Consider the following 57,671-nt stretch of genomic DNA (forward strand, 5'->3'; position numbering starts at 1 on the left):
TCAGTTTTCAATGGTCTAGCTCGCTTCAAGACCCTCGTCTCTCGCGACAACTATTATATTCTATCAAACCTAACTCCCCTTGTCAAGAATAAACTGTGTCTTTTCCCCTTTTTTATTCAGCAACCCTCTCAAAACCCTCTGTTGTCACATTTTCCCTATGCTCGGTAAATTCCATTTTCGCTCTTCGGTAACAATACGAACGATAACAATAAACAGTACAGCTAAAATTAAGGCGGTATCTCTACTAAATAGATCATAAGTATAGACGTATAGTAGCCCACCAATGACACAAGGAAGGGCGTAGATATTTTCTCGGAAAATCATAGGCACTTGGTTTGCGACGATATCTCTAAGCATTCCTCCCCCTACTCCTGTAAGGACGCCTAAGAAAATAATCAGGAATTCATTATGGATGTAGCCTTTCGAAATTCCAGCATCAATCCCCAACACTGTAAATATCCCTAAACCAATAGCATCAGAGATAAGAAGGAGCCGATTATAAAATCGTGATAGTTTTAATATTGTTAATCCCGTCTGGTATTTGTTGATAACAGTAGCTCCTATCATAGCTACTATTGAGGAAATAATAGATAAAGTGATAAAAAAAGGAGATTTAAGTGCAGATGGTGGCGTATTTCCTAGAAGAAGATCTCTAAATATTCCCCCTCCTACAGCAGTGATAGCTGCAAGAACTGACACTCCAAAAACATCCAATCCATGACGCATCCCTACAACAGTTCCCGAAATTGCAAAGGCTACTGTTCCAAGTATTTCAAGGAATAGATAAATATTACTGATTTCCATATACACCTGCCTTAATTGTTTAATATTTTTGCTTTATATATTATACCTCATGTTGGTCTTTAAATAACAAAAAAGACTGCATTTCACAGTCTTTTATATTTTTAATTTACACGGCTAAAGTTAGCGACATCTGTTTCCAAGTTTTTGATAAACTCTTCTAAAGGCAATACGGATGTTTCTTTTGAGCCATAGCGTCGAACATTTACCGTTCCTTCTTCTAATTCTTGGTCACCAACTACGATTTGATATGGAATTTTATGTGTTTGGGACTGACGAATCTTCCATCCCATTTTTTCGTTTGCTTCGTCTACCACAACTCGGAAGCCTTTATCTGACAATGTTTTTTGAATTTTCCATGCATAATCGGAATGAAGATCAAGATTTACCGGAATAATTGTCGCTTGGGTTGGTGCTAGCCAAGTTGGGAAAGCTCCTTTGTAAACTTCGATAAGATAAGCAATAAAGCGTTCTAGCGTTGAGATTACTCCCCGGTGAATCATGACTGGACGATGCTTTTCACCATCAGCCCCAATATAATTAATGTCAAAGTTTTCGGGATTTAAGAAATCCAGCTGAATGGTTGATAATGTTTCCTCGTTACCAAGTGCTGTACGCACCTGAATATCGAGTTTAGGCCCGTAAAAAGCTGCTTCACCTTCAGCTTCAACATACTCTAAATTCATATCATCCATCGTTGCTTTGAGCATTGACTGAGATTTCTCCCACATTTCATCATCTTGGAAATATTTCTCAGTGTCTTCTGGATCACGATAGCTTAACCGGAAACTGTAATCATTAATGCCAAAATCACGATACATTTCCATGATAAGTTGAAGGATTTTACCAAATTCTTCTTGAACTTGTTCAAGCATCACAAAAGTATGGCCATCATTGAGCGTCATCTCGCGAACACGTTGGAGTCCTGATAAAGCACCAGATTTTTCATAGCGGTGCATCATTCCAAATTCTGCGATACGAATTGGGAGCTCACGATAGCTGTGAACATCGTGTTGGTAGATCGCAATATGACTTGGACAGTTCATAGGACGAAGTTCCATTTCCTCACCATCGCCCATATCCATTGGTGGGTACATATCTTCATGATAATGTTGCCAGTGTCCTGAACGTTTATAAGTATTAAGGTTCATCATTACAGGCGTGATGACATGTTTATAACCATTTGCAATTTCTTGATCTTCCACGTAGCGTTGGATAATTCGACGAATTGTCGCACCATCTGGGAGCCAATAAGCTGTTCCTGCTCCAAGTTCTGCATCGTTAAAGAAAAGGTTTAATTCGCGACCAAGCTTACGATGGTCACGTTCTTTGGCTTCTTCGCGCATTTTAAGATTTTCTTCCAAATCTTCTTTCGTGAACCAAGCTGTACCATAGACCCGTTGCATCATTGTATTATCTGAGTTACCACGCCAATAAGCTCCAGCGACATTCAAAAGATGGAAAAATTTGATAACTCCAGTTGATGGAACGTGAGGGCCACGGCAAAGATCTGTATATTCTCCTTGCTCGTAAATCGTCAAACCACCTTCATCTTCATTATGCTCTTCAATAAGCTCAAGCTTATAAGGATCATTAGCAAAAATTTCTTTTGCTTCTTCTTTTGAAACTTCTTTACGGATAGATTTGAAATTTTCTTTGACAATTTTCTTCATTTCTGCTTCAATAACTGGCAAATCTTCATTAGAAATTTGTCCAGCTGCATTGTCTGTGTCATAGTAGAAACCGTCTCGAATTGCTGGACCGACCCCTAAATGAATCTCTGGAAAATGTCGTTTAGCCGCTTGGGCGAAAAGGTGAGCCGCACTGTGCCGTAAAATTCCAAGAGCGTCTTCATGGTCTGGTGTGACAATCTCAAAGTTAGCATCTTCAGTAATTGGTCGTGTTGCGTCAATCAATTTCCCATTAACTTTACCAGCGAGTGTCTTTTTCGCAAGGCTAGGTGAGATTGATTTAGCAATGACAAATGTTGTTACACCTGATTCAAATTCTTTGACGTTGCCATCTGGAAAAGTTATTTTAATCATATTTTTTGCCTTTCTGCTGTTTGTTTTCGGTTTTCGTCAGCTTTGACGAAATAAAAAAACGCAAATCGCTCCTTATTGAAAAGGACGCAATTTGCGTGTTACCACCTTAGTTCAGACTTTGCTTTACTGACCATGCTGTCAGTAAAGCAAAGTATTCTCATCATTGACGTAACGTGTCAGGGACGCTTTTCTGTTATCCAGAAAGAATTTTTGGAAGAGTGGTATTTTTAGCTGCCATTTTCAGGCTCGCATCAACCGCCTGATTTCTGAAAAATTTTCACTAAAAACTTGTCTCTTCTACTATTGTAAGGGTTCATTCATTTTTTGTCAAGAACGAAATCAAGGAAGAACTAAAAATTTTTAAGGAAAATTACTGACGGTGCGATCAGTGACGTTTTGATCAAAAAAATGCTGAAAATCAGCATTTTTTATTTTTTTAATGTCTTTGTTCAATATTTTGCTTTGTCTTGTAAGCTAGAAAGTCTCGCGCCACGTCTTTATCAAAATCGTTAAGTTGCTTAACGACTTGATTTTGTATCGTCTCAATCTCGATTTTTTCAAATGAAAGTTCAGCAATGACCTTCTCTACAACTTTTGTCACGTTATTAGCGATCATATTCGCATGGAGCGGTTTATCCTTATACTTGCCATTTATAGCTGCTTTGAATACTGCAGTTTGAATACGAAAACTATCCCAGTCTACAACATGTCCATTTCGCTTTATGACCACTTTATTGATTAATTTTGGCTGCATAGGCCCTCCTTTTATAAGTGACAGACTCGTAACTTCTTTGGTTAGAAGCCTTTGTTTGAATTCCTTCTTTTATTGTATCAAAAATCAACCCTGAAATGTAGTAATGACTAAGATAACATTTAGCAAAGTAATAAAAATCCCCATCGCTAAGAGTAAAGCTTTTGTGTACCAAACATTTTTGTACTTGCCCATTACTTTTTGTGAATTGGTCAAGTAAATCTGTAAAAAGATCGTAATAGGCAATTGGATGCTGAGGAAGACTTGACTATAAATCAAGATTTGAAAAGGAGAGGTAATCGTACTCAAGCCAATTATTGCTCCCGTAGCGACCAGAATTGTTAGGAGTACGCCTACTTTGCTATGAATTTCACGAATGTCATACGGCTTACGATAAATCCCAGCAAATATAGAACCTCCAGCCATTCCTGCGGTTACAGACGAAGCTACCCCCGCAAAAAGAAAGGCAACGGCAAAGAGGATAGCTCCTGCTGAGCCCAACAGCGGCTTAAGCATTTCCTGTGCTTGATCGATTTCTGTTACCACATGTGGGAAAAAGAGTGCGGCAGCGAGAATAATAATAGCACTATTAATCACCCAGCCTAAAAACATTGAAAAGAGTGTATCAAAAAATTCGTATTTGAGTTGCCGTTGAATCACTTTTTCATCCTCAAGATTCCACTGCCGACTCTGGATCACTTCAGAGTGAAGGAAAAGATTGTGAGGCATTACTACTGCTCCAAGCGCACTCATAATGATGGGAATTGAAGCAGAGCTCATACTTGGTGTGACACTAGCCTTTGCAGCAGCTATCCAATCCACATGAGGGATAATAAAAAGCTCAAACAAAAGCGATATTCCAATAACACTGACAAACCCAATGATTACTTTTTCAATTTTGGAATAAGAATTACTGAACAAAAACCAGATGACCAAAGCTGCCGTTAATAAACTCCCTAAAGAAAGCGGCAACTTAAATAACATCTGCAAGGCTAAGGCACCTCCTAGTATTTCTGCTACCGCAGTAGAGATAGAGGCTAATACTGCTGTTCCTAACACGATCCGACTCGTAACTGGTTTAAGATATTCTGTGGCGTTTTCGGATAAACATTTCCCTGTTACAATCCCTAAATGAGCCACATTATGCTGTAAAAAAGCAAGCATAATCGTGGAGAGAGTGATTACCCAAAGAAGTTTATAGCCAAATTGAGAACCAGCGGCTAAATTTGCTGCCCAATTACCTGGATCAATAAAACCCACTGCAACGATAAGCCCTGGTCCAACATAGCGAAGAAATCCTAAAGCAGGATGCTTTTCATTTTTTAAAAGTTTATTCACGCTGTTCCTTTCCTTATTTTTCATGATACTTTTAGAGTAATTATAGCACCTCCTGTTGATAATTTCAAAATTATTCGCATCGGCTAAAAATACAAAAAAAGACCACCTGGATGAAAGGTGACCTTTAGTGAGTAAGATTTAGCAGTAGTGTTTATTTCGCGATCACGAAACGGTCTTCATCGTTCATGAAGTCCTTATCTCCAGCAGGTGCTTCAATAGAACCGAATACAAGTTGGCCACGCAATTTCCAGCTTGCTGGAAGGTTAAATGTTTGAGCAACAGTTTCGTCAATAACTGGATTATAATGTTGCAAGTTGGCACCAAGACCAAGTTCTGCAAGAGCTGTCCATGCATTTACCGTGATAATTCCAGAACCTTGTTCTGACCACACGGGGAAATTATCCGCATAAAGAGGAAATTGTTCTTGAAGAGAGGCTACAACAGCAGTATCTTCAAAGAAGAGCGCTGTTCCAAAGGCAGCCTTGAAGCCATCAAGTTTTGCTTTAGTTCCAGCCCAAGCACTTTCTGGTACACCTTGACGGTCCATTTCTGCTTTTAAGTCAGTTGCTACGATTTCGCCCCAAAGTTTTTCTTGGGCATCACCCGTAACGATCAAGACACGTCCTGTTTGGCTGTTAAAGGCTGTAGGTGAGAGGCGTACCGCTTCTTTAATTGTGTCAATAACTTCTTGCTCGTCTTTAACGTTTTTTCCAAGAGCATAGATTGTGCGGCGATTTTCAAGTGATTTTAAGAATGTCATAATTTCATTGTTCCTTTTCTTTTGTTTTTGTTTACATATGTAATCTTACCAAATAAATTTACAGTTGTAAACTAATTTGACTCGAAAGTTAAAAAATTTTCGAGAGATAAAAAAAGATTGCCTCAGCAAATAGAGGCAATCGTGTTGTTTTATTATTTTGTTCCAAAAAGACGGTCACCTGCGTCACCAAGCCCTGGGATGATATAACCTTTTTCATTTAAATGGTCATCAAGCGCAGCGGCAAAAATATCAATATCAGGATGCGCTTCTTGTAAAGCTTTTACCCCTTCTGGTGCAGCCACAAGGCAAACAAACTTAATGTTCTTTACACCACGCTCTTTCAATACATCTACACCCAAAATCGCTGAGCCACCCGTAGCCAACATAGGATCCACGAGAAAAACTTGACGTTCAGCGATATCTGTAGGCATCTTGACAAGGTATTCAACAGGTTTCATTGTTTCTTCGTCACGGTACATTCCGATGTGACCCACACGTGCTGCCGGAATCATTTTGTAAATTCCATCAACCATCCCAATACCTGCACGTAAAATCGGCACAATCGCTAACTTTTTACCTGCTAAACGCTGAGCAGTCATATGAGCAACCGGTGTATCAATCTCCACATCTTCAAGTGGCAAATCACGTGAAACTTCATAAGCCATAAGCATGCCAATCTCGTCAACGAGTTCGCGGAATTCTTTTGAAGAAGTCTCTTTACGACGCAAGATAGAGAGTTTGTGTTGAATCAATGGATGTTCTACGACTTGAATTTTTGACATTTTGATTTTTCCTTTCAATAAAACCCTTTGTTGAACAAAGGACCGATGTGCGAATGACCCCTTTTGAGAAAAAATACTCATTTGGGCAAAATTTTTTAGAGCTACAGTATTGAAACTGTACCTCTAAAGCATTTTTTCTATTTTACCATTTTTTTGACCTTTTTGGGAAGAAAGCGGTAATTTTTTTATTTCATGGGTTCTATTTTATTTACTGACCAAGCTGTCAGGAGTTGATAAAGGTCATCAAAGGCTCACCTCTTGAGTTTCTTTGCGTAATACGAACTTAATCAAGAAAGGGGCGATAACGGTGGCTAATATAATCACAATGACCAATTCAGAATAAACCTCATCTGTGATAATATGACTCGTTAATCCTATCTGAGCGACAATTAACGCCATCTCCCCCCGTGAAATCATTCCAGTACCAATCAACATGCTTTCATTAGTACTTAAATGACTGGATTTACCCACTGCATAAGCGGGTAAAAACTTCGTTAATATGGCAAGAAGGGTAAACAATAAAATAATCCAAGGATGATGGATAATACTATCAAACTGTACTGAAATAGCTATCAAAACAAAGAATACAGGGATGAAAATGACGTAACCAATAGCTGAGGTGTATTCTTCGATCTTATGGCTCACTTCTGTTTGTGAAATGGCTAGCCCGGCAAAGAAGCTGCCAATGACAGCCGACATTCCTACGGCATCAGCCAATAAACTTAAGCCCAAACAGATGATAAGTGCTACAATCGTATTCTTATTAGCAATGGGCAGCTTTTCAACAAAACGCCAGATTTTCGGGATAAGCTTGTGCACGATAAATAAAAAGGCAAAAAAGAGGAATTCAAAAAAGAATTGTAAGGCAAGTTGCCCACCAGAGCCTCCGCTCTTGAAACTGGTAAAAAGCGATAAGATCAATACCGCAAGGATATCATCGACGACAGCAGCCCCAAGTATAATAGAACCTGCGCGAGTGCTTAGCTTACCATATTCTTGTAGGACTTCTACGGTGATAGAAACCGAAGTGGCAGCAAACACAATCCCATAAAAGAAGCTGGTCGAAATACCATAGCCAAAACCAAAAGCCACGATACCAAAAACTATCAAAGGCACAATTACACCGCCTATCGCAACTAACATTGAGGCCTTAAAGTTTTTCTTGAGCACTGTTAGGTCACTTTCCAAACCGGCAAGGAACATGAGTAGGATGACTCCAATTTCCGACATTACCTCAAGGACATGGCCCCCATGAACCAAACCCAAGACGGACGGAGCAATCAAAATCCCAACCAGCATTTGACCAACGACGGCAGGAATTTTTAAACGTCGTGAAGCAAGTGTGGCAAGCAACGAGGCCACAAGGACAATCGTAAGTTGTAAAATATCATTCATATCCACATTCTAACATATTTTTTAGCGGGTGCCGACCTTTTTTCGCATAAAACCCTTAACTTTCAAACGCTTTCACAAGTCGTTGTGTTGCCTCCTCGATAATAGAGAATGGTGCAGCTGCATTAAAGCGTGCATGGTTCTCCCCTTCTGTACCAAAGCTTTTTCCTTCATTCAGGATAACCTTTGCCTTTTGACTCAGTTTACTTTTTAAGGCCTCATCTCCTAGCTGATAGGCTGAAAAATCTAACCAAATCAAGTAAGTAGCTTCAGGAAGCATAACTTTAATCTTTGTTTTTTCAGTTAATTCTCTTTTGACATATTGAACATTTTGCTCAAGCACTTGCTTTAGTTGAGTCAGCCATTCACCACCATACTGATAAGCGGTTGTGGTCGCTAACATGCCCAAAGTGCTGACTTCTCCTTGATTATTCGCAGTTCTTTGATTCAAAAATTTTCTTCTCAATGTTTCGTTTTCAATAATGGCGTAGGCACATTTAACACCAGCAATATTAAACGTCTTCGAAGCCGATGAAAGAATAATACTAAAATTTTTAAACTCCTTTGAAACTGTATTGAAGCTGTGATGCTGATGTCCAAATAAAGTGAGGTCTTGGTGAATCTCATCGGCAACTAAACAGACGTTGTACTTTTGACATAAAGCGCCGATTTTCAACAACTCCTCTTTAGACCAGACACGCCCTCCAGGATTATGGGGGTTACACAACAAGTAGAGTTTAACTTCATTGTCTACAATATCTTTTTCGAGCTGTTCAAAATCAATAAAAAATTTTCCATCCTCCTCAAGTAAAGAATTTTCAACTAATTTTCTTTGATTTAACTTGACAGTACGCGCAAAAGGTGGATAGACAGGCGTATTAATCAAGACTGCCTCATTGCGTTGTGTCAGAGATTGGATAGCGAGACTGAGTCCTGGCACCACACCATCCATAAAAACTAAACTTTCTTTAGAAAAACTATAATGATGTTGCTCCTTCTCCCAAGTCTGCACACTGTCAAGCAAGCGCTCTTCAACATACGCATAGCCATAGACACCATAATCGGCATACTCATGAATACTTTGGGTCACTTCAGGCAGTGCGATAAAATCCATATCCGCCACCCATAAGGGTAGTTTTTCATGATCTTGCTGTACTTCTTTCCATTTCACTGAATTATGGGTGAGACGATTGGGGATAGTTGTAAAATCATATTTTGTCATTATTTTCCTCTTATTTTCTTTTTACATTGAAACTGTTTTACTGACCAGATGGTCAGTAACTTTTGAGAACATCAGTCAGTAATAAAAGCCTGCTCTATGTCCTCTATCAAATCACGCACATCTTCTATCCCTACTGAAAGCCGTAATAAATCATTTGTTAATCCATAAGTAGCGCGTACTTCCTCTGGAATATCATGATGGGTTTGGGTTGCTGGATAAGTAATTAAACTCTCTACCCCTCCCAAGCTTTCCGCAAAAGTAATCACTTTTAATTGATTCAGAAATTTGGGAATGATGGTCTCATCAGAGACTTTGAATGAAATCATTCCCCCTCGTCCAGGATAGGTGACCGTTTGAACACTTGGATGTTTTTTAAGCATTGCGACCACCTTTTTCGCATTATAAGTAATGCGTTCCATACGAACACTCAACGTTTTTAGTCCCCGCATTACTAAGTAACTATCAAAAGGCGAAAGGACCGCACCGCTAGTATTCAGCTGATGAAGTAGACGTTGATAAAGCTCCTCGTCACGTACAATTACCGCACCGGCAAGCACATCATTATGTCCTGCTAAATATTTCGTAGCTGAGTGAATGACTAGATCCGCACCAAGTTCTAAAGGTTTCTGGTAGATGGGGCTATAAAAAGTATTGTCTACAAAAACTTTAGCTCCGCAAGCTTGGGCTTTATTGACAATTTTTTCAATGTCAAATTCTACCATCATGGGGCTTGTTGGCGTTTCAAGATAGACCAGATCAGTAGTCGAATTAATAAGTGCTAACATTTCTTTTTCGTTATTTGCATAGGAAAAAGAAAAACGGCCTTGCTTTTGTTGCTCATCAAACCAACGATAAGACCCGCCATACAGGTCTCGACAAGCAACAATTTTGGTCCCTACTGGAAGAATATCAAAAGCTAAAACAATGGCAGCCATCCCAGAAGCTGTTGCCAAAGCAAATTGGCCCGACTCGATCAGTGCCAAAGTTTCTTCTAAGGTTGCCCGGGTCGGATTTTTTGTTCGAGTATAATCATAGCCGGTCGAATGACCAAACTCGGGATGTTGATAAGTGGTGGAAAAATGCAGAGGGGCGACCAAAGCACCCGTTATTTGGTCATGACGTGTCCCAGCTTGGGCTAATAAAGTATCTAATCTTGTTACCATCTTTTGTTCCTTTTCTAAGATCATTCCGCTTGATTAAAATCATAGTCTTCTTCATAGTGGCTGCTTAACCGCTCACCTACATAAGGGGTTGCTTGATAGACAGCATAGTTCAGCCAATTTGAAAAAAAGAGCGAGGCAGCAGAAGCCCAGGTTTTGACGGGCGGTTGTTGCTCATCATCTTCTGGAAAATAATTTTGGGGTCGCACGGCAGTTAGTCCCGCCGCTTTATCGCGTTGATATTCCCATTTTAAAGTTTCACGATCATACTCTAAATGGCCAAATAAATAAATTTCTCGCAAGTTTTTCTTAGCAACAATACCCAAACCTGCATGCTGCGAATGAGAAAGAATTTCAAAATCATCTAAAATGCGAATTTGTTCTTCGGCACAAGCTGTATATCGTGAATGAGGAAAAGAAAAATAATCATCAAAACCCCGAAAAAGAGGATGCCTGTGGTTTTCCACTGTGCTTTTAAAAACCCCACAGACTTTCTGCGGCAGCTGCTGTTTGGTTATACCATAGCGCGCATAAAGGCCAGCTTGGGCTCCCCAGCAAATATGAAGGGTCGAATAAACATGACGTTTGCTCCACTCAATGATCTCTAAAAACTCTAACCAATAATCAACGGCCTCAAAAGCCATTTGCTCTAAGGGTGCCCCCGTTATTATCAACCCATCATAATACTTTGCTCTGACCTCTGAAAAAGAGTGATAAAAGTTGTCAAGATAAGACTGTTGTGTGTTCTTTACCACATGGCTGCTAGGATAAAGCAAATCCACGTTGATTTGAAGAGGGGTATTGGATAGCAACCGTAAAATCTGGGTTTCAGTCACCATTTTACGGGGCATTAAATTCACAATAAGTAAATTGAGCGGTCGGATATTCTGTTGCTCAGCCCTTTCACTATCCATTACAAAAATATTATCAGTCCGCAATTGTTCAATCGCAGGAAGATTTTTGACTACTTTTACTGGCATTCTACCCTCTTTTCTAATTTCAATTAGACTTAATTATAGACTTCTAGACCATTTTTTCAAGAGGTTCAGATTAAAATTTTGTGATGGACTTATTTAATTTTTTTAAGTTGAGAAGGATAAAAAACTTGCCCTAGAGCAAGTTTATTTATAGCGTTTTTCTAAGTATTTAAACATAGGATGTGGCATCGGCAAATCCTTAATTGCTTCACCAAAAGGTTTACTGACAGGGTCGTCAGTAATTTCTCCAGTTACTTTTAAAGGAAATTCTGGGTCGACTAGGAGCTGCTGCGCAATGGCCGCTGCATCAGCATTTTCAAGGAGCGCTTCAACATCTTCTTTTGTACGCACACCTCCTACCCCAATGACAGGCATAACACCCGCTACCGCTTCATGAATGTAAGCCAATTCTGATTTTTTTTGATAGGCTTGCGAATTAGCACGGCGAGTGAAGTGTTTTAAAGAAATATGTAAATAATCGAGAGGCTTTGTTTTCAATTGTTCTACAAAAGCGAGCGTATCTTCAAAACGGATTCCTGGTACTGTCGCTTCTACAGGAGAAAGACGATAACCGATGGCAAATGGGCGTGAAGTTTTTGCTACTTCTTGTGCCACACGGTCAATAACAGCAAGAGGAAAGTTCATCCGTTTTTCTAGACTTCCCCCCCAGTGATCCGTGCGGCGGTTAGAATGGGGAGAGAAAAACTGATGAAGTAAATACATATTAGCCCCATGGATCTCCACACCATCAAATCCTGCGGCAATCGCCCGTCGTGTTGCTTGACCAAACGCTTCAATGAGGGCTTCAATTTCGTTTTCTGATAACTCCCGTGGAATTTCTGAGCCAGGAACTTCTGCAGCAACACTTGAGGCTGAAACGGGTTGCTCACCAATGGTTTTTTCAGAGGTCATACGTCCTGCATGAAATATCTGTAAGATTGCCTTTGCCCCACCAGCATGGATAGCGGCTGACAGCTCTGTCAGCCGTGCAATCGCATCATCAGTAGCAATCGTCAGCTCACCTGGCCAGCCTTTCCCGTTATCCATTACATTCGCCGTCCCCGTAATGACAGCACCTAATCCCTTACTCCGCATCCCGTAATGTTGAATTTCTTCTTGCGTCACAATTCCATCATGAAAACTCAGTACAACAGTCATTGGTGCCATGATTAAGCGATTCTTCAAGGTCACACCAGAGCGAAGCACTAAGGGTTGATTTAAATTCATAATTTGTCTTCTTTCTTTTTTTCAATAATTCGTGAAATAATTTTATCATAAATAATTTTCATCTCTTCTTCAGAAGATTGGGAGGAAAATTCTTCAAGGGGAATCCAAGCTACTCCGCCTGTCTCCTCTTTATTTTCGCGCAACAACTGTTGGTCATCCGCTTCAAATAAAAAAGTCACATTCAGGTGTAAGTGGGCTGAAACGTAACCTCTTGAACGATGAAAATGACCAAATACTGGTAAATTTTCAATCGAGATCGGGTCAGGTAAAAGTAGTTTCAATTGCTCAATTCCACTCTCTTCTCTTACTTCTTTTTCAGCCACATGAAGCAAGTTCACATCTCCATCAGCATGACCGCCCATCCAGCCCCAACTCTTATAAATTTTGTGATAAATGCCTAAGACCCGCTCATGTGTTTGATTCAAAACAAAAGCGCTTGCTGTAAAATGGGCTAAAGCATCACGCGTCAAATTTTTCGCATCAGATGCACGAGTCTTAAAAAGCGGTAAGTCAGCCTCTTCTTGGGGTCCTTCAGGTCTAAACCGACCTAATAAAATTTCTAATTCATTTTTCATCATTAACCTCATAAAATAATTACTACAAGACTCATCAAAACTAAAGATACAAACATTGATAAACTAATTACTAAACCTGCGACAGCCCGATCATTTCCTAACTCAACTGCCTGAATCATGTGCAAAAATGACATGGGGCAAAAGAAAATCAACAAAAGTACCTCTTTGATAAGTGCTGGAAAAGGAACCAAAAAATAGAAGAAAATCGCCAGTATTATTGCTAATAAATAGCGCCACCACAGTATGCTCAAAATTAATTTGAGTTGTCCGTGCGGAAGCCTAAACTCCATAAACAAACCTATCGTAAAAACAGAAAGGAGCGTATTGGCATTGCTGAGTGGACGTAGAGGAATAAGCCATTGTTCCGGAATACTCCATCCCAAAATGGCAAGTCCAAACATGAGGAGGTAGACAACAAAAGGAGGGTTTTTAAGCAAAGTATTAAAAAGCGTTCCTCCCAACCCTCTTTGCTTCTTTTTCCACAAAGAACGCTCGACGATTGCCTGAGTTGTTCCCGTAACCATCAAAGAATTCCCCATATCAAACATTGCTAAATAAGGAATAGCTGCTGGAAAAAAGCTACTAACAAAAGGAATTGAAAAATTCCCAATGTTGTATCCTGATAGGTCAAACATGTAGAGTCCTTGCGCTACGTGATCTTGTTTTCGGCCCAAAATTTTTCCCAGAAAAACTAGAAAAAGATTGGTGCAAATTCCTAAGCACATCAACACCAAAAAAGTGGAGGAAAGCTTCGTATGATTGACCCCAATAAGAATCGTAGCTGGCAGCGTCAGATATACAACCAATTTTGAAACGAGGGCACCATCTTTTTGAGCTAATAAACCTAATTTTTTCAGTAAAAGCGCGAGCAATAAGATAAGTAAAATGCTGAATGCATTTAAAAAAATCGTTAACATAGCCGTTCACAGTCTATCAGTCTTCCCTTTTAAAAGAGAGCTGAACTTTCTTCTTCATTTTATCACTTTTTCAAATAAAAAATCTCGTAGAAATACGAGATTTTTTGTTATTTTATTTCAATGGTATACTCACAAGAAAATTTACCATCTGGTGCTAATTCATTGATTCCAAATTTTGTAATGAGGTCTCCATCAGTATTTTGATCATCGGCAATCCCGCACCATGGTTCAATACAAACAAAAGGAGCTTCGCTTGGATAAGGGGACCATAATCCAAAATAAGGCATGTCTTTCCAAGATACTGTAACCCCGTGATCATCAATCGAGTTCGTAAGCGAAACGCTCATTTCATCAGATGAGCTATAGACGAGTGCATCTTGCTCGAAAAGGGTGCGAGTCAAGGGCAAGGTACTGACCGTAACTTCTTTGCGCTCATCCACTTTGATCGTTCCCGTAGGTACATCCAAAGGAATAAAAGTGCGTGCCACATCAGGTTTGATGGTGAGTTGATAGTCTTCAAATTTCCCATTTTTGAGGGGAACATTAAAAGCTGGATGAGCACCCACACCAAAACTCATAAATTTTTCATCTTCATTTTTCACATCGTAGCGAACTCGAATTTTATTAGCTGAGAGTTTATAAGAAACGCGGAAATTGAAATGGAAGGGGTAATGATTTAGACTATCTTCATTTTCATGCAGTTCAAAGACTAGCTCATCTTGTGTAGCCCGAATTAATTCAAATTCATTGTCACGTGCAAAACCATGACCTGACATTTGATAGGTTTTATCAGCGTATCGATAACTCCCATTTTTTAATTTACCAACAATAGGAAATAAAACTGGGGCATGACGTCCCCAAAATTTAGGATCTGCTTGCCACAAGTATTCCATTCCCTCGTGTTCAATAGAATGCATCTCAGCACCGAATGTGTCTACTTGAACAGTCACTTGGCTATTTTTTAAAGTGTATTGCATCATAAGCTCCTTCATTGAATCTTTTTCATCTTATTTTAACATTTTTATTGGGAGATGGCAGTCTTTAAAAGCAGCAGTCTTGGTGAGTTATATTAAAAAAAACCGTACGCATACGGTTTAATCATTTCTTGGTTTATAGAAATTACGGTTGGAGAGTGCCCAGACACGCTGACTAAATTGTCCTGGCTCAAGTGTAGCTGTAGCAGTAGTCATCATCATCATATTCGCATCCATCACATCAATTTGGTGGATCATTTCCGCTTCCATAATCTGTGGGCGAACGGGACTACCATATTCCAGTTCTCCGTGGTGGCTAAGCAAACAGTGACGGAGCATCAAAAGCTCTTCATTATCATCATCAAAGCCAAGCTCCAAAGCTACTTTACTGACTTCTTCGTCAATCAAGACAATATGGCCAAGCAAGTTCCCGCGCAGGGTATAACTCGTATTTTCGCTTCCGGTAAATTCTAAACATTTAGCCATATCATGAAGTAGAACACCCGCAAACATTAAACTCTCATCGAGTTGTGGGTAAACTTCACAAACCTTTTCGGCAAGATGGAGCATGGTCGTTGTATGGTAGGCAAGTCCTCCTTCAAAAGCGTGGTGATTTGTTTTTGCAGCGGGAAATTCATAAAATTCTTTATCAAATTTCTTCAAAATCGCTCGAACGATCCGATTTAAAGTGGCATTCTCAATTTTAAAAACAATCGATTGAACATACTCACGCAAATCTTTTTCTTGAGCAGGTGAGCTTTCACGATAATCGCGTGGATTATTGGGTTCATTATCATTAGCTATTCGCAGCTGAATTTTATTGACTTGTGGCATGCCATTATAAAGTTCTTTTAGTGCTCTCATATGCACCACCCGTCCTGCACGAAATTGCTCCACTGCTTTAGGATTGGCATCCCATATATTTCCGTTAATTGTGCCACTACGATCTTGGAAACTTAACGCAAGGTAATCTTTCCCTGCACGCGTTTGACGCAGTTCAACAGACTTAATTAAGTAAAAGCCTTCAAAAAAATCGCCAATTTCTAAATTTTTAATGAGAACCATCTTTTCTCCTTTATGGTTTGAATCCTAGAGGTGAAAGCCTAACTATAATAAGCAGAGCTAGTAAGGCCCGGCTTAGGTTTAGTTTAAAAGTGCGTGCGTTCTAGGTGTAATTAAAAACAAGTGTTAATTTTTACTTTATACCAGCAAGCTTAGTCATCAAGCTCCAAAAGTTTACTGCTACTTCCTTCATCAATCCGATCTACGGCGCGAAGTTTTCGATTCATCACATTGGTCCGTGTCGTAATCAGGGTATTAATTTCTTTTTCGGACTGTTGTAAACGTTCGTGTACCTTTTTAAGTGATGTTTCAAATTTACCAAACTCCGTTTTGACTGCACCAAGGAGCTCGTATACTTCAGAAGATTTTTGTTCGATTTGCAAAGTTTTAAAGCCCATTTGAAGACTGTTCAAGACGGCTGTCATTGTCGTTGGTCCTGTAACGTTCACTTTGTAATCGCGACTGATTTGTTCATAGAGTTCTGGATTGTTGACGACTTCCATGAACAGGCCTTCCGTTGGTAAGAACATAATCGCGAAATCAGTTGTTTTAGGAGGGACAATGTATTTCTCACTGATTGACTTAGCTTGAGCCTTGACCGCATTAAATAGTGCTTTACGAGAACGTTCTATTTCAACAGCATTATTGGTTTCTAGAGCACTTTGTAAGCGTTGATAATCTTCCATTGGGAATTTCGAGTCGATGGGGAGTAGCAATTCAGAACCTTCTACTTTACCTGGCAAAACGACAGCGTAGTCAACGGCATTATTACCTGCAATATTGACTTGCTCGCGATATTGACTGCTTGTAAAGATTTGTTCTAAAATTCGTCCGAGCTGGATTTCTCCGACAATCCCGCGTGTTTTGACACCAGTCATGACTTTTTGGAGACTGTCCACATCACTCGCCAAATTACGCATCTCCCCTAGGCCTTCTTCTACATTTTTCAAATGCATTGTGACCTGTTCAAAACTTTGTGAAATCCGACGATTGAGCGTTTCTTGTAGTTTCTCATCAACCGTTTCTTGAATTTGTGAGAGCTTTTTATCATTGGATTCTTGTAAATCTTTGAATTTGAAATCAAACTTTTGAGTAATAGATTCTGTCAGCTGTGAAAGCGTGCTGACCGTTCTGTCAGTAGATTCTACCAAACTTACAGATATTTTTTCCAATTTTTGCTCATTCGAGTTTTGTAAATCTTTAAATTGTTGGTCAAATTTTGTATTTAAGTTTTCTGTTAATAAAGATAAATCTGTATTGACAGAGCGCAAACTTGTGGAGAGTTCTTGGCGATTTTGGCCAAGTTGTTGACTCAAATCTCCCCGCAAATCTGATAAGTTTTGACTCAGATAAGTCAGTTGATTATTGATTTTGCTATGATCAGCCTTTTTAAAAAAATTGGCTAAAGAAAGTAAAATCAGGACAATCAGCAAAATGATAATGACGATTTCCATTTTATTTCTTGTACTTCCTTGTTTCTAAGATAAAATTTTACTGACCAAGCTGTCAGTAATTATGGGGTGCTGATAGTGCGAGATGTTCCTTTAAGGCTGCAATATTTTCTTCCACATCCCCTTTAAAAATAAATGATCCTGCAACAAAAACATTGGCACCTGCAGCTTTGGCAAGTTGAATCGTGCGTGGATCAATTCCACCATCGACTTCAATTTCAAAACTAAGCTTTTTATCACGCCGAATCTGAGCAAGTTCGCGAACTTTATCCATCATTTCGGGAAGAAAAGCTTGCCCACCAAAACCGGGATTGACTGTCATAACAAGCACCATATCTACCATTGCTAAAACAGGTTTGATAGCTTCAACAGAGGTGCCAGGGTTAATCACAACAGAGGCTTTCATACCCGCCTGTTTGATTTTTTGAAGTGCCCCATGAATATGAGGTGTGGCTTCTGCATGAATGCTCATGCTATCCGCACCTGCTTTGGCAAATTCACTGACGTAATTTTCTGGTTTTTCCACCATCATATGGACGTCAAAAAAGAGCTTGCTAGCCGGACGTAAAGCAGCCACAACACCAGCGCCAAAAGTTAAATTATCTACAAAATGTCCATCCATCACATCAATGTGAACCATATCCGCACCAGCAGCTTCAAGGCGTTTCACCTCCGTAGCAAATTTTCCAAAATCGGCGGACAAGATTGAAGGGGCTATTTTATCTTTCATTTTATATCCTTTCTAAAATCAATCTTTAAAAAAATTCTTTCTTGCACTAAGCAACAAATAGAGGGCAAGCCCGAGCAACAAAATAACTAAAAGAAGGAACACTCCCCGTAATATCAACGGAATCTGAGTGCGAAATGCAAGCGCACAAAAGCCAAAAACGCCAGCAAGCAGACTTGCTGCAATAGAGGTATGCAACTTGCGGTTAAAATTTCGTATTTTTTGTTCTGAAAACAAAGCTTGCTCTTTACTTAGCTCATTTTTCTGTTGATTTTTCTTCATGAAGTTCTTCTTCGATAATATTTTTCCACGCTTCACCTTCACGTTGATGTTCGACCACCGTGGCGGAACGTACACCAAAGACAATTGCCAAGGCTAAAGCGAGCACAGTAATTAAATTAAGCCAAAAATCTGCTGTTTTACTTGAAAAAGCAAACATTGCGAGAAGCTGGCAAACAAGAGCTACTGCTACCGCAAGGCCAGCCTCTCTTTTAAAGCGTTTTTTCATTGGTGATCCTCTTGCCCTTTCTCTTTAGAGCTTTCATCAGTTGCTGACGAAGCGGTCAGTCCAAAAAAGGCGCGATTCAGCCAAAAAAGGACAAAAATAGTTGCGACCACTAACAAAATAAAAACCGTAATCATCATCGGTCGTGACAGTTCGTTTTTAAAAAATATAGCTAAAATCCAAGCCAAAACAACGATAAAAAAGCCAGCTTGTTTCAGCCAAATATTATCTTTAGCTTTGCTTTTTCCTTTTTTTTGCATAAGTTTCCCTCGTATTATTAATTTCATTAAGGAGTTGTAAATAATTTTGATAGCGACTTGGAAGGATTTCACCTTGGGCTACCGCTTCTTTTACCGCACAATCCGGCTCATGGGTATGCGTGCATTCCCGAAATTTGCAGCCATGACTGATCTTCAACAGTTCAGGAAAAGCCGCATTGAGATCGGGTTGATTATCCACCTCATAGTCCAAACTTGAAAAACCTGGCGTATCGGCAATCAATCCTCCAGCAACTTCGAAAAATTCAACATGGCGTGTGGTATGCCTTCCACGTCCTAATTTATCAGAGGTCTCACCCGTCTCAAGATGCATCTCTGGAGCAATTTTATTGAGCAATGTTGTTTTTCCAGCACCTGTTTGCCCCATAAATACAGTGACTTTTCCTGCTAAGTGACTGACCAACTCATCCGCATCAAAAAAAATCTCATAACCGATTTGCTGATAGTCTGACCGAAATGTTATATAATCAGCCCGTCGGTCAAAGTTGCTATCAGAAGCTGACGGAGCCGTCAGTTCCTTTTTCCCTTTTTCATCATCTGCCAACAAATCCATTTTTGAGACATAAATCAGGGGTTTAATCCTTTTATGTTCAAGAAACACTAAAAATCGGTCCAGCAGGTTTAAGCTAAAGTTCGGGCTAAGGGTGGACATAATCACCACAGCTTGGTCAATATTAGCAATAGAGGGCCGAGTTAAACTATTGCGACGTGCATGGACTTCCAACACGTACCCTTCCGAATTTTCCTCTGCTGTGAAATCCACAAAATCCCCCACAACAGGTTTTGTTCCTTTTTTGCGAAAATTTCCACGCGCCCGGGTCTGGTAAATATGACCCGCACTCTCTACATAGTAAAATCCCGCTAAAGATTTAACAATACGTCCTTTTTTTATCATGTTCTCATTATACCAAAAAAAGGCTTAACTGTAAGCCTTTTATCATTTTTTCTCTTTAATTCAAAATCGTTACTTGCAACTGTTGACGTCCCCAAGCAACAGCTTGCGCGTTTGTTGGAAAATGCACATCGATGATATTTCCGACAATTGCACCTCCAGTATCACCAGCAATTGCGATGCCATAGCCCGGCACCTCGACCATTGAACCTAGTGGTATAACACTTGGATCCACAGCAATGCACATTGGGTTTTGGCTCAAATCTATTCCCATAGCTGTAGTTCCATTTAAGGCATAAGCCGTCGCTTCCACACTTATCGTTTTACCCCCAGTTGAAGGGGTAACAGGGGTTTGCGTGTCAGGTTTCGTCGTGTCATCACTTGTCTCTTGGGTTGCAGTGGAACTCTGTGTAGTCGAACTTTCAGAAGTACTTGAGCTTGAAGAGGGTACTGTCACTTCTGTCTTAGCACTTGTAGCAGCCGTTTTAGCTTCAGCTGCTTTCTTAGCTTGGGCTGCTTTTTCTGCTTTAGCTTGGGCCTTAGCTTGAGCAACAGACTTGGCTAATGCCTCATCATGCGCTTTTTGCTCGGCAGCCGCTTTCGCTTTCATCTCGCTTAAAAGTTTTTGATTTGTATTAATCTTTTCTTTTAAGCCAGCGATATCTCCTTGCAAGCTTTCAACTTGAGTTTGATAATTGGCTTGATTCTCCACCAGTTTTGTTTGTGAACGCTCAAGGCTCGTCTTCATCGTTTTTAACGAAGACTCTTTTTCAGCTAATGTCTTCGCTTGTTTTGCCTCCGCAGACATGACCGCATTTAAGTTCGAAAGGCGCATTACCATATCTGAAAGATCCTTAGAGGAAGCAACGACATCTACAACGGATACCCCAACTCCACCACTAGACTGCATGGCGCGCATTTGATGGGCGACATTCTCTTTCAAATGAGCCACATCCGTTTCGGTTTGAGCAATATCGGACTCTAAGCCGCTAATTTTTGCTTTCGATTGATTAACTTTTTCTTGTGCAGCTTTCGCTTTAGCATAGACAGCATTCACTTTCGTCAATTCGTCATTTAGCTGAGCCTGGAAGTTCTCAATTTTTTGGTTAACTTCTGATTGCGACGTTTCCGCACCCACCTTTTTAGCTCCCATAAGATTCAGTGAACTGACAGGTAGTGCTGACAGGGCCATCAGTGATACTCCCATAAGCATTCCAATTTGTTTTATTTTTCTAGAAATTAAATTCTTCATACCTCATCTATTCTAACACAAGGCAAGCACTTTTTTATTTCTAAAAGATTACAAATGTAAAGAAATTTTTAATTATAAGTCATTAAGATATATTTACGTAAGCGTAATCACAGTTTGTAAGCTGATTTTCATTATAATTCTCTCCCTTTTTTTCTAAAAATGAACGAACATCTTCACTCAAAAAAATTCAAAAACCACCACTTGTTAATTCTAGTGGTGGTTTCTCATTTTTTTACTGACCAGTCTGTCAGTAACTCAACGGATTTCTGCAGCGAGTTGGTTAACCAAATTTTTGGTAATCTTATTCACAGCTGAGGCAATTTGTTCGTCTGTCATCGAATTTTCCACAGGTTGGAAAGTCAAACGGTAAGCCATTGATTTCTTGCCCTCCGGAAGTTTTTCCCCTTGATAAATATCAAAAAGTTCTACTTTTTGGAGCGTCTTCACTTTACTAGATTCAATAACTGAAACAACTTCTGCATGACTGATAGTAGCATCAATCAATAAAGCAATATCTCGTTGTACCGCTTGAACTTTTGGAATATCGTGAAAGACCGTTTGAGCAGGCATTTCTTCTTGCATCACTTGTAAGTTAAGTGTAGCTACATAGGTTGGCGCAATGTCGTATTTTTTAGCTGTTGCAGGATGAATCTGTCCAACAAATCCGGCTTGACGACCGTTGATTTCAACCATTGCTGTGCGCCCTGGGTGCATACCTGGTTGATTTGCAGAAGGGATAAATTTCACTTCTTCATACGCTGCTAAAAGGTTTTCCACAATTCCCTTTGTGGCATAGAAATCCACAGGAACAGCTTTCGACCGGTAAGTTTTATCCACAAGATGACCTGAGAGCGCAAAGGCAAGATGTGGAATTTCAAGGGGACGGATGTCCTCTGGATTAGGCCAGAAAATATTGCCAATTTCATAGAGCGCTACATCTGCATTTTTACGATTTTGATTATAATTGACAATGTCCAAAAGTCCTGGAATCATCGTTGCACGCAAGGTCTGACGGTCTTCTGTCATTGGCATCATAAGCGTTGTTGTTTCCAGCTCTCCGACAAACTCTGTGGCTTTTTCTGGTGTAACTAAAGAATAGCCAATGACTTCATCAAGACCCGCAGCTTCAAGTTCACTACGCACTTTTCGACGGAATTTTTGCATAGCTGTCAATTCACCAGCATTTTGTGATACAGGAAGCGTACTTGGCAAATTGTCATAACCATAAATCCGTGCCACTTCTTCTACTAAGTCTGCCTCGATTGAAATGTCCCAACGACGCGATGGAATTTCACAAATAAAGTTTTCCCCATCTACTTGTACACCAAAGCCCAATTGGACGAAGATTTTTTCCACAGTTTCCAGTGACAAATCTGTCCCTAAAGCGCCATTTACTCGACTTAAAGTAATAGAAACTTTTGGCAAAGCAGGTTGATAATCATTTGATTCCACTACTCCAGACAAAACTTCACCACCAGCCAATTCAACAATCATAGCAGCTGCAAAATCAAGGGCTTCACGTACTGTCCCTTGGTTAACCCCTTTTTCAAAACGACTTGAGGCCTCAGAACGCAAAGCAAATTTTTGGGACGTTTTACGAATTGAAGTTCCATCAAACAAAGCGGATTCGAGGGCTACCGTGGTAGTTTCATCAGTAATCTCACTATCAGCGCCACCCATCACACCACCAAGGGCGACAGGTGTCCCATTAGCAGTAATCACAATATCTTCTGGCGTAAGTTCACGTTCAATATGATCTAAAGTCGTGATTTTTTCATCCGTTTTGGCTTGACGAACGACAATTTCGTCTGAACCAAATTGATCAAAATCAAAACTATGCAAAGGTTGACCAAAAGCCATCAAAACATAATTCGTCACGTCTACCACGTTATTAATTGGTTTAACGCCAGCGTTCATCAAGCGGTTTTGCAACCATTGCGGCGATTTGGCGATTTTGACCCCTTTGATTAAGCGAATTTTGTATGTAGGAACCTTATCAGTATCAACTTTCACTGATACTTTGTCCGCCGCATTTACTGACGACTCTGTCAGTGATTTCTCTTCCAACTTAACGGGCAAACCGTAAATAGCACCAACTTCCCAGGCTGCACCATGCATTGACAAAGCATCCGCACGGTTTGGTGTAATTGATAATTCAATGATTTCATCATCCATATCAAGATAAGGGAAAATACTGTCGCCGACTTTAGCATCCGCTGGCATTTCAAAAATACCCTCTTCATGTTTCATTGGATTAATTTTTTCATCAATTCCAATTTCATCAAGCGCACAGAGCATTCCGAGTGATTCCACCCCGCGGATCTTACCTTTTTTGATTTTATAATTATCCGCAATTCGAGCACCAACCAGTGCCACAATTGCTTTCATGCCCACACGAACATTTGGGGCACCACAAACGATTTGCAAAGGTTCATCAGCCCCAACATTGACTTGCGTGATGTGTAAGTGAGTCTCAGGAATATCTTCACTTGATAGAATTTCCCCCACAACAAGCTTTGACAAACCTTCCATTGGACTGGTCACACCTTCAACCTCAATCCCTGAAGTTGACATCTTTTGTTCCAATTCTGCTGATGACGCTGTAAGTTCAGGCACCAACTCTTTTAACCATTTATATGATACTAACATTTTATTTCAACTTTCTATTCACAGCTTTTAACAAGTTTTATTTTCCAAATTGCTCTAAGAATCGTACGTCGCCTTGATAGAATCCACGAATATCATTGATTCCATAGCGAAGCATCGCAATACGTTCTTGTCCCAATCCGAAAGCAAAACCAGAATAAACAGAAGCATCTAAACCAGACATTTCAAGCACATTGGGATGGACCATGCCTGCACCAAGAATTTCAATCCAGCCGGTATGTTTGCAGACGTTACAGCCTTTTCCACCACATTTGAAACAAGAAATATCCACCTCAACAGAAGGTTCAGTAAATGGGAAATAACTTGGACGCCAGCGTAATTCACGGTCTTGGCCAAACATTTTTTTCATGACCAAATCAAGCGTTCCTTTGAGGTCTGCCATTGTGATATTTTTATCCACAACCAAACCTTCAATTTGATGGAATTGGTGGCTGTGAGTGGCATCATCGGTATCACGACGGTAAACACGACCAGGAGCAATCATACGTAAACCACCTTTAGAAAAATCATGAGCATCCATTGTCCGAGCTTGCATAGGTGAAGTATGTGTACGGAGCAACACTTCATTAGTGATATAGAAGGTATCTTGCATATCACGAGCTGGGTGATCTTTTGGCAAATTCATGCGCTCAAAATTATAATGGTCAGTTTCTACTTCATAGCCATCAACGATTTCGTAACCCATTCCAAGGAAAATTTCTTCAATCTCTTCTTGCGTTTGAGTTAAAATATGGCGACTTCCTTTTTTCTGAACATCCCCAGGCAAAGTAACATCCAATGTTTCTGATTCCAAAGCCGCATTCATAAGGGCTTCTTCAATCTCCACCTTCTTCGCTTCAAACTTTACCCCAAATTCATCACGAAAAGCATTAGCAAGTGCACCAATAACTGGACGTTCTTCATTGGTCAAGTCTTTCATCCCTTTTAGGATTTCAGTCAATTCCCCTTTTTTTCCCAACATGACTGTTCTCAGATTGTTGAGCGTTTTTTCATCTGCAACAGCACGTAAATCAGACATTGTCCGCTTACGAAGGTCTTCGATTTTTTCTTGTAAGTTCATTATTATCCTTCCATTTAAGAAATTGTCGCTATAAAACAGGCCATTTGTATGACGCTATGATACAACATGCGCGAATAGAGTGTGTTTTTTAGCAAAAAAATACCGCGTCCTCACTCCAAAGGAGCGAAAACCGCGGTACCATCCTATTTTATCACTTAATTACATTATTTAACATTTTACTAAAGCTTGGGAGTCTCCACTTTCAAGAGTTATAGCGGAGGTCTCTCTGCTTTGCAAGGTGAACTTCAACCATAGCCCCGTATTGTGGCTCTCAGTCGGTGACCACAACTCCCTAAAACTTCGCATATCGCTTACTCTTCTTGCATGATTATTCTAATTTTATCACTTTCCAAAAATTTGTCAAATTTAAGTCGCTTTTTTGTAAACATTGCTAATTTTTTTTGAAAAAAGACTTGACAAAGAATGAAAATGGCGTTATACTAAATATGTTTTTAAAACATGTATTTAAAACATGTTTAATTTAACTACTTTTAGAAAGAAGGACACTATGAAAAAATTTAGCACATTAGAAGACTTTGTTGGTACACACTTTATCTATACTTACGATAACGGGTGGGAATATGAACTTTATGTCAAAAATGAACACACTATTGATTATCGTATCCATGGCGGAATGGTAGCTGGTCGTTGGGTTAAAAACCAAGAAGTTTCTTTGGTAATGTTGACAGAAGGTATCTACAAAATTACATGGACCGAACCTACAGGGACCGATGTTGCCTTAGACTTTTTGCCTAATGATGAAAAAATGCACGGCATGATCTTCTTCCCTAAATGGGTTCATGAACATCCAGAAATTACCGTATGTTTCCAAAATGATTTTATCGACTTGATGCATGAATCACGTGAAAAATACGAAACTTACCCTAAATATCTCGTACCTGAATTTGCTAAAATTACCTACATTGGTGAAGCAGGTAAAGATAATGATGAAGTAGTTGCCCAAGCACCTTATAAAGAAATGACGGACGATATCCGCGCTGGTAAATATTATGATGCTAACTACAAGATGATGAATAAATAATTTCAACTTCCTCTGAAATGTGCAGCGACCATGCTCGCTGCCTTTTTTATACGAAAAAAATCATAAGGCAAGAAGTCGGAACTCTAGGGTTTTCTAAATTTACATTCCTTATTTTTTTGTGTATCATTGTAATAAAGGAGATTCCAATGCGTAATAAAGATAAACTCTCTTACATTATCTTAGGCCTATTAAGGACAGAACCTATGAGTGGTTACGACTTAAAGAAAAAATTTGAAAGTGAGGTAGGGGAGTTCTGGCAAGCGAACACAGGACAAATTTATCCTTCACTAAAGGTCTTACTAAATGACAAAGCCGTAACTTATGATGTAGAAATTGTTGGTGAAAAATTAGAAAAGAAAACTTACCGCATCACAGCTTACGGAGAGGAACTTTTCAATACTTGGCTAACCCATGCCGTCGATCGCTATCCGATTCAAAAAGATGAGTTTATGTTACGACTCTATTTTATGGATACTGATAATGAAGAAAATATGCGAAAACTAGTTTCTGATGAAAGAGAAGTTCATCAAAAAAAATTGAATTATCTGCTTCAAAGAAAAGCGATTATTTTTGGTGATGACGATACTGCTCAAAAAAGTGGGCATTATCTAGTTTTAGATTTTGCGATTCAACGTGAAACGATGAAGATTGAGTGGCTCTCACAACTCTCTCTTTCATTTGATAATAAAAAAAACCAGAGTTAAATAACTCTGGTTTTTTTTATTAAACACCCCATACAGATTCAAGCACATTTGTTTGCTCACGTCCAGGTCCTACTGAGAACGTAGAAATACGAACCCCAACTAACTCACTGACACGACGAACATAATTACGAGCAGCTTCTGGCAACTCTTCTAAAGTCCGGCATGAAGTAATATCTTCGGACCATCCTGGCATTTCTTCATAGATTGGTTTGCAATCTGCTAATTCTTTGAGAGAGGCAGGATAATGAGTGATGTATTCACCATTACTGCGCTCATAAGCCACACAAATTTTTACGGTTTCAAGTCCTGAGAGAACGTCAATTGAGTTCAAGCTAAGATTTGTTAAACCAGAAACACGTTTTGCGTGACGCATTACGACTGAGTCAAACCAACCAACACGACGTGGACGTCCCGTTGTTGTTCCATATTCATGTCCTACTTCACGGATTTGGTGCCCCACTTCATCAAAAAGTTCTGTTGGGAATGGACCATCACCCACACGTGAAGTATAAGCTTTACAAACACCAACAACTTTTGAAATTTTTGATGGACCCACGCCAGAGCCAATTGTTACCCCACCAGCTACTGGATTTGATGAAGTTACAAATGGATAAGTTCCTTGGTCAATATCAAGCATTACCCCTTGTGCCCCTTCAAAAAGGACACGTTTCCCAGCATCAAGGGCATCATTCAAGATAACTGAAGTATCTGTCACGTATTTTTTAAGTTGTTGACCATATTCATAGTATTCTTCAAAGATTTCATCAAAATCAAGGGGTTCTGAATCATACATTTTTACAAATTCACGGTTTTTGGCTTCAAGGTTTGTACGTAGACGTTCCTCAAAGATTTCTTTATCCAATAAATCAGCTATACGAATCCCCACACGCGCTGCTTTATCCATGTAAGCAGGACCAATCCCTTTGATCGTGGTTCCAATTTTTTTATCCCCTTTAGATTCTTCTTGAAGGAAGTCTAATTTTTTATGGTAAGGTAAAATGACATGGGCACGGTCTGAAATACGTAAACTCTCTGCAGAAACACCATTTTCAGCGAGATAAGCGATTTCTTCAATCAGTGATTTTGGGTTAACAACGACACCATTCCCAATAACGGAAATCTTTTCAGGGAAGAAAATTCCTGATGGAATGAGGTGAAGTTTGAACTTTTTGCCGTCGATGACGATGGTATGACCTGCATTGTCTCCCCCTTGATAACGGGCAATAACTTCTGCATTTGAGCTTAGGAAATCGGTAATTTTACCTTTCCCTTCGTCTCCCCATTGCGTTCCGACAACTACTACTGATGGCATAATATTCTCCTTTTGGATAGTTTTGACTATCCACTTTTCTTAAAATATTTTGCACGCTCCAAGTTCGCTTGGCTGGCATTTCTAGAAAATTCATTTTATTTTTTTCCGAAAGCTCCTATCGCACTATTTTTTATTTTATCAAAAAAGCCTAGTGATTGACTAGCCATTTCTGTTATTTTTCTAATCACTTCAAAGTAATGTTCGGAAATGCTGAATTTATGGATAGAAAAAAGCTAGTGCTCAACCCTCTATTTCTATAGATATGCTATAATGAAATTATGGATAAAATTATCAAATCAATATCAAAAAACGGTCATTTCCGTGCTTTTGTTTTAGATTCGACTGAAACAGTGCGCGAGGCGCAAAGACATCATCAGACTTGGCCAACTTCTACGGTGGCGCTTGGGCGCACACTCATTGCTGCACAGATTTTAGGGGCTAACGAAAAAGGAGACGCTAAGATTACCCTTAAAATACTTGGTGATGGAGCAATGGGCGCAATTATTGCTGTCGCTGACAGTAAAGGTCACGTTAAAGGTTATGTCAAAAATCGGGAGTTAGACTACAAGCGAGCTTCAACTGGTGAGGTTTTAGTCGCCCCCTTTGTCGGGAATGGTTTTCTCGTTGTGGTCAAGGACATGGGACTAAAACATCCTTACAGCGGACAAGTCGACTTGATTACCGGTGAAATCGGCGAAGATTTAGCATGGTACTTCTTAAGTTCTGAACAAACGCCTTCTTCTGTTGGAGTTAATGTCCTACTGGATGAGGATGCTGACACAGTTAAAATTGCGGGTGGCTTCATGTTGCAAGCCCTTCCTGATGCTACTGACGATGAGATCAGTGAAATTGAACGTAATATCAAAACCATGCCGGCTATCTCTACCATGTTAGAAAGTGATAATCCTCTTGAAACCATGTTAGCCAATATCTACGGTGAGATGCCTTACCTCTCCCTTGAAGAAACGCCTTTAAGTTTTGAGTGTGATTGTAGTAAGACGCGTTTTCTTGAAGGGATTAAGTCGCTAGGTCGACAACCCATTGAAGAAATGATTGCTGAGGATCACGGTGCTGAAGTGGTTTGCCAATTTTGTGAAGAAAAGTATACTTTCACTGAAGCAGAACTCCAAGCACTTATTTCCGAATAAAGTAAGTTACTGACTAAGCTGTCAGTAATTCAGGATGTTCTGTAAGGAAAGGTTTGCTATGCGTGTAGGACTCTTTATTGCAACTACTCTAGATGGTTATATTGCGACGACTGACGACGAGTTGCAGTGGCTCTTTGATGTTCAGGGTGAAGGAGATAATGGTTATGGGCTCTTTTATGAAGGGGTCAATAGTATCATCATGGGAAGACGGACTTATGAATGGTTAAAGCGCGAACAGCCTGAGCAATGGGCCTATAAAGGGAAGCAGACCTACGTCGTAAGTCAACACACTTTTGAAAATACTGCTGAGATTAGTTTCATCAAACTGACAGAGTTGCATGCGCTACTTTCTAGTTTTAAGGCTACAGATCAAAAAATTTGGGTCGTTGGAGGCGGACAGCTCATCAAGTATTTTCTAGAGCAGGACTGGGTTGATGAACTGCAAGTTACAGTTGCCCCCGTGCTTCTTGGAAAAGGGATCCCTCTTTTCCCTGAGGGGTCTTACTCTCAACACTTAAAATTAGTAGAAACAACGACTTACGGTCAGTTCGTTGAACTCCATTATCTTGTAGAAAAAACCAGTACGACTGATTAGTACTGGTTTTTTATCTGGTCATACTCCTGACAGCGTGGTCAGTAATTTTTCAATGCTAAAAACCTTGTTAAATTACAAAAAAATGCTAAAATATTCCTTATGACTATGGACAAAAGATATAACGAACCGTGGAAGATCCGCGATATCGAAATTAAAAATAAAATCGTACTCGCCCCAATGGCAGGTATTACCAATAAAGCCTTCTTAACTACTGCCAAAGAGTTTGGAGCAGGCTTGGTCGTAACGGAGATGATTTCTGATAAAGGGATTGAGCATCGTAACAAGAAAACTTTGGAAATGATGGACTTTGATGGAGTGCCTCATCCACTTTCTATGCAAATTTTTGGCGGTGAAGTCGAAACTTTGGTAGAGGCTGCAAAATTTGTTGAAGCCAATACCGTTGCGGACATCATCGACATCAATATGGGATGTCCTGTGCCTAAAGTAACCAAAAATGAAGCAGGCTCTCGACTCTTACTCAATCCCGACAAGGTTTATGACGTGGTGAGCGCAGTGAGTAAGGCCATTTCTAAACCTTTGACGGTAAAAATCCGTATCGGTTGGGATGATGAACACCTCTTCGCAGTAGAAAATGCAAAAGCCATCGAGGCAGGCGGAGGCAGCGCTGTTTCCATGCACGCCCGTACGAAAGCTCAAGCCTATACTGGTAACGCTCAGGAAAATTGGCACTGGCTTAGTCGGCTGACAGATTCTGTCAAGATTCCGGTCATCGGAAATGGGGATGTCAAAACGCCCGAAGATGCAAAACGGATGATTGATGAGACTGGTGTAACAGCAGTTATGATGGGGCGTGCAGCTTTAGGAAATCCTTGGATGCTCCACCGTACTGAGCATTATCTGCGGACTGGCGAACTTCTTGCTGAACCTAGTGTGGCAGAAAAAATGGATATTGCTAAATTACATCTGGCGCGCTTAGTTGAACTCAAAGGAGATAATCTCGCTAGTCGAGAATTCCGTCAACATGCTGCTTACTATCTTAAAGGAGCGCCACGTGCGGCCAAAGTCAAAGTCGCAGTGAATCAAGCAGAATCTCAGGCTGAAATTATCACTATCTTAGATAATTTTGTAAATGGAATCAAATAAGATAGCATAAAATCTGGAATTTTCCAGATTTTTTCGTTATAATGAAGAGAGACAGAAATGTTCAAACAATTCTAATAATAGAAAGGGCTTTCTCTATGCGTACAACTAAAGCAACCGAAGAAATTGAAAAAGCCATCATTCATTTGAAAAAGGCCAAACGAGAAATTAGCAACTACACCTTTGAGTATAACGTTCAAAATCTGATTCAGTTAGACAAAACAATCAAGCAACTTGAGAATATTAAAACAGGGATTAATGCGGACAGTTTCTCAGTGGAGGGAGTCAAATCTACGGGAGAAATCGAAGGGGCTCGTCTTTCACGATGAATAAGCTTAAGTTTTACTGACCAGCTGGTCAGTCAATTATTCTCCAAAAAAAATAGCTCAGTCGAGCTATTTTTTATGTTCTCTCGCTACCTCTCCTCTTCAACTTCCTCGCTTGAGGTTAAAAGACGCATGATTTTGTGTTCAATAGCTGCAGTTTGCATAATTTTACCAATTCTCTTTATCGAGGGAGAAAAGTAATAAAGGTAAAAATCATCTTCCAAAGTACCAACGCGCACATAACCCATTAAGAAACTAGTAGAAATTTTCACATCGGTCAATCGGTCAAACATGACACTCTCACTGACCGCTTTAAAAGGGCGCCAGTGAGCATAAAGGAGACGATTCAAGTTTGTTAAAGCAAAAGCATAATAACCTTGACTTGTTCGCCACGTCAATTTTTTTGTACGTTCTTTTCCCTCTTCATCAAGTAGATTTTGTGCCGTTTCAAAGCGCACAAGAAAGCTAAGACTTACCTCTTCATCCTCCAGTAGTGCTTCTTCAATCAACTCAAAATGTTTCTTTGCTAACCATTTTCCTAAAATAGGCAGTAAATGTCGGCCCAAGCGGTTTTCTTGGGCGAATTCTTGCATAGCCGTAGCGTCTCTCATTTTTTCTTCTTTCCTTTATCTCTTTACTACAAATTGGAAGCTTTGGCCGACAACCAGATATTACCTAAACTGATGACTAAGATTACCAAAGGGTAATAATCAGTCAGGACAAACTGCCCCTTTGAAACGTAAAAAGCAATCCAAAACGCCGTTAAAACCGAAACGACGGTTAAGAAAATAAAAGTTAAGCGCCAAAGCTTGATGACCAGCACGACAAGGGCAAGGAAAACGATAAGCAAGAGTAAACTCTGCCAACTTAAAATAAAGTGGCGAACCTGAAACCACTGCATTCCAAACCATTTGGACAAATCACTCACTGCCCCATTAAATCCTCGATCAAAAGGGGTGTCTGGCGCGCTTAGAACGCGGACTAAGCGCTGCAGCGTCTCCACCCAGAGTCCCAGATTGATAACTAAAAACAAATATGTTCTTTTCATTACAAAAACCTTCTTTTTTATCATTTGGTTTAATCTATTATACGAAATTTTGTCAGAAAAGAAAGGTTTGAACTTATTTTTAAATAAAAAAATAGCAAAATTGCTATTTTTTCACTTTTTTATCAATTTTATAGCGGCTACGTGGATAGGTAAAATCTCCGATTACTTCATGAACATTAATAATTGAGGTAAAAGCATTCGGATCCAAAATTGAGAGAATCTGTTTAACTTCCTGAATCTCTCCTGGATTCAGCACGACATACAAAATTTCTTTTGAGTGACCGGTATAGGCGCCTTCACCGTGGAGATAAGTCGCACTGCGTCCAATTTCTTCAATAATTGCTTTAGCAATCTCAGCATGCTTATTAGTAATAATAAGCATCCCACGTACTGTATACCCACCACTTTGCACTACATTGATGACTTGGGCCGCTACAAAGCTTGCAATCAAAGTATACATCATATGGCGTAAATCAATATAACTTAAGGAAAGCAACATCACTACCGCATCAAAAATAAAAAATGTTCGTCCAACAGCTACGCCATGCTTGATTTGAAGGAGTTTTGCGATAATATCTGCACCTCCCGTTGTTCCACCAAAACGAAAAACAAAACCAATCCCTACCCCTGCAAAAACTCCGGCAAGTAGTGCAGCAATCAAATAATCATGTCCCACATTGACCGTTACTGGAATCCGTTGGAAAATCCACATCCAAATGGAGAGACTCACAATGCCCCATATGGTATAAACAAATGTTCGTCGTCCAAGAAAACGGTAGCCAAGAATTAAAAGTGGGATGTTCAAGATTAATTGGGTATAAGAGGGGTCTATTTTCAATAACGCATAGCCAATCAGAGACAGACCAGCTACACCACCTTCTGCGAGATGATTGGCCATGTTAAATTCGACAAAGCCAAAGGCATAGATTCCAGTCCCCACAGCAATAGCAAGAAGTTGCAAGAAATGCACTCTTGATAATTTTTTCATAACATCCCCCCAAAAAGTCCAATGAAATCTCCCTGCCTTATGGCACGGAGTTTTAAGACTATTGTAGTTCAAATTTAGAATTTAGTCAACTTTTGAAATTGTCTTCTTCTTGGTAATTTTAAAAATAAAATAAAGTGCACCTCTGTGCACTTTATTTTTTCAGTTCTTTATAACGTCCTCGTGTGGGTGAAAAATCGCCAATTACTTCATGAACATTGATGATTGAGGTAAAGGCATTTGGATCAACAATCGCTAGGACTTCTTTTACTTCTTGAATTTCTCCAGGGTTCAACACAACATACAGGATTTCTTTAGATTGACCTGTATAGGCACCCTCACCATGCAAATAAGTTGCACTGCGCCCAATTTCTTCGATGATTGCTTTTGCTACTTCAGCATGCTTGTTCGTAATGATCAACATACCGCGTACAGTGTAGCCGCCATTTTGAATAAGATTAATAACTTGCATTGCAATAAAGCTAGCGATAAGGGTATACATCATTTGTTTTAAGTCTATATAACTTAAAGAGAGGGCTAACACCCCAGCATCAAAGACAAAAAGCATCCGCCCAACTGGGATTCCCTTTTTTATCTGGACAAGTTTTGCTAAAATATCGGTTCCTCCCGTGGTTCCCCCAAAGCGGAAAACAATACCAATACCAGTACCAGCAAATACCCCAGCTAAAAGAGCCGCTATTAGATTATCGTGCTCAATATTAACTGTGAAAGCCACCCGCTGCAAAATCCAAACCCAAATAGCGAGACTGAGGATGCCCCAAATGGTATAAATAAAGGTTCTACGTCCCAAAAAGCGATAACCTAAAATTAAAAGGGGGATGTTCACAATCAGCTGCGTATAAGAAGGGTCAATGTGCCATAATGCATAACTGATCAAGGAAAGTCCAGCAACTCCTCCTTGGGCCAAATGGTTTGCCATATTGAAAGCCACAAAACCAAAGGCATAAATCCCTGTCCCAACCGCAATGGCAAGTAAATACAAAAAATGTACGCTTGCTAATTTTTTCATACTCTTCCTCCTTTATTCTTAAATATAAGAAGGGGAGAAAGTTCTGATTGCTCGCTTCCTCCCTTTTGCTTAATTATTTACTGATCAGTTGATCAGTAGTAACTGTTTCTGTTGAAATATGTCTTTCAATGGCATCGAGCCTTTTATTGATTACATTTTAGTAAAAAGAAACTGACAGAGCTGTCAGTCCTCGACTTCAGCGAATTTACCCAAAACGCGTACATTTTCTGAGATAGAAACAAACGCATGTTCATCGTATTTATGGATAATATCTTTGAAATCTTGATATTCATACATGGTGATTACTGTCATGAGAACTGTTTGACTACTGTGTGTGTAGCCGCCCTCGGCATCATGTAGAATGGTAACCCCATGTTTAAACTGTTTGACCAACTTATCTGTCAGTAATTCTGGATTTTTTGTGACGATCATGACCTGAAGTCGTTTTTGTCTTGTAAAGATAGCATCTTGTACACGTGAATTAACAAAGATGGCAATAAGGCTATAAAGCATATACTCCCAACCAAAGAGAATCCCTGCGGTGAAGATAATCACCCCATTTACAATAAAGGAGAGTGTTCCCACGTTACGTCCCGTTTTTTTACGCATGTAAAGACTGACGACATCTGTACCACCTGAGGAGATTCCCGATTTCATCGCATTTCCTACCCCAAACCCCATGATAGCTCCCCCAAAGACAGCATTAATCACTGGTTCTTGGGTTAAAGGGGTCACAGGGATGAAATGAATAAATACAGAGCTCATGACTACTGTAATCACTGTATAGACCGTGAATTGCTTGCCGATACCGTGCCAAGCAAGAATAAATAAAGGGGCATTTACCAAGACCAGAGAGACGGAGATGGGTAATATTTCATGTCCACTGAGTCGCGTGAGAAGCTCTGTCACAACCTGCGCAGCTCCTGTCGCACCAGAAGCATAGACATGTCCTGGCTGATAGAAAAAATTTAGCGCAAAAGATGAGAAGACAGCGTATACCACAGCTGCTGAGAACTTACTGGCCATTTTTTCGGCACCGATGGATTTTAATACTTGATAAAGTCCAATTTTGTCTAACAAGGCACCGAGGACTTTGTTAATCTTTGTTTGCAAGATGGATACTCAATTCTTCAAGTTGTTTTTCGGCAACAGGGCTTGGTGCCTGTGTCATTGGGTCAGTTGCTTTATTATTTTTTGGAAAGGCGATGACTTCTCGAATATTGTCCTTGCCGGCTAGAAGCATGACAAAGCGGTCAAGACCAATCGCCAAGCCCCCGTGTGGTGGGAAACCATAGTCTAATGCTTCTAAGAGGAAGCCAAATTGTTCATTGGCGTCTGCCAAATCAAAGCCTAAGGCGTGGAGCATTTCTTCTTGGAGCTCACGTGTGTTAATCCGCAAAGAGCCACCACCCAACTCATAACCGTTGAGAACAATGTCATAAGCATGCGCACGAACCTTCTTCAACTCAGAAGATTTAGAATGACCGTCTGCTGACAAGAAGGCTTGACTTTCTTTAGTTGGCAAAGTAAATGGATGATGAGCAGACATATAGCGTTCTTCTTCATCAGACCATTCAAACATTGGCCAGTCGATAACCCAAAGGAAATTAAACTTACGGAAGTCAATCAGCCCTTGTTGCTTCCCAACGGTCAAGCGAAGCGCACCAAGAGCTGCATTTGCAACATCTAAAGTATCGGCTACAAAGAGGACCAAGTCATTTTCTTCCAATTTCAAATTGCTGACGAAGCTGTCAGTAGAAGGCGCCAAGAATTTTGATACGCCACCAGTAAATTCACCTTTTTCAAATTTGACCCAAGCCAAACCTTTAGCACCATTTTGTTTAGCCTGCTCCGTTAATTTATCAATGGCCTTACGCGAGTATTTGTCAGCTGCATTTTTGACAACAATGGCTTTCACCACTTCAGCCTCTTGGAAGACCTTAAAATCAACTGTTTTTGCAAGCTCTGACAGGTCTGTCAGTAGTAAGTCAAAGCGGGTGTCAGGTTTGTCAGAACCGTAAAAATTCATGGCATCGTCCCAAGTCATGCGGGGGAATGGTAAAGTCACATCAATGCCTTTGACCTCTTTCATGACCTTGGCAATCAAACCTTCTGTCAAATCTTGAATTTCTTCTTCACCTAAAAATGACGTTTCCAAATCGACCTGAGTAAATTCAGGCTGACGATCTCCCCGCAAATCTTCATCGCGGAAACATTTGACGATTTGATAATAGCGGTCAAGACCAGCTGTCATCAAAAGCTGTTTCATAAGCTGAGGAGACTGAGGAAGCGCATAAAATTCCCCTTTATTAACGCGGGAAGGCACCAAATAGTCACGAGCACCTTCTGGCGTTGAGCGGTTCAAAAATGGTGTTTCCACATCAATAAAGCCAGCACCATCAAGATATTCACGGATGGCATGAGTTGTTGCATGACGCATGCGCAAATTGTTGAGCATCTCTGGGCGACGAAGATCCAGATAACGGTATTTCATCCGTGTATCATCAAGAGCTTCGACATCATCTTTAATTTCAAAAGGTGTTGTTTTTGAAGTCGATAGAATCTCAATTGATGTCGCTTCAATTTCAATGGCACCTGTTTTGATTTTATCATTTTTGCTCGCACGCTCAACAACTTGACCTGTGACTTCAAGGACAAATTCGTTACGTGCTTTGTCAGCAGCTTCTGCCACTTCAGTCGCTGCAGTATCTGGGTTCACCACAATTTGGACAATCCCTTCACGATCTCGCAAATCAATGAAAATCAAGCCTCCAAGATTACGACGTTTTGCGACCCAGCCCTTTACCGTGACTGTTTGATTCAAGTATTCTTCAGTAATATTTCCAGCGTAATTTGTACGTTTCATATCAGATGTGAGCCATTTCCAATAGCTTTCCTATTTTCTTAGGCTCAATTCCTCTTTCTACTTTATTCTATTTTTTCTTTAAAGGATTCTTACTCGTTTATTTCATCTGCATAGATTTCTTCAAATACAGGTGCAAATGAATCGTAAATCTTCTGAAGAGTTGTTGTGACTTGTCGACGTGTTTTATTGTGTTTAACTTTGACCTCACCTGTGCGAATTTCGTCGTCACCCAAAGTAATAATCAGCTCGGCACCCAGCTTTTCAGCCGTTTTAAATTGTGCACCAAGTTTACGATTAGAAAAATCACGTTCTACTTTAAAGGCTTGTTCGCGCAAGGCTTCAGTCAATTTTGTCGCTTCAAGATTGGCTTTAGAACCCATCACAGCAATGAAAACATCTAGTGTTTCTTCTGGCATAAACGCTATTTCTTGTTTTTCAGCAATCATTAACAAGCGCTCAATTCCTAAACCAAAACCAAAAGCCGGAGTAGCAGGTCCATCAAAATATTCTACTAACCCATCATAACGGCCCCCACCACAAACAGTAAGTGCTTTGCCATCTAACTCGACAATGAATTCAAAGATTGTGTCATTATAATAGTCTAAGCCGCGTACCATGTTAGAGTCGACCGTGTAAGCAATGCCTAAATTTTCCAACATCGCTTTTACTTCCTCAAAGTAAGCTTTTGAAGCGGCATTAAGATAGTCCAAAATTGAAGGCGCATCTTGTACAATGGCGATATCTTCTGGTTCTTTACTGTCTAACACGCGCAACGGATTTTCATTTAGCCGACGACGACTGTCCTCAGAAAGTTCACTTTCAAATGGAGTCAAATAATCAATGAGCGCTTGGCGGTAAGCTTGACGACTTTCCATGTCTCCCAGGGTATTTAAGGAAAGCTTAATTCCTGAAATCCCCAATTGCCGAAAAAGTGCATCCGCCATCGCAATAATCTCGACGTCGACTGCCGGATTTTTTATCCCCAAACATTCTACACCAAACTGGTGGAATTGACGTAAACGGCCAGACTGTGGACGTTCGTAACGAAACATTGGTTCTTCATACCATACTTTCACAGGTTTGACAATTTCTGGAGCATAAAGTTTATTTTCAATGTAGGCACGGACGGCACCCGCTGTCCCCTCAGGACGAAGTGCAATGTGACGGCCTCCTTTATCCTCAAAGTCATACATTTCTTTGGTTACAATATCAGAAGTTTCACCAGTCGCACGACTGAAAAGTTCATAGCTTTCAAACATTGGTGTTCTGATTTCTTTAAAATTATAATCATTAAATACACTGCGCGCAATCTCTTCTACATACTGCCACTTAGCAGAATCTGCTGGGAGGATATCCGCTGTGCCTTTTGGTTTTTGAAGTTTCATCATTCTTCCTTTCGCTATCAAAATGAGTTGAACTGGCTTTAAAGAGACCACAATCCGATAAAAGAGACCGTTTACAAATCAAAACACCCTAAAGCCATCGCTCTAGGGTGCATTAGTTTGCACGGTACCACCTAAATCCGCTCATACCTATAGAGCCTCAGATTGATTATAACGTTATCATCGTTTTTTATGTCACAGTCTCAATGAGCTTTCACCAGATGCCCACTCTCTTGCTTATTATTGTAACGCAAAAAGCCGCCCAAAGCAAGCGACTTATGTATGATTAACTCTTTTTTTTAATAGCTGATATTTTCAAATAGGGAATAGAAAATATTAGATGTTGAGATGCTTCATAAACCTAATCTGCATTTTTAAATACTTGCATATTTTTAGCGAAGTAATCGTAACCACTGTAAATGGTAAAGAAGACACAGATATAAAAGAGAATAGTTCCGATGTATAAAGGATTGCCAATGAAAAGGAAAATAACGCTCAACATTTGTGTGGCAGTTTTGATTTTACCAGGCATCGCAGCTGCCATAACAACTCCACCTTGTTCAACGAGTAAGAGACGCAATCCTGTAACCGCAAGTTCACGACAGACAATAATCGCTACCGCCCAAATAGGAACCACATGCAAGGCCACCAGTACGACGAAGGCTACCATGTTCAACATTTTATCCGCTAAAGGATCAGCAAATTTCCCAAAATTGCTGACCACGTGCCATTTACGTGCTAAATAGCCATCCAGCCAATCTGTAAAAGAGGCAACCGCAAAAACAATTGCTGCAATTACCCACATGACTGAGCTATGCGCTTGAGAAACAAAGCCTTCAAAATGAGCACCTTGTGGTAAATAAAATAATATGACAAAGATTGGAATCATAAAGATTCGTAACATGGTCAATTGATTGGGTAATTTCTGTTTCATACTTCTCCTTAAATATCGAGACTTGCTCGTTCTATTGATAGCGTCATTTTGCTATGAGGTGCACAACCAAAAACGCCTTAACTATTCTGATGTTAAGAGGTTGTCGTCGTCCGATCAATCTGAAGGGTAATTTTAGATGCCCCTGTTGTTGTAAGAGCAGACAAGTCCAGTGGTGTCCCATTAATAGTAATGGTTAACCCTTGGGCTGTTCCGAGCGTAATCACTGAACTGGTAGCACCTGTAGTTATCACGCCATCTAGGGTATTAGCTCCATCAGTCAATATTTGACCGCCTGCTGAGACGTTCGAATTTGTCATTCCCACCCAGATCCGACTACCAGCAGCGGCTGAAAAACTCACTGTGATCGGGTCAGTCATATTAGACACCTGTGCAGTAATCGCTGTGGTCGTAGCTTGAGTAACGGAGACAGTCGGTGCAGCTGCTGTACTGCTACTGCTACTCGTCTCACGTTTAGCCGTTTGACTGCTTTTGGCTTTCTTTGCTGTGCTTGCTGTATTTGAGTAAGCATAGTCATTTGTAATAAGGTTTGGTGTTTCTGGACGATTAAGAATGACAGCAGTAACCACCCCAACAAGAATTAAGAGTGCTACAGCTGAGAGCGAAATGATGGGCACATAATGTTGCCACGGCTTTTGCTCCTCTTCTTCAGGTTCTACCCGCTCACTGGGTTTGACAAAATGATAGGTTTCTTGGATATCATCTTTATCCTCTACTGTAATGCCCTTACCTTCATCATAAGCCTGAATGATTCGCTCAGCATTTAGCCCTAATTTTTCTGCATATTGCTTAAGGTACGCCTTTATATAGAAGTCCCCAGGTAAAGCCTGGTAGTCATCCGTTTCTAGGGCGACGATATATAATTTTTGAATTTGAGTTAATTGTTCTGCTTCTGAAAGACCAAGCCCTAGCTGTATTCGCTTTTCTTTTAGGACTTGTCCGATTGTTTTGATTGCCACCATGTCCCCCCTTCGTTGTTATACTGCACATCGATTTTTGACTATCACGGTTCTTTATTATGTTGAGCTCGGCCCACTTAGATATGCGCTGACAAAGGTTTTCAAGGGTTATTAAATTCTGCCTCATCTGAGCTGATCCAACAGCTCTTTTGTAAGCATTCCATTTATCGTTTGAATCACACCTTATCAGTGACTTTTGTTGCGTTTGATTTTCTGACTTTGCTTTTTATGCGTTCAGAAAAAATTTATACTTAGAAATTGCTGACAGACCTGTCAGTCTTTATTTCGGCACAATAGTAAATGTGACCACTTTCATTGCTTTAATAAATTGTTCGGCTGATTTTTCAATATCTGCCAAGGTGAGTTCATTTAATAATTCAGGAAGATCAAAGAAATTTAAATCTTCGTATATTTCCGAAGAAAATTGACTGGCAATATATTCAAGTGAATTGAGTGAACTAAAATAGTCTCCCAACATTTCTCTTTTCAACAGTTGTAAATGTTCTTCACTGAAATCTCTATCTATTTTATAACTTTTTAGCGCTTCTTGCAAAGTTTCACTTAACTTTTTGGGATTTTCTGTATCACCCGTAAAAACAGCAAAATGAAAACGTTCGTCTAACTCAAAGCTTAAGCCAAAGGAGTCGTCAATAAGCCCTTGATTATAGAGTTCTTCATAGCGTTGACTAGTACGACCAAAGAGTAAATCAAGAAAGATTTGATTCCCAATTTTGTACTTCATTCTTGCCCGCGCTTCTTGAGGAAGAAAATCTTCCCCACGTAAGCCTAAGGCAAGTTTGGGCATAGCCACTTCAAGAGCTAAAACCTCACCTGATTTTGGTTCAGCGGCGCTAAGTTCCTGTCTTAAGGGAACCTCTTGAGCTTCAAAACACTTAGTCGCTTGATTTTCTCTGACAAAAGCTGCCATTTCTTCAACCTGAAAAGGGCCTGTCAAAAATAAATTCATGTTGGTTGGATGATAAAAGACTTCATAATTTTTGTATAAATCATCCGCGGTAATCGCATTAATCGTTGCAGGAGTGCCTGCAATATCTGCAGCTAGTGGAGATGCGGGATACATTTTCTCAAGCAACCCAGCAAATAAACGCCAGTCGCTATCATCTTGATACATCTGAATTTCTTGCTGAATAATTCCTTGCTCTTTACGAACGTTCTCTTGCGTAAAATAAGGGCTTTGTACAAAGTCTAGCAAGAGTTCGGTGCATGCATAGCTGTTTTCTAAGGTAGAAAAAAGATAAGAAGTCCGTGAGAAACTTGTAAACGCATTGGTTTGAGCACCCAAAGCGCTAAATTTATCCATCACATCTCCGTCTTCTTTTTCAAAAAGTTTATGCTCTAAAAAATGCGCAATGCCTTCGGGGAAAGTTTGAAAAGTGCTTGCTCCTTTAGGAATAAAAGTCGTGTCTAAAGAGCCAAAGTTGGTCGTAAACAAGCCATAAGTTCGATTATAGTCCGCTTTGGGAAGGTAGTAGACAGTGAGACCGTTAGGCAAAATCTCAGTGTACAAGGTTTCTCCCGTTTTTTTATAAAACTTACTGTGCAAGACTTTCCTCCCTTTCATTCATTCCAACGGTACCTTTCATGAAATACTCTACTTGTAACGTCAATTTTTGAGCTAAGCGAGCTACCTCTTCTGCTGACACCGCTGTCAGCTGACTCAAAAACACTTCTGTTGGCAAATAACGCTCTGGCAGTAAAGCTTTCACATATTCTAATTCAATCGTATTCGAGATAGAATCTTGTCCTACCAGATAAGTGTTGCGCAACATCGTCTTTGTCTGTTCTAAATCGGCGGGGCTAAAATCACCCTCTTGTAATGCTTCAAGCTGTGCCGCAATCAACTCCCGAGCCGCTTCAAAATTCACAGCATCAATACCTGCCGCAATTTTCAAAAAACCAGTAAAGGAATCAAATGTGGATGAAATAGAGTAAGCGAGGCTTTCCTTTTCACGCACATTTTTGAATAATTTAGAATGGGCAAAGCCACCTAGTAAGCCATTGAGTACTTGCAGTGTCATATAGTTAGCATCACCGTATTGGACAGGCAAATGGTACCCCAATTGCAAGATGGATTGGGTTGCTTCTTTTGCTTCTGTCAGGACTGACCGCTCAGTCAGCTCTTGTTCATAAAACAAATCCGTGTGTTCTAAAACTTGGGTTGGTGCTTTATCCTCCTTAAAAGAAGAATTTTCTACATTTTGTGCAAAGTCAAAATCTGAAAAAAGCTTGTGAACGCGCGCTTCATCGACATCCCCCAAAACAAAGATATCTATAACATTTGTTTTTAACATTTCTTGATAATAGTCAAATACGGCTTGCGGCGTTTCGCGCGCGATAAGTTCAACCGTTCCAACACTAGGGAGAGCTTGTTTTGGATCTTTAAAGAATTCTTGGGCTAATTGACGGCTGGCGTAGTAAGCACGGTCATCGTTCATGGCTTCCAAATAATGAATCAAGTTGGTCTGTTCTCTTTTAAAAATAAAGGGGTTGAATGCTCCATCTTTTACATCTGGGGCAAAAAGAACGGCTCTCAAAAAGTCAACACCAGCTTTTAGGGTATCAAAATCGACGAGTGCAGGATTTACAACCGTCATATTAAGGCTTAAAAGGTGTTGTTTGCCTTTTTTAGCCACTCCAGTTGTAAATGAAGCACCAAATAATTCAGACAATCGGCGACTAAAGGCTTTTCCTGTAGGATAAATAGCATTGGTTGTTTCCAACAAGTTGGAGAGCAACACTCGCTTTCCTAAGTGTTCTGGGGTAATTTCCTCTCGAAATCGTACCATCATTCTGACGGTCTTAAATTTTGTTTCTTTTATGACATGGAGATGGACTCCGTCTTTTCTTTTAAAATCTGTCAAATTATGATCACTTTCCTATTTTAACTTGCTTTTACGTAAGCTTTATTATACCAAATTCTAGCACAAATTTGTGCCTGTTTAGCGTAAAAATCTGAGAAAAGTTACGCGCACTAAAACTAAAAGTTCGACTTCTTGTTTATGTAATTTTTGAAAATGGATTTCACTGGGCTCTTTTGACCATTTAAGGCGACTTCTTGTTATAATAAGCATATGGAAAAATACATTTTATTTGAAGAATACATTACTCTAGGACAAGTTCTCAAAGAGCTTGGTTTAATTGCTACAGGGGGACAAGCAAAAATTTTTCTGGCCGAACATACGGGTGAAATTTTTTATAATGGGGAAGCTGAAAATCGGCGCGGCAAAAAAATGCGAAATGGCGATCTGCTAGAATTTCCAACTTTTGATTTAGCTGTGACGTTTGTGCAAGCCAGCCCAGATGAACAGGCCGAACATGAAGCGGAAAAAGCCGAAGAGGCGCGCGTGAAAGCTGTGGTAAAGAAAATGAACGCACAAAATAAGAGCACAAAACCTAGCAAAAAGGTTGCGCCTCGCTTCCCAGGACGTAAGTAATGAAACTCAAGCAAATTGAACTCAAAAATTTTCGAAATTATGAGCAAATCCAGCTTGATTTTCATCCACAGCTTAATATTTTTTTAGGTCAAAATGCTCAAGGAAAAACCAATATTCTTGAAGCCATTCATTTTCTGGCGCTCACGAGAAGTCATCGCACTAGTCACGATAAAGAACTCATTCGCTGGAATGAGCAAGAAATGAAAGTTTCTGGAATTGTCGAAAAGGCACACACAACAGTCCCGCTTGAGGTCCAACTCACAGCAAAGGGCAGAATTGCAAAGGCCAATCATCTCAAGGAAAATAGGCTAGCTGATTATATTGGACAGCTCAAAATCTTGATGTTTGCTCCGGAAAATTTGGAATTGGTTAAGGGAGCCCCTGCCGTTCGCAGACGTTTTTTAGATATGGAAGTCGGGCAGATACATGCCGTCTACCTCTATGATGCCATGCGTTATAATCGAGCTTTAAAAGAGCGGAATGCCTACCTGAAATTTGATAAAGAAAAAATTGATAAAGCTTTTTTATCTGTTCTTGATGAGCAATTAACAGAACATGGCAATAAAATTATACAAGAGAGGGCTGCTTTTGTAGCAAAACTTGAACAGCACGCTCGTAATATTCATCAGCAACTGACACATGGTCTGGAAGACTTACGGATTAGCTATGCCAGCCACGTCAAAACAGATTTTGCCAAAGAGCTTTCGGCGCGTCATGACCACGATATTTTCCGCCATCAAACCAGTGTCGGGCCTCACCGTGATGATCTGCAGTTTTTTATCAATGACATTAATGTGGCCGATTTTGGCAGTCAAGGGCAACAACGCACGGTTGCTTTATCTGTTAAACTTGCAGAAATTGATCTCATTTTTGAAGAAACAGGCGAGTATCCCATCTTGCTTTTAGACGATGTCATGAGTGAGTTGGATAACAGTCGTCAATTGGATCTGATTGAAACCAGCCTAGGAAAAACACAAACATTTCTTACCACAACAACCCTCGATCATCTCAAAAATTTACCTGAAAATCTTAATATTTTTAATGTTGAAAATGGGAAGATTAAAGAGGCAGAGAAAAAAAGTTACTGATCATCTGGTCAGTAACTTTTTCACGACTTTTGAGGAGCAAGCCCTTCTGTTACAGTGAAAATTGCAGCTAGGACACCTAGAAAAGTAGCCTTATGGTAGAATCATTATAAACGCGCATGCACGTAAAAAATACAATTAGGATGTAACATGACAAAAACCTATAAAATCTCAGAAATTAGTTCACTGACAGGCCTGTCAGTAACAACCTTACAATATTATGAAGACTTAGATCTCTTAAAACCTCAGCACAGTGACAGCAATTGCCACGAATTCACCCAACGAGATTTAGCATGGCTTGATTTTATCAAACGAGCCTTGGCCACAGGGATGCCGTTAGCAAAAATCCAAGAATACGCCAAACTGCGTGAGCAAGGTGATGGCACCATCATTCAGCGAATTGGACTTTTAGTTGAGCAAGAGCGGGTCTTGCGCGGACAAATCGCAGAGCTTGAAGCACATTTGGATTTTATTTTACAAAAAAAGCATGGCTACTATGATCACTTACAAAAAAACTCAGAGCGCTAAGTCTGAGTTTTTGATTTTCCAAAAAGGAAAGTTTTGATGTAAGCAAGTGCTGTGGGATTATTTTTATCAGCTGCGTGCTTCACCACGCTCGGATAAATGCGCCAAGTTACTGGATTACCATTTTCTTTAAAGAAATGATAGACAGAAAAGCCATCGGCCCAAGGTACTGTACCATCCGTTTGCATGAGCGCATTATAATCTCCCATGAGCAACAAAGTTTTTGTCTTAGAGGAGAGGCGTTGGTAATGTTTGGCGATGTACTGGTACATCGGTGTTTGAGCACTTGGGCCTGTTTCAAGCACTTGTGCTAATGTTTCCCCCGCTTGTAAAGGGGTCTCGCTATTGTACTCTCCATCAAGCGATACAAATTTTTTGACCCTTGGAAAGTTGGGATTGCCCCCTGTATCAATCATATAGTAAAGCGCACCTGTCCCACCTGAAGAAAAGCCGACAAGGTTAATTGCGGGGACTCTGTAATGCTTAGTCAAATAAGTCATCATTTTTTGAAGGGCAATCGAGTATGATTCTCCCGCGGACGTCCCCTTGACCGTATTAAAATCAATCTGTGGAAAATGATTCGTTTGAGCAATATTTCCCGAAATCGTTAGCGCATTGTTCCGTCCAATATCCACTGCAAAACTTAACGGTGCTGACTTTGCAACCTGTTGAGGCGCTACCCGCGCCATCATGTCAAATAAATCTGTGGCACTTCCCCCCGATCCCCCGATATAAATCGTCGGGTAAATGACCTGCTTACTTTTTTTATTTTTACTAATTTGGGAATGGGGTACTTCTTTAACTAAGTGATAATGCCCCATTTTCAAAAATCCCCAGAATGTACAACTCGCAATAACGAGTGTCGCACTCACCGTCATAATAGCCGTCACGATCCGCCGCTTCTGGCTTCTTTTTCTTGGACTCTGTTTTTTCATAAAGATATTATAACAAAATTTGACATTTTATTTTTAAAGATTAAAAAAAAGTTACTGACAGGGCTGTCAGTAACTTTTTATTCTATTTTTTAGTGCACTACTAATTTTAATAACCTTTGGGATGGCTTTGATGCCATTTCCAAGCGTTGGTAATGATGTGTTCCAAATCATGTTGGACTTTCCAGCCCAAAATTTCGCCTGCTTTGGTGGAATCTGCCACCAGTTCATCAGGATCTCCTGGGCGACGTTCGCCCATTTGACTTGGAATCGCATGACCAGTGACTTTGCGCGCTGTTTCCAACACTTCCAGATTAGAATAGCCTTTGCTTGAACCCAGATTAAATTGGTCAGATTTACCGCCCGCTTTGAGGTACTCAAGCGCTTTGATGTGGGCATCAATCAAGTCTTCCATGTCAATGTAGTCGCGAATGCAAGTCCCGTCTGGTGTATTATAGTCGTCGCCATAAATCGTGATAAACTCACGTTGTCCCAGCGCCGTTTGCAAAATAATCGGAATCAAATGCGTTTCATTTTTGTGGGCTTCGCCAATGGAGCCGTCGTCTTTAGCACCCGCCACATTGAAATAACGCAGAGCCACATAAGTCATGTCCGTTGCCTCAGACTGCCATTTCATCATTTTTTCCATGATGAGCTTAGACTCGCCATAAGGATTGATGGGTTTTTGCGGTGTTTTTTCAGAAATTGGCGAATGCTCTGGAATGCCAAAAGTCGCTGCTGTACTTGAAAAGACGATATGCTTCACGCCAAATTCTTCCATGGTTTCAAGAATGACTTGTGCCCCACCAACATTGTTGTTGAAATACATGAGCGGTTTTTGCATCGACTCACCCACTAAGCTGTAAGCGCAAAAGTGCATGATTCCTTCGATATTTTCTTTTTCAAATACACTCGCAAGAAAACTGTGATCACGTACATCTCCTTCGTAAAAGCGCACATCAGCAGGAACAGCTTCACGGTGACCTGTCACCAAATTATCTACGACAGCGACATCGTAACCCTTTTCTACCAACATCGCTACCGCATGGCTCCCAACATAGCCTGCACCCCCAAGTACTAATACAGTCATAATCCACTTCCTATCCTTTTTATTTGATTCTATTTTATCATAAAAGCGCTTGGAAATCGTTCCATCCTCATCTCCATTTAGCGAATACGTTTTCTTTTTTCTTCTGTCTCATGCCTAAATGGTGCTCGTTTTAAAAAGAGTTATGGCTTTTCCACTCCTGCCAGCTGACTACTCAATTGAAGTTCATAATGGTAATGAGGTTCCCGCAACAAATCAAGTGCTCCAACACTGGGACTCCAGGAATCGTCCCCTCCAACACCCATATGAAAACCATCAATATTAAGCCACGTTCCTGCTTCTTCTTGCAGAAGATGCCAATGATCGACTTCATGCAGCTGTTGCTGACTATAAGGACTGAGATTAAAGGCAAAACTCTGACCCGATGCTTTAAAGATGAGCGAGCCGTAGGACAAGCTTTGCACTCCCATACGTAAGCCATTTTCACTCGGAAAGACATAGGGCGTCGAAAGCTCAGTAAGAGGCTGTTGCCAATTGCCCAAGCGAGCGGTACCTTTTCGATCGGGATAATTCTCATCTGGTCCTAAGCCAAAGTAAGAAGCATCTTTCGCACGATCAGCCAGTTGTACCGTCAGACCAATCCGAGCAGGTTCAGGCAATTTTTGATGGCGCATCACGTCTACTTGAAGTAAGAGTTTACCAGCACGATCAATCCGGTACCGACGTTGCGTCCTAAAAGCAACGCTACCATGCGCGTGATACTCAGTTACGGCACAAACCGTAATTGCATCAGACGATTCTTCCGTCGTCAGACGCTTAAGATGAAGTTGTAAGTCGTAAAAACCTGCTGCTTTCCATCGTTCATACCACGCCCAAGGATCAATATGCTCTACTTCACTGACGCCGATGTCATTATCAAGTGGAGCTCGGGTAAATTGTTCTGACAGCCCTGTCAGTAATTTTTCGTCCCCTTTTTCATCAACCCACTGACTCAAATCACCCGTCCGCTGGTCAAATACAAAAGTTTGCCCGCCTGCTGATACGGTGACGGTCTGCTTATCCGAGCTTAAACGCAACTGACTTTTACTGACCGGGCTGTCAGTAAGCATTTGCTCGCTGTCCACAAGTGTCAGAGCTTCTTGCAAAATAAATTGCTCATGAGCCACCTCAAAATGTGCTGGCAAAAGAGCGGTGGCAGCAATCGTTTCCACTTCTACATTTAAAAGAAGCGTTGAACCCTCTCTTTCAGGAAGATGACTAAGGGATAGAGTGAGACTTTCGCCTGGGGAGAGTTTAAGGTCTACGGCAGCCTCAAAGAAAACCTCTTTTCCATCGGTCAGCCGATAACTTAGACGCTCATTGTCTGTATTGCGAAACAAATATTCACTTTTTACTGTCAAACTCACAGGATTTCCGATAGGATCTTTCTGTAATGTAAATTGCAGATATTGCTGCCAATATTTAACCTCAGCAAGAGCTGGCTTAGGCGTCCGATCAGCAAAGACTAAACCATTTAAACTGAATTGCCGATCATTAGGCAAATCGCCAAAATCGCCACCATAAGTGAAGTGCCCCTCTTTCCAGAGACTTTGATCTGCCCAATCCCAGATAAAGCCACCTTGCAAGCGATCAATTGTTCGAAAAGCTTGCCAATATTTACCAAAACCTCCCATAGAGTTTCCCATATTATGCGCGTACTCACACAGGACTAATGGTCGTGCCTCTCCTGCTACCCCCATCCATTCTTTAAGCGAGTAGGGTGCATTGATACTAGAGTCATCTACTCGTGCGTACATAGGACAGATAATATCCGTCGCAGGGCTAGCTCCTCGTGTCTCATCATCTCCTCCTTCATAATGTACAGGCCGTGTGGGATCAAAAGCTTTACACCATTCATAAAGCGCTTGATGGTTCCGTCCATAACCTGCTTCATTTCCTAATGACCAAATGATAACACTGGGATGATTACGGTCTCGTAATACCATTCTCGTTACCCGCTCACTCATCAAAGGAAGATAGGTAGGATCATCAGTCAGTCGATTCATAGGCAGCATACCATGTGTTTCTATATTAGCCTCATCTACAACATACAGCCCATATTCATCACATAACTCATACCACCGCGATTGATTAGGATAATGCGAACATCTTACCGCATTAAAATGGTGGGCTTTCATCAACTTAATATCTTTAAGCATCACCTCTTCGGAGACAACATAACCATGATCCGGTGTAAACTCATGCTTATTCACCCCACGAATCAATAGAGGTTTTCCGTTAACCTTAAGCTGACCTTGCGAGATTTCAACTTTACGCACACCAATTTTTTTAGTTTCTTGTTGCAACAACTCGCCTGCTGCATCCCATAAAGAAAGTTCCAATCGATAAAGATGAGGGAGTTCATCGGACCAAAGGATCGGATGCGTAAGCTGGAGTGTTGATTGAAAACCCATCGCTTGGGCCACTAACTTTTCAGCATCATAGAGTTCAGCTTTGAGCGTTGCATTATTCATATCACAAGCCTTAGCCTCAACAAAAATTTCGGCAAAATCAAAATCTGCATCTAGCTCAGTCACAACAGAAAAATCTAGCAGATAATTTTCTGTTAAATGTTGAAGTTTTACTGGACGAAAAATACCAGACATACGCCACATATCTTGATCTTCAAAATAGGTCGCTTTAGACCACCGTAAAACCAAAACACGCACTTCGTTCATTCCTTTTTGCGCCTGAGAAGTCACATCAAATTCTGCAGGCAAACGCCCATCTTCTGAATAACCCACATATTGACCATTAAGCCAAACATGAAAGGCTGAACCTGCTCCTTCAAAAGTTAAATGAATATGCCCATTTGCTAGCCATTCCTCACTAAGTTCAAATTGACGACTGTAACCCCCCACAGGGTTATTATCTGGTGCATAGGGAGGATCAACCGGTATTGGGTAAGCCACGTTCGTATAAATTGGAACATCCGTCTCATCTGGAAAAGTAAGTTGCCAATTACTTGGAACTGGAATTTTACCCTCAAAATCGCTACGCTCCAGCCAATCTTGTGGAATTTCTTGAATACTTGAAAAATGAGTGAAGTCCCATCCTCCGTTTAAATTTCTGGTTTCCTCATAAGCCATCGGCGTATGCATCGCAAGGCGATGCCAATTGCTTATACTAGGATTTTCCCAGTCCTTACGTGCCAAAATATCACTCAATTTAATCATTATGATCCTTTCCAGAATTTTTCAGCGTGACGATTGACTAAAAAAACTAGCGTGTTGGATCATGCCCAAGAGCTGGGTTATCAACAACATGCTAGTTTTTCTCAGCCGTTCTTCTCTGTCTTCATTTTTTTAGTTGTCTTCATTGATGAAGTTGACAAACTTTATAAATCCTGCTTGTCCAGGTGCATCATCTTTAAAGACTCCTGCATCTTGTAAAACTTCTTCAAAAACAGCACCGACAGCTTGTTCCACTAATTCATGAACCCCTTGTGAAGTGATTGACTCCGTGGCTTTTAACTTTTCTGCCCAAGTTCGGTGAATTTCTTTCATCTCATTTGGTTCGTCCAACAAATACTTTTCAACTTCTTTGAGTTCTGCCTTCAGACGTGGCGGCAAAATGGCTAGCCCCATTACTTCTATCAGGCCAATATTTTCTTTTTTTATGTGATGTAGCTCTTGGTGAGGATGAAAAATGCCATCAGGATATTCTTCACTTGTACTGTTATCTCGTAAGACAAGATCAAGACAATACTCCGTCCCTTTTCTACTTGCAATAGGCGTAATGGTGTGATGGAGAATCCCCTCTTTGTCAACCGCTGTGATATCCAGTTCTTTATCACTATAACGTTGCCATTTTTCAAGAATTTCACTGCTTGCCTCAAGGAGTTCTGCTTTATCACGACTCTGGAGGCGTAAAACAGACATTGGCCAGTTTAATATTCCAGCCTTAACTTTTGGATAATGTACCAACTTGATCGGGGTACGAACGCTCGCTTTTAACATCGGAAACTGATGACGTCCTGCTTGATAATGATCATGGGTTAAGATGGATCCTCCCACAATTGGCAAATCTGCATTAGACCCAATCATATAGTGAGGGAAAACCTCAAGAAAAGCGAGGAGATTTTCAAAAGCCTTCCGGTTGATTTTCATCGGTTGATGCTTTTCATTAAACACAATTGAGTGTTCATTATAGTAAGCATAAGGTGAATATTGAAACCCCCAATTTTGGTCGTTAAGACTTAAGCGAATCACGCGATGATTACTTCGTGCCGGGTGATTTCCCCCTCCGTAGAGTCCTTCGTTTTCCAGACAGAGGGCACATTGCGGATAACTTGAATGGTTTTGCATTTTAGCTGCTGCAATGGCTTTGGGATCTTTTTCTGGTTTTGAAAGATTAATCGTGATTTCCAAGTCACCATATTTCGTTGGATGTGTAAATGCCAGATTTTTAGCAATATCCCTTGTTTTAACTTGATTAATTTGGCGGGCTAGGTCATAAAAGTAAGCTGTAGCGTCTTCGGGACGGTCTTGATATTTTTCCCAAAATACTTGGTTAATTCGACTAGGCTTCGGCGTGATGAAATCCATTAAAGCCGCTTCATAAAACTCACCTGTAGTGACATCATATTGTTTATTTTCTCTGGCTTCATCTAACAGTTTATCCATCAAAAGTAAGGCATCTTGCTCATGTTGATGTTTTTCTGGTTCTTTCCAATCCGCCATGCCTAGAAAATGCAGGAGTTGATTACGCAAGTAGATGCTGTCCATCGCTTCAATCGCTCCATTATTTACCGCCAACTCTACAAAATCTTGAATGGTTTGATATATTGACATTTCTACTTCCAATCTAAATCATTATTTTCCCACGAAGGTAAAACTTAAGCGTGGGTGCTCTTTTTTTGTGAGCTTTTTAGTTATTCAACATCTAATTTGGTAGAGCCTGATCCAATTTGGGCTACATAGAAGCTTGCAGGGTATCCCACTACTTTTTCATAAGTTTCCCCTACAGCCTTTTCAAAACTAGGAACATTATCATGAGCCACAAGAGCTATGGCACAGCCACCAAAACCTGCCCCTGTCATCCGAGCGCCAAGCACACCAGGTTGCTTTTGCGCGGTTTCAGCAAGTGTGTCAAGTTCAAGTCCTGTTACTTCATAGTCATTTTTGAGTGAAGCATGAGAGGCGTTCAGCAGTTCACCAAATTTCGTCAAATTACCAGCCACAAAAGCTTTTTGAGCAACTTTTGTGCGATTGTTTTCATAGACAGCATGGCGCGCCCGTTTAATCAATGTTTCATCCCCAATCAAAGCGGTATTTGCGTCAAATTCTTCATTGGAAAGTTCACCGAGCGACTGGATATTGAGTTTTGTTTGCATCCGTTTGAGCGCTTCACGCGTTTCAGCGAAACGTTCATTATATTTAGACTCTGTTAAAGCGCGAGGCTTATTCGTATTCATAATAACAATGTCATAATCACGTAATTCGACAGGGACCATTTCGTATTTCAAGGTATTACAATCCAACAAAATGGCTTTTTTAACTTCCCCAAAACCAATAGCAAACTGGTCCAAAATCCCTGAGTTTACTCCGATAAAATCATTCTCCGTTTTTTGACCAAGTTGGACAAGCTCAAGTCGAGGAACATTGAGCTTAAAGAGGTCATCCAACACGACACCAACCAAAAGTTCTAGTGAGGCAGAAGATGAGAGCCCTGAAGCTGTAGGAATTTCTCCCTTGATAAGGAGTTCAAAGCCTCGATCAATGGTGTAGCCTGCATTTTGTAACATGGTCATCATGCCTTTAACATAATTTGCCCAGCTCTCCCCATCTTTATGATGACTATCTGCAAGATCAAACTCTATAACACCTGCTTCAGGAAAATTTTCAGAGTAAAGTTTGATTTTTTGATCGGCTCTTAAACGCGCAAGGCCTGTGGTACCGATGGTGATTGAAGCTGGAAATACGTAACCCCCATTATAATCGGTATGTTCACCAATAAGATTAATGCGACCAGGACTAAAGAAATATTCAAGATCTGCTGTTCCCCCAAAAACATGGTTAAAACGTTCTGTTAAGGCTGATAAGATTGTACTATTTTCTACAACTACTGACATTTTTTATTCTCCTAAATTTACTTTATAGATGGTTGTGGCTTGATAGGTTTCCCCGGCGTTTAAGGTAATGTCGCCTAATTCGGGAATTTGGGGTGAACCAGGTGCAACTTGAGTTTCAAAGGTAATTCCACCATGGTGAGCTTCAGGTTTTCCACGATAAACCGTGCCCATGTCACCAAAATTAGCTGTAAAAATAACGACACTTGGTTGATCGGTATAGGTGGAAACACTAAGTTTTCCTAAAGTCAATCGGGCCTGTTCCTTAGCCAAATTGCGCTCATCCAGTAAGAAACCATGGTCAAGTCCATCAACAAGTCTGATCTGAGGATCTGAACTTGAAAATACTTCTGAGAGCGTTTGTGGTGTTCTAAAATCAAAAGGTGTACCTGTTACTTCTACAAGATCGCCCCGGACAACTTGCGATTGATCCAACAAGGGAACATAGCGCGATGCTGCAATCTGTAACTCATGATTATCAATGGGTTGGTCTGCTTCACCGTTAAGATTAAAGTACACATGCCCGGTTGGATTGAAAACTGTATCTTTATCAGATACTGCCCGATACTCAATCTTCCATTCTCCAGCTTCATTGAAAGTATGGATGGTAGTAAAATCAAGATTACCAGGATAACCTCCTTCGCCATCTTTTAAGCGTAAGGTATATTTAACGCCCGCCTCTTCTTCTTTTTGAAAAGTTTGGGCTTGCCAAATTTGGGATTGTGAAGGATTGGATCCCCCATGAATCGCTTGAGGAAAATCATTTTGTTCCAGTTGAACGCTTTGACCATTAATAACCACTAAGCCATCTTTAGTCCGTCCTGCGATCCGTCCCACCGTTGCACCTGGGAAAATATCTTTTTCTTGGTATTCTTGTGCACAATCAAAACCTAGAACAATATGCTTTCCTTCTACTACCCAATCAACGATGCGCGCGCCATAATTTGTAAAGGCAATGCGCATTCCTTTTTTATTCTCAATGGTGAAAAGTTGACTGCCTAACCCAAAATCTGATGTTGTAATTTTCATATTTTTCCCCAAATAGAGCTGACTTAAAAATCTAGCTCTTTTCTTTTCTAAGCACTAACTGACAGTATGGTCCGCTGGCTCAGGCCAACTGACCACGCTGTCAGTGAATTTCTTATTTGAAACGTTCTTCAAGTTCTGCAACGATTTCTTGGTGACGTTTTTCTGTCAATTTTACTTTAAATAAGTAAATGGCAAGTGAAATAATCATCAAGATGGCTGGGACGATGAAGGCATAGAGTTTAAAAGTTGCTACTCCATAAGTGCGTCCCGCAATATATTTTGAGCCAGTCATTCCCGCTGCAATAGCTACAAAGCCATAGATACCATTTGAAAAGGCTCCCGCAATTTTATCAAGTAATGGACGCATTGCCAAGGTAACAGCTTCATTTCGGACACCGTTCTTCCATTGACCATACTCAACAGAGTCTGTAATGGTCATCAAAACAGATAAGAAGACCAATTGGTAAGGTGTTGTTAAAAAGATTAACCCTGCAACAGTCATTGGCACGGAGCTACCAAGTACAAAGAGTGCATAACCAATCAACATAGAAATGATTGCCCCAGTCAAGACTTTACGTCGTCCAAATTTTTTCGCCAACATTGGAAACATTGGGACTAAAATGATGGAGCCGATAAAGCCGACAATACCCGTAATAGAGTAAAGACTCGCATTCCCAATAACAAATGTAAAATTCAAAATCAAAGTGGCTGTAGTGGCAACATAGGCAATAGCAAATAGAATGTAAGAGAGTGACAACCACATCAACTGGTCATTTTTCATCAGAGCTTTGAAGACGTCTAAGGTATTGGTTTTAGTGCCTTGTTGACGAATAGCAGATTGTTGTTCTTTTGTTCCCCACGCAGTCACCAAAGCTGAAATTCCTTGAACAAGTGCTGCGATAACCCCAAAGGCGAAGAAGCCGCGCGCCCCTTGCATATGACCACCTTTAGTAAAAGCAATCGTAATAGGTATAGCTAGAATTGTTGCGCCTTGAGCCCCAATGGCTGAACCAAAACGAGCGAATGTCCCAAGTGTTTCACGTTCAGAATTTTTTTCTGAAAGGGCGGGAATCATTGACCAAAAAGCAATATCTTTGAAAGAATAAAAGGCATCCAATATGATGAAAGAAATAGTGAATACAATCGCAAACAACGTACGGTTATCACTCTTAGCTAAACCAAAGAAATCGGAGAACATCAGCATAATCATCAATGAAGACATGATCCCACCGACCACTAGCCAAGGTTTAAATTTCCCCCACCGTGTCTGAGTATTGTCAATGATAGATCCGATGATCGGGTCAAAGATAATTTCAATCAAACGAATAATGACGACTAATCCTGTAACTAAGGCAATCATAGCATCTTCGTGGGGCGAACCTGCAAACATTTGTGCCGTTACAAAGGCAATGAAAAATGTACTGATTGAGTAATAGTAAACATCATGCCCTAACGCACCGAATGCATACGATAAACGTTGTTTCATTTTTCCCTTATTCATGGGAATCCTCCTTTAGATTTCTTTTTTTGAAATCGCTCACATTTATAGTATAGCACGCTGTATAAAGAAAGGGTTTCCAATTTCAGAAGCTTTGTTTGGAAACCTTTCCAAACTGCCACAAAAAAATCACTGACCAGCCTGTCAGTAATTTTTAAAACTCTTTTTCTTTTTGATAAATCGAGTAAACATCCACAAGGACACGTTCTAAGATAAACAGTGGCAGACGACTATGGACATCCAGGTCAAAATAATTAACTTCAAGTCGACTCTTATAACCAATCAAACTAACGTCTGACAGGGCGGTCAGTTCACTTTCTGCATCCGTGGTCAGCGCAATGATTTTCCCCCCTTGTTGTCTGACCGTCTTTAAGGGGATGTTGATTTCAGGATTTTCACCAGAGAGTGACAGCGCCAGTACTAACTTATCGGCAGTGGCGAACTGTGCATAATAGGTGATTTGCTCTGGATCATCATAGAGACTGACGGGCTTATGAAAAAGCTGTAACTTACGTAAGAGTTCGTTAGCGACGTTAATCGTCAAACCTCGCGCAAAAATCAAAATTTCTTTAGCTTCATCCACCATTTTCACGGCTTCCTCGACTTCTTGGGCTGAAATATTATTGATGGTTTGCAAGAGTTCATCCTCATTTTTCGCAATAGCACTCAAAACTTCTGTGGAAAAACCACTTATCTCGGGTAATTTTTTTTCTCTGATAGAGTAGCGAAATTCACCATAACCCGCAAAACCTTTTTTCCGTACCGTTCGGTTAACGGTGGACAAAGAAACATGGGCGAGTTCTGCAAGTTCCGAAATAGAAATTTGGGGGATTTTTTCGTAATTTTCCTGAATTACTTCCCAAGTATATCGTTCTGCATTGGTTAAATTTGACATTGTGCGTACTCCATTGATTATAATTCCTGCTGATTAAATTATACCATTTAGCGTTTACATTTGCTATAATGTTTTTGAAACCGCTTCACAATATTTTTTGAGGAGAACTATTCATGACTTATCAACCTAATCCACATCGTTATGACAAGATGCTCTATCGTCCTGTCGGAAATTCCGGTTTACTTTTACCCGCCATTTCGCTAGGGCTCTGGCATAATTTTGGTTCTGTGGACGATTTTGAGAATGCCCGACAAATGATTCATACCGCCTTTGATTTAGGAATTACACATTTCGATTTGGCAAACAATTATGGTCCCGAGCCTGGCTCCGCCGAGATTAACTTTGGAAGAATCCTCCATGAAGATTTCAGAAAATATCGTGATGAGCTAATCATTTCAACGAAAGCGGGTTACGTCATGTGGCCAGGCCCTTACGGAAATTGGGGCAGTAGAAAGAGCCTTTTAGCCAGTTTAGATCAGTCCTTGCAACGGCTTGGCCTTGATTATGTGGATATTTTTTATTCCCACCGTCCTGATCCAAACACTCCGATTGAAGAAACGATGGGCGCTCTAAAAACAGCGTTAGATAGTGGAAAAGCGCTCTATGTCGGACTTTCAAATTATTCAGCTGAGCAAACACAAGCGGCTGCATTAGCAGCCAAAAACTTGGGCTTCAAACTTTTAATTCATCAGCCTCGCTATTCCATGTTGGACCGCTGGATTGAGGAGGATTTACAAGAAACATTGACGACAAATGGGATGGGAGCAATCGCCTTCAAACCATTGGCACAAGGCCTTTTGACAAACAAATACCTCCATGGAGTGCCTGAG

The 57,671-nt window shown here is 40.4% G+C and carries 54 protein-coding genes (1 of these 54 running past the window's edge); 10 read left to right on the plus strand and 44 right to left on the minus strand.

Translation table 11 applies throughout. From position 1 onward, the window contains the following. Window positions 1–144 precede the first annotated feature (144 nt). The 24 genes from JKP71_RS06760 to pheS form a co-directional block, all read right to left on the minus strand. Window positions 145–804 (minus strand): trimeric intracellular cation channel family protein, encoded by a 660-nt coding sequence (locus tag JKP71_RS06760; RefSeq protein ID WP_200407484.1) that lies wholly within the window; start codon window positions 802–804, stop codon window positions 145–147. 101 nt (window positions 805–905) lie between these two features. Next, window positions 906–2,846 (minus strand): threonine--tRNA ligase, encoded by a 1,941-nt coding sequence (thrS, locus tag JKP71_RS06765; protein WP_200407485.1) that lies wholly within the window; start codon window positions 2,844–2,846, stop codon window positions 906–908. A 436-nt stretch (window positions 2,847–3,282) separates the two neighbouring features. After that, window positions 3,283–3,600 carry an ATP cone domain-containing protein gene (locus tag JKP71_RS06770; protein WP_075525846.1) on the minus strand — a complete coding sequence of 106 codons (318 nt, stop codon included), beginning with the start codon at window positions 3,598–3,600 and terminating at the stop codon, window positions 3,283–3,285. Window positions 3,601–3,684: 84 nt separating this feature from the next. Beyond that, the gene (locus JKP71_RS06775; RefSeq protein WP_234446114.1) at window positions 3,685–4,935 is read right to left on the minus strand and encodes an Nramp family divalent metal transporter; all 1,251 of its coding nucleotides are present in this window, start codon (window positions 4,933–4,935) and stop codon (window positions 3,685–3,687) included. 151 nt (window positions 4,936–5,086) lie between these two features. After that, window positions 5,087–5,695, minus strand: a complete 609-nt coding sequence (locus tag JKP71_RS06780; protein WP_075525848.1) for a nitroreductase family protein — start codon at window positions 5,693–5,695, stop codon at window positions 5,087–5,089. A 152-nt stretch (window positions 5,696–5,847) separates the two neighbouring features. Beyond that, window positions 5,848–6,477, minus strand: coding sequence for a uracil phosphoribosyltransferase (upp, locus tag JKP71_RS06785; RefSeq protein ID WP_075525849.1), 630 nt, complete (start codon window positions 6,475–6,477; stop codon window positions 5,848–5,850). Window positions 6,478–6,720: 243 nt separating this feature from the next. Beyond that, window positions 6,721–7,872 (minus strand): cation:proton antiporter, encoded by a 1,152-nt coding sequence (locus JKP71_RS06790; RefSeq protein WP_075525850.1) that lies wholly within the window; start codon window positions 7,870–7,872, stop codon window positions 6,721–6,723. Between the two features lie 55 nt (window positions 7,873–7,927). Then, entirely contained in the window at window positions 7,928–9,091 is a 1,164-nt protein-coding gene (locus JKP71_RS06795) for a MalY/PatB family protein (RefSeq protein WP_200407487.1), read from the minus strand. A 71-nt stretch (window positions 9,092–9,162) separates the two neighbouring features. Beyond that, complete coding sequence (locus tag JKP71_RS06800; RefSeq protein ID WP_200407488.1) at window positions 9,163–10,254, minus strand: cystathionine gamma-synthase; 1,092 nt, start codon at window positions 10,252–10,254, stop codon at window positions 9,163–9,165. Between the two features lie 20 nt (window positions 10,255–10,274). Further along, a complete protein-coding gene (locus tag JKP71_RS06805; protein WP_200407489.1) occupies window positions 10,275–11,231 on the minus strand; it encodes a homoserine O-succinyltransferase in 957 nt (318 codons plus the stop codon). Window positions 11,232–11,372: 141 nt separating this feature from the next. Further along, window positions 11,373–12,458 carry an NADH-dependent flavin oxidoreductase gene (locus tag JKP71_RS06810; RefSeq protein WP_373298636.1) on the minus strand — a complete coding sequence of 362 codons (1,086 nt, stop codon included), beginning with the start codon at window positions 12,456–12,458 and terminating at the stop codon, window positions 11,373–11,375. Beyond that, entirely contained in the window at window positions 12,452–13,030 is a 579-nt protein-coding gene (locus JKP71_RS06815) for an NUDIX hydrolase (RefSeq protein ID WP_200407491.1), read from the minus strand. Before JKP71_RS06815 ends, JKP71_RS06810 begins: the two co-directional genes overlap by 7 nt. Before the next feature lie 8 nt (window positions 13,031–13,038). Further along, window positions 13,039–13,947, minus strand: a complete 909-nt coding sequence (locus tag JKP71_RS06820; protein WP_200407492.1) for an AEC family transporter — start codon at window positions 13,945–13,947, stop codon at window positions 13,039–13,041. A gap of 107 nt (window positions 13,948–14,054) precedes the next feature. Continuing rightward, window positions 14,055–14,924: an aldose 1-epimerase family protein gene (locus tag JKP71_RS06825; RefSeq protein ID WP_200407493.1), complete on the minus strand. Its 870-nt coding sequence runs from the start codon at window positions 14,922–14,924 to the stop codon at window positions 14,055–14,057. A 117-nt stretch (window positions 14,925–15,041) separates the two neighbouring features. Beyond that, a complete protein-coding gene (locus tag JKP71_RS06830; RefSeq protein WP_075525857.1) occupies window positions 15,042–15,986 on the minus strand; it encodes a 3'-5' exoribonuclease YhaM family protein in 945 nt (314 codons plus the stop codon). 149 nt (window positions 15,987–16,135) lie between these two features. Further along, a complete protein-coding gene (locus tag JKP71_RS06835; RefSeq protein WP_075525858.1) occupies window positions 16,136–17,437 on the minus strand; it encodes a DNA recombination protein RmuC in 1,302 nt (433 codons plus the stop codon). A 52-nt stretch (window positions 17,438–17,489) separates the two neighbouring features. After that, on the minus strand, window positions 17,490–18,164 hold the full coding sequence (gene rpe, locus JKP71_RS06840; RefSeq protein WP_200407494.1) for a ribulose-phosphate 3-epimerase: 675 nt from the start codon (window positions 18,162–18,164) through the stop codon (window positions 17,490–17,492). Window positions 18,165–18,182: 18 nt separating this feature from the next. Further along, window positions 18,183–18,443, minus strand: coding sequence for a hypothetical protein (locus tag JKP71_RS06845; RefSeq protein WP_200407495.1), 261 nt, complete (start codon window positions 18,441–18,443; stop codon window positions 18,183–18,185). Beyond that, window positions 18,418–18,669 (minus strand): hypothetical protein, encoded by a 252-nt coding sequence (locus tag JKP71_RS06850; protein WP_200407496.1) that lies wholly within the window; start codon window positions 18,667–18,669, stop codon window positions 18,418–18,420. The genes JKP71_RS06845 and JKP71_RS06850 overlap by 26 nt, the downstream gene beginning before the upstream one ends. Further along, window positions 18,666–18,926, minus strand: a complete 261-nt coding sequence (locus JKP71_RS06855) for a hypothetical protein (RefSeq protein WP_075525862.1) — start codon at window positions 18,924–18,926, stop codon at window positions 18,666–18,668. The genes JKP71_RS06850 and JKP71_RS06855 overlap by 4 nt, the downstream gene beginning before the upstream one ends. Beyond that, window positions 18,898–19,839 (minus strand): ribosome small subunit-dependent GTPase A, encoded by a 942-nt coding sequence (gene rsgA / locus JKP71_RS06860; protein ID WP_200407497.1) that lies wholly within the window; start codon window positions 19,837–19,839, stop codon window positions 18,898–18,900. The genes JKP71_RS06855 and rsgA overlap by 29 nt, the downstream gene beginning before the upstream one ends. 55 nt (window positions 19,840–19,894) lie before the next feature. Beyond that, window positions 19,895–21,088 (minus strand): 3D domain-containing protein, encoded by a 1,194-nt coding sequence (locus tag JKP71_RS06865; protein WP_200407498.1) that lies wholly within the window; start codon window positions 21,086–21,088, stop codon window positions 19,895–19,897. 255 nt (window positions 21,089–21,343) lie between these two features. Then, window positions 21,344–23,737, minus strand: a complete 2,394-nt coding sequence (pheT, locus tag JKP71_RS06870; RefSeq protein ID WP_200407499.1) for a phenylalanine--tRNA ligase subunit beta — start codon at window positions 23,735–23,737, stop codon at window positions 21,344–21,346. Between the two features lie 37 nt (window positions 23,738–23,774). After that, window positions 23,775–24,815 (minus strand): phenylalanine--tRNA ligase subunit alpha, encoded by a 1,041-nt coding sequence (gene pheS, locus JKP71_RS06875; RefSeq protein WP_075525866.1) that lies wholly within the window; start codon window positions 24,813–24,815, stop codon window positions 23,775–23,777. A gap of 508 nt (window positions 24,816–25,323) precedes the next feature. On the opposite strand from pheS, the gene padC reads away from it, so the two are divergent. Then, complete coding sequence (gene padC / locus JKP71_RS06880) at window positions 25,324–25,857, plus strand: phenolic acid decarboxylase (RefSeq protein WP_075525867.1); 534 nt, start codon at window positions 25,324–25,326, stop codon at window positions 25,855–25,857. 146 nt (window positions 25,858–26,003) lie between these two features. Continuing rightward, window positions 26,004–26,561: a PadR family transcriptional regulator gene (locus tag JKP71_RS06885; RefSeq protein WP_075525868.1), complete on the plus strand. Its 558-nt coding sequence runs from the start codon at window positions 26,004–26,006 to the stop codon at window positions 26,559–26,561. A 19-nt stretch (window positions 26,562–26,580) separates the two neighbouring features. Here the strand turns inward: JKP71_RS06885 and JKP71_RS06890 are convergent, their stop codons facing one another. Further along, window positions 26,581–27,873, minus strand: a complete 1,293-nt coding sequence (locus JKP71_RS06890; protein ID WP_075525869.1) for an adenylosuccinate synthase — start codon at window positions 27,871–27,873, stop codon at window positions 26,581–26,583. Window positions 27,874–28,151: 278 nt separating this feature from the next. Here JKP71_RS06890 and hslO point away from each other — a divergent pair, with 278 nt between their 5' ends. The 4 genes from hslO (at window position 28,152) to JKP71_RS06910 (ending at window position 31,046) form a co-directional block, all read left to right on the plus strand. After that, window positions 28,152–29,021, plus strand: a complete 870-nt coding sequence (gene hslO / locus JKP71_RS06895) for an Hsp33 family molecular chaperone HslO (RefSeq protein ID WP_200407500.1) — start codon at window positions 28,152–28,154, stop codon at window positions 29,019–29,021. 58 nt (window positions 29,022–29,079) lie between these two features. Then, the gene (locus tag JKP71_RS06900; protein ID WP_200407501.1) at window positions 29,080–29,616 is read left to right on the plus strand and encodes a dihydrofolate reductase family protein; all 537 of its coding nucleotides are present in this window, start codon (window positions 29,080–29,082) and stop codon (window positions 29,614–29,616) included. Window positions 29,617–29,715: 99 nt separating this feature from the next. Beyond that, window positions 29,716–30,720, plus strand: a complete 1,005-nt coding sequence (dusB, locus tag JKP71_RS06905) for a tRNA dihydrouridine synthase DusB (RefSeq protein ID WP_200407502.1) — start codon at window positions 29,716–29,718, stop codon at window positions 30,718–30,720. Between the two features lie 95 nt (window positions 30,721–30,815). Further along, on the plus strand, window positions 30,816–31,046 hold the full coding sequence (locus JKP71_RS06910) for a hypothetical protein (protein ID WP_004254795.1): 231 nt from the start codon (window positions 30,816–30,818) through the stop codon (window positions 31,044–31,046). A gap of 86 nt (window positions 31,047–31,132) precedes the next feature. On the opposite strand, the gene JKP71_RS06915 is transcribed toward JKP71_RS06910, so the two are convergent. From JKP71_RS06915 to yfmF, 11 genes are all read right to left on the minus strand, one after another. After that, complete coding sequence (locus JKP71_RS06915) at window positions 31,133–31,654, minus strand: hypothetical protein (RefSeq protein ID WP_200407503.1); 522 nt, start codon at window positions 31,652–31,654, stop codon at window positions 31,133–31,135. A 26-nt stretch (window positions 31,655–31,680) separates the two neighbouring features. Next, on the minus strand, window positions 31,681–32,091 hold the full coding sequence (locus tag JKP71_RS06920; protein ID WP_200407504.1) for a hypothetical protein: 411 nt from the start codon (window positions 32,089–32,091) through the stop codon (window positions 31,681–31,683). 103 nt (window positions 32,092–32,194) lie between these two features. Continuing rightward, window positions 32,195–33,079: a YitT family protein gene (locus tag JKP71_RS06925; protein WP_075525875.1), complete on the minus strand. Its 885-nt coding sequence runs from the start codon at window positions 33,077–33,079 to the stop codon at window positions 32,195–32,197. Between the two features lie 151 nt (window positions 33,080–33,230). After that, on the minus strand, window positions 33,231–34,106 hold the full coding sequence (locus JKP71_RS06930; protein ID WP_200407505.1) for a YitT family protein: 876 nt from the start codon (window positions 34,104–34,106) through the stop codon (window positions 33,231–33,233). 183 nt (window positions 34,107–34,289) lie between these two features. Further along, window positions 34,290–35,219 carry a YitT family protein gene (locus tag JKP71_RS06935; RefSeq protein WP_082272333.1) on the minus strand — a complete coding sequence of 310 codons (930 nt, stop codon included), beginning with the start codon at window positions 35,217–35,219 and terminating at the stop codon, window positions 34,290–34,292. Beyond that, a complete protein-coding gene (gene aspS, locus JKP71_RS06940; protein ID WP_200407506.1) occupies window positions 35,203–36,972 on the minus strand; it encodes an aspartate--tRNA ligase in 1,770 nt (589 codons plus the stop codon). The genes JKP71_RS06935 and aspS overlap by 17 nt, the downstream gene beginning before the upstream one ends. 89 nt (window positions 36,973–37,061) lie before the next feature. Next, complete coding sequence (gene hisS / locus JKP71_RS06945; protein WP_200407507.1) at window positions 37,062–38,357, minus strand: histidine--tRNA ligase; 1,296 nt, start codon at window positions 38,355–38,357, stop codon at window positions 37,062–37,064. Window positions 38,358–38,715: 358 nt separating this feature from the next. Beyond that, entirely contained in the window at window positions 38,716–39,288 is a 573-nt protein-coding gene (pgsA, locus tag JKP71_RS06950) for a CDP-diacylglycerol--glycerol-3-phosphate 3-phosphatidyltransferase (RefSeq protein WP_075525881.1), read from the minus strand. A 92-nt stretch (window positions 39,289–39,380) separates the two neighbouring features. Further along, entirely contained in the window at window positions 39,381–40,268 is an 888-nt protein-coding gene (locus tag JKP71_RS06955; protein ID WP_200407508.1) for a helix-turn-helix domain-containing protein, read from the minus strand. Window positions 40,269–40,545: 277 nt separating this feature from the next. Next, window positions 40,546–41,829 carry an EF-P 5-aminopentanol modification-associated protein YfmH gene (gene yfmH / locus JKP71_RS06960; RefSeq protein WP_200407509.1) on the minus strand — a complete coding sequence of 428 codons (1,284 nt, stop codon included), beginning with the start codon at window positions 41,827–41,829 and terminating at the stop codon, window positions 40,546–40,548. Then, entirely contained in the window at window positions 41,819–43,147 is a 1,329-nt protein-coding gene (gene yfmF / locus JKP71_RS06965) for an EF-P 5-aminopentanol modification-associated protein YfmF (RefSeq protein WP_234446115.1), read from the minus strand. The genes yfmH and yfmF overlap by 11 nt, the downstream gene beginning before the upstream one ends. 210 nt (window positions 43,148–43,357) lie before the next feature. Between yfmF and yaaA the strand changes: the two genes are divergently transcribed. The 3 genes from yaaA to JKP71_RS06980 all read left to right on the plus strand — a co-directional run bounded on the left by yaaA (window position 43,358) and on the right by JKP71_RS06980 (window position 45,333). Next, complete coding sequence (gene yaaA, locus JKP71_RS06970) at window positions 43,358–43,720, plus strand: S4 domain-containing protein YaaA (RefSeq protein ID WP_200407511.1); 363 nt, start codon at window positions 43,358–43,360, stop codon at window positions 43,718–43,720. Continuing rightward, window positions 43,720–44,808 (plus strand): DNA replication/repair protein RecF, encoded by a 1,089-nt coding sequence (gene recF, locus JKP71_RS06975; protein WP_200407512.1) that lies wholly within the window; start codon window positions 43,720–43,722, stop codon window positions 44,806–44,808. Before yaaA ends, recF begins: the two co-directional genes overlap by 1 nt. A 147-nt stretch (window positions 44,809–44,955) precedes the next feature. Further along, complete coding sequence (locus JKP71_RS06980; RefSeq protein ID WP_200407513.1) at window positions 44,956–45,333, plus strand: MerR family transcriptional regulator; 378 nt, start codon at window positions 44,956–44,958, stop codon at window positions 45,331–45,333. Here the strand turns inward: JKP71_RS06980 and JKP71_RS06985 are convergent. The 8 genes from JKP71_RS06985 to JKP71_RS07020 form a co-directional block, all read right to left on the minus strand. After that, a complete protein-coding gene (locus tag JKP71_RS06985) occupies window positions 45,330–46,265 on the minus strand; it encodes an alpha/beta hydrolase (RefSeq protein WP_200407514.1) in 936 nt (311 codons plus the stop codon). The genes JKP71_RS06980 and JKP71_RS06985 overlap by 4 nt on opposite strands. Window positions 46,266–46,371: 106 nt before the next feature. Continuing rightward, window positions 46,372–47,352: a UDP-glucose 4-epimerase GalE gene (gene galE, locus JKP71_RS06990; protein ID WP_200407515.1), complete on the minus strand. Its 981-nt coding sequence runs from the start codon at window positions 47,350–47,352 to the stop codon at window positions 46,372–46,374. A 140-nt stretch (window positions 47,353–47,492) separates the two neighbouring features. Then, window positions 47,493–50,525, minus strand: coding sequence for a beta-galactosidase (locus JKP71_RS06995; protein WP_200407516.1), 3,033 nt, complete (start codon window positions 50,523–50,525; stop codon window positions 47,493–47,495). A gap of 129 nt (window positions 50,526–50,654) precedes the next feature. Further along, window positions 50,655–52,142, minus strand: coding sequence for a UDP-glucose--hexose-1-phosphate uridylyltransferase (gene galT, locus JKP71_RS07000; RefSeq protein WP_200407517.1), 1,488 nt, complete (start codon window positions 52,140–52,142; stop codon window positions 50,655–50,657). A gap of 80 nt (window positions 52,143–52,222) precedes the next feature. Next, on the minus strand, window positions 52,223–53,422 hold the full coding sequence (locus tag JKP71_RS07005; protein WP_075525892.1) for a galactokinase: 1,200 nt from the start codon (window positions 53,420–53,422) through the stop codon (window positions 52,223–52,225). 3 nt (window positions 53,423–53,425) lie between these two features. Continuing rightward, window positions 53,426–54,448 (minus strand): aldose epimerase family protein, encoded by a 1,023-nt coding sequence (locus JKP71_RS07010; protein WP_200407518.1) that lies wholly within the window; start codon window positions 54,446–54,448, stop codon window positions 53,426–53,428. Between the two features lie 112 nt (window positions 54,449–54,560). After that, window positions 54,561–55,949: a glycoside-pentoside-hexuronide (GPH):cation symporter gene (locus tag JKP71_RS07015; RefSeq protein WP_075525894.1), complete on the minus strand. Its 1,389-nt coding sequence runs from the start codon at window positions 55,947–55,949 to the stop codon at window positions 54,561–54,563. 151 nt (window positions 55,950–56,100) lie between these two features. Next, window positions 56,101–56,841: a MurR/RpiR family transcriptional regulator gene (locus JKP71_RS07020; protein ID WP_200407519.1), complete on the minus strand. Its 741-nt coding sequence runs from the start codon at window positions 56,839–56,841 to the stop codon at window positions 56,101–56,103. Window positions 56,842–56,954: 113 nt separating this feature from the next. On the opposite strand from JKP71_RS07020, the gene mgrA reads away from it, so the two are divergent. Next, window positions 56,955–57,671, plus strand: the 5' portion of a protein-coding gene (gene mgrA, locus JKP71_RS07025; RefSeq protein WP_200407520.1) for an L-glyceraldehyde 3-phosphate reductase. 294 nt of this gene lie beyond the right edge of the window; only the first 717 of its 1,011 coding nucleotides appear in the window; it begins with the start codon at window positions 56,955–56,957; the stop codon falls past the right edge of the window.

It is taken from the genome of Lactococcus taiwanensis, assembly GCF_014905395.1.
Classification (GTDB): Bacteria; Bacillota; Bacilli; order Lactobacillales; family Streptococcaceae; genus Lactococcus; species Lactococcus taiwanensis.

What these genes read in the sequence shown, in the direction of transcription:
- JKP71_RS06795 (WP_200407487.1), bottom strand. Translation starts at nt 9,091, where the DNA reads ATGACAAAATATGATTTTACAACTATCCCCAATCGTCTCACCCATAAT.
- JKP71_RS06790 (WP_075525850.1), bottom strand. Translation starts at nt 7,872, where the DNA reads ATGAATGATATTTTACAACTTACGATTGTCCTTGTGGCCTCGTTGCTT.
- galE (WP_200407515.1), bottom strand. Translation starts at nt 47,352, where the DNA reads ATGACTGTATTAGTACTTGGGGGTGCAGGCTATGTTGGGAGCCATGCG.
- dusB (WP_200407502.1), top strand. Translation starts at nt 29,716, where the DNA reads ATGACTATGGACAAAAGATATAACGAACCGTGGAAGATCCGCGATATC.
- rsgA (WP_200407497.1), bottom strand. Translation starts at nt 19,839, where the DNA reads ATGATAAAAAAAGGACGTATTGTTAAATCTTTAGCGGGATTTTACTAT.
- pgsA (WP_075525881.1), bottom strand. Translation starts at nt 39,288, where the DNA reads ATGAAACAGAAATTACCCAATCAATTGACCATGTTACGAATCTTTATG.
- JKP71_RS07005 (WP_075525892.1), bottom strand. Translation starts at nt 53,422, where the DNA reads ATGTCAGTAGTTGTAGAAAATAGTACAATCTTATCAGCCTTAACAGAA.
- JKP71_RS06995 (WP_200407516.1), bottom strand. Translation starts at nt 50,525, where the DNA reads ATGATTAAATTGAGTGATATTTTGGCACGTAAGGACTGGGAAAATCCT.
- JKP71_RS06825 (WP_200407493.1), bottom strand. Translation starts at nt 14,924, where the DNA reads ATGCAATACACTTTAAAAAATAGCCAAGTGACTGTTCAAGTAGACACA.
- JKP71_RS06760 (WP_200407484.1), bottom strand. Translation starts at nt 804, where the DNA reads ATGGAAATCAGTAATATTTATCTATTCCTTGAAATACTTGGAACAGTA.
- hisS (WP_200407507.1), bottom strand. Translation starts at nt 38,357, where the DNA reads ATGAAACTTCAAAAACCAAAAGGCACAGCGGATATCCTCCCAGCAGAT.
- JKP71_RS06900 (WP_200407501.1), top strand. Translation starts at nt 29,080, where the DNA reads ATGCGTGTAGGACTCTTTATTGCAACTACTCTAGATGGTTATATTGCG.
- JKP71_RS06850 (WP_200407496.1), bottom strand. Translation starts at nt 18,669, where the DNA reads ATGAAAAAACGCTTTAAAAGAGAGGCTGGCCTTGCGGTAGCAGTAGCT.
- galT (WP_200407517.1), bottom strand. Translation starts at nt 52,142, where the DNA reads ATGTCAATATATCAAACCATTCAAGATTTTGTAGAGTTGGCGGTAAAT.
- JKP71_RS06985 (WP_200407514.1), bottom strand. Translation starts at nt 46,265, where the DNA reads ATGAAAAAACAGAGTCCAAGAAAAAGAAGCCAGAAGCGGCGGATCGTG.
- JKP71_RS06920 (WP_200407504.1), bottom strand. Translation starts at nt 32,091, where the DNA reads ATGAAAAGAACATATTTGTTTTTAGTTATCAATCTGGGACTCTGGGTG.
- JKP71_RS06800 (WP_200407488.1), bottom strand. Translation starts at nt 10,254, where the DNA reads ATGGTAACAAGATTAGATACTTTATTAGCCCAAGCTGGGACACGTCAT.
- thrS (WP_200407485.1), bottom strand. Translation starts at nt 2,846, where the DNA reads ATGATTAAAATAACTTTTCCAGATGGCAACGTCAAAGAATTTGAATCA.
- aspS (WP_200407506.1), bottom strand. Translation starts at nt 36,972, where the DNA reads ATGAAACGTACAAATTACGCTGGAAATATTACTGAAGAATACTTGAAT.
- JKP71_RS06915 (WP_200407503.1), bottom strand. Translation starts at nt 31,654, where the DNA reads ATGAGAGACGCTACGGCTATGCAAGAATTCGCCCAAGAAAACCGCTTG.
- upp (WP_075525849.1), bottom strand. Translation starts at nt 6,477, where the DNA reads ATGTCAAAAATTCAAGTCGTAGAACATCCATTGATTCAACACAAACTC.
- JKP71_RS06780 (WP_075525848.1), bottom strand. Translation starts at nt 5,695, where the DNA reads ATGACATTCTTAAAATCACTTGAAAATCGCCGCACAATCTATGCTCTT.
- JKP71_RS06955 (WP_200407508.1), bottom strand. Translation starts at nt 40,268, where the DNA reads ATGGTGGCAATCAAAACAATCGGACAAGTCCTAAAAGAAAAGCGAATA.
- rpe (WP_200407494.1), bottom strand. Translation starts at nt 18,164, where the DNA reads ATGAAAGATAAAATAGCCCCTTCAATCTTGTCCGCCGATTTTGGAAAA.
- JKP71_RS06855 (WP_075525862.1), bottom strand. Translation starts at nt 18,926, where the DNA reads ATGCAAAAAAAAGGAAAAAGCAAAGCTAAAGATAATATTTGGCTGAAA.
- hslO (WP_200407500.1), top strand. Translation starts at nt 28,152, where the DNA reads ATGGATAAAATTATCAAATCAATATCAAAAAACGGTCATTTCCGTGCT.
- JKP71_RS06890 (WP_075525869.1), bottom strand. Translation starts at nt 27,873, where the DNA reads ATGCCATCAGTAGTAGTTGTCGGAACGCAATGGGGAGACGAAGGGAAA.
- JKP71_RS06925 (WP_075525875.1), bottom strand. Translation starts at nt 33,079, where the DNA reads ATGAAAAAATTATCAAGAGTGCATTTCTTGCAACTTCTTGCTATTGCT.
- JKP71_RS06865 (WP_200407498.1), bottom strand. Translation starts at nt 21,088, where the DNA reads ATGAAGAATTTAATTTCTAGAAAAATAAAACAAATTGGAATGCTTATG.
- padC (WP_075525867.1), top strand. Translation starts at nt 25,324, where the DNA reads ATGAAAAAATTTAGCACATTAGAAGACTTTGTTGGTACACACTTTATC.
- JKP71_RS06885 (WP_075525868.1), top strand. Translation starts at nt 26,004, where the DNA reads ATGCGTAATAAAGATAAACTCTCTTACATTATCTTAGGCCTATTAAGG.
- pheS (WP_075525866.1), bottom strand. Translation starts at nt 24,815, where the DNA reads ATGAACTTACAAGAAAAAATCGAAGACCTTCGTAAGCGGACAATGTCT.
- JKP71_RS06930 (WP_200407505.1), bottom strand. Translation starts at nt 34,106, where the DNA reads ATGAAAAAATTAGCAAGCGTACATTTTTTGTATTTACTTGCCATTGCG.
- JKP71_RS06845 (WP_200407495.1), bottom strand. Translation starts at nt 18,443, where the DNA reads ATGAAGAAAAATCAACAGAAAAATGAGCTAAGTAAAGAGCAAGCTTTG.
- JKP71_RS06770 (WP_075525846.1), bottom strand. Translation starts at nt 3,600, where the DNA reads ATGCAGCCAAAATTAATCAATAAAGTGGTCATAAAGCGAAATGGACAT.
- JKP71_RS06835 (WP_075525858.1), bottom strand. Translation starts at nt 17,437, where the DNA reads ATGGAAATCGTCATTATCATTTTGCTGATTGTCCTGATTTTACTTTCT.
- JKP71_RS07015 (WP_075525894.1), bottom strand. Translation starts at nt 55,949, where the DNA reads ATGAATAAGGGAAAAATGAAACAACGTTTATCGTATGCATTCGGTGCG.
- JKP71_RS06830 (WP_075525857.1), bottom strand. Translation starts at nt 15,986, where the DNA reads ATGGTTCTCATTAAAAATTTAGAAATTGGCGATTTTTTTGAAGGCTTT.
- JKP71_RS06815 (WP_200407491.1), bottom strand. Translation starts at nt 13,030, where the DNA reads ATGAAAAATGAATTAGAAATTTTATTAGGTCGGTTTAGACCTGAAGGA.
- JKP71_RS07010 (WP_200407518.1), bottom strand. Translation starts at nt 54,448, where the DNA reads ATGAAAATTACAACATCAGATTTTGGGTTAGGCAGTCAACTTTTCACC.
- JKP71_RS06910 (WP_004254795.1), top strand. Translation starts at nt 30,816, where the DNA reads ATGCGTACAACTAAAGCAACCGAAGAAATTGAAAAAGCCATCATTCAT.
- JKP71_RS07020 (WP_200407519.1), bottom strand. Translation starts at nt 56,841, where the DNA reads ATGTCAAATTTAACCAATGCAGAACGATATACTTGGGAAGTAATTCAG.
- JKP71_RS06980 (WP_200407513.1), top strand. Translation starts at nt 44,956, where the DNA reads ATGACAAAAACCTATAAAATCTCAGAAATTAGTTCACTGACAGGCCTG.
- JKP71_RS06805 (WP_200407489.1), bottom strand. Translation starts at nt 11,231, where the DNA reads ATGCCAGTAAAAGTAGTCAAAAATCTTCCTGCGATTGAACAATTGCGG.
- yaaA (WP_200407511.1), top strand. Translation starts at nt 43,358, where the DNA reads ATGGAAAAATACATTTTATTTGAAGAATACATTACTCTAGGACAAGTT.
- recF (WP_200407512.1), top strand. Translation starts at nt 43,720, where the DNA reads ATGAAACTCAAGCAAATTGAACTCAAAAATTTTCGAAATTATGAGCAA.
- pheT (WP_200407499.1), bottom strand. Translation starts at nt 23,737, where the DNA reads ATGTTAGTATCATATAAATGGTTAAAAGAGTTGGTGCCTGAACTTACA.
- JKP71_RS06820 (WP_200407492.1), bottom strand. Translation starts at nt 13,947, where the DNA reads ATGTTAACGATTTTTTTAAATGCATTCAGCATTTTACTTATCTTATTG.